Consider the following 57,671-nt stretch of genomic DNA (forward strand, 5'->3'; position numbering starts at 1 on the left):
GCCAGCAGATTCAACGGGCCGGCGCTCAGCAGCGCCCAGCGCTCGGCCCGCTGCATGGCCAGCCGCTTCGGGGCCAACTCGCCGAACACCAGCGTGACGAACGTCAGCAGCACGGTCACCAGCAGCACCGCGGCGGGACGCGCCGCCCCGCCGAGGAAACCCAACGGGCCGACCAGCGGGCTGGCCAACGACACCGCGGCCGCCGCCGAGGCGAGGAACCCGGCCAGGGTGATGCCGAGCTGAATGGTGGCCAGGTAGCGGTTCGGGTCGCGGGACAGCTGCACCAACCGGTCACCGGCGCGGCTGCGCCGGCCCAGCCGCCGCAACTGCCCCTCCCGCAGGGTCACCAGCGCCATCTCACTGCCGGAGAGGGCGGCGTTGACCAGCACCAGCACGGCCACCAACGCCAACTGCCCGAGCTGACCGCCCATCGCGTACCCCCGTCCGCCGCCTGAGGTCACTCAACCGCAGCGGGGCGCGGCGCGGGCGCGGTTTGCGACCGCGCCACCGCTCAGTCGACCTCCAGGTCGTCCAGCGAGATGGCGTGGGTCATCAACCACCGGGCCAGCGCCGACATCCCGAACAGCCACAGCGGCACGGACTCGGTGGGGCCATTTGTGGCGTAGATGGCGAAGCGCAGGTCCGGCGCGCGGTACGCCTCGATGCGCCACCGGTGCTGCCGGTCCCGCCAGACCGCCGAAGGGTCCATGGCGTCACCGTAGGTGACCACCGCCGACCTCGGGGCCGGTTGGCCGGGCAGCACCGACTCAGCCCGGCACCACAGTCGTCCCGAACACGATGCGGGCAACGGCCACCACGAGGCTGACGCCGACTGCGGCGAGGATCAACCAGCCGAACCCCCGCCACCCCGAGCCACGGCCGGGCACCGGCGCTGGCGGTGGCCTCCACAGCTCCCGGTAGGTCCAGGCCAGCACACCCAAGCCGAACGGCAGGAGCCCGACCCAGAACCAGAACCACCGGGTGCCGACCACGGGCGGCGCGCCACCGATCAACCGGCCCAGCCAGAGCACGGTCAGCACACCAGCGAGCAGAGCCACGGCGTTCCCGATCCGGTACGCGGTGCTGCCACCTGCCTGCCTCGCGTCGGCGAGCGCGGCACGCCGCGCCTCCTGCTCGGCCCTCGCGGACGAGTCCGGCTCGGCGGGGTACGACTCGAAGGCGAGCGGCGTGCCGGAGGCGTAACGGTGCTGGCCGTTCGACACGGTCCAGGTCAGCATCCCGCCGTCGGGCGCGTACTGCGCACGCGGCCGGCTCCCCCAGTACGCGCCGTCGTCGGCCCAGCCGGACGACCGCTGGAAGGCCACCACCTGGCCAGTCGCGAGATCCCGGTCGAGCTGCGCCTCGGTGGACTCACGCGGCTCGACCCACCACGCGAGGGACGCCCACAGCACCCACAGCACCGGCAGCGCCCAGCGCAGCACCACCGGGACGACCGCACGCCACCGGCGGCGGGAGGCCCGTGACCGCGTGGGGATCGCCTCGACCATCAGCTCACCGTCGCACCTCGGCGCACTGTTGTCAGCCCCGGATCGGCCGCGACTGACGGCCGTGCGGCGGTCAACGGTCCGGTTGATCCTTGTCCGACGGCACAGTGGCTCCGTCCGACGGCACAGTGGCTCGCCGGACGCAGTCGCGCAGCAGGGCGCGGCGTTGATCATGAACGTCGTCGGGTTCCAGGCTGCTGGCCGCGTAGACGTTGCTGACCGGCGACCAGGCCATGGACATGGCGATGACCAGAGCCATGAGGTCGAACGGGTCGCCCGCGCGCACCCGCCCGGCGGCCTGCGCCTCGGCGATGGCCGTGAGCTTGCGATCGTCGTAGTGCTGGTGGGTCTCGACGAGGTGCCCGACGGGCCGGCGCTCCAGTCGCGTCCAGGTCGCGAGGCGGATGAGGTCGGGGCGGCGCAGGTATTCGTCGTAGAGGCGAACGGCCCAGTCGGCAAGATCGTCAGCGTCGATCGACACCACGTTCGTGATGCGCTCGAGTGAGCTGAGGAAGATCGCGTCGAAGAGCCGTTCCTTGTCGCCGAAGTAGGCGTAGAGCTGCGCCTTGTTGGTGCGCGCCGCCGTCACGATGCGTTCGATGCGCGCTCCGGCGATGCCGTGCTGGGCGAACTCCGCGGTGGCGGCGTCCAGGATGCGCTGGTAGGTCGCGGTGCCGCGCGAGGTCAGGGGCTGCTCCGGCATGCCGCCACTCTAGCAACAGAACAGTTGGTTTGCCTCCCCCCGTGACCGGAGCTATGGTCGGCAGACCGAACAGTCTGTTTAAGGATGTGTGTATGCGAACGACCATCGGATGGCGGGCGAGCGGCCCGACGGCGCTACGGCGTACGTCGCTGGAACGCCGTAACCTGCGCTCAGACGATCTGGCGGTGCGAGTCGACTACAGCGGCGTGTGCCACACCGACCTGCACTCCCTGCGCGACCACGACCAGCGTGCGATAGCGCCTCTGGTGCCCGGTCACGAATGCACAGGTGTGGTGACCGGGACCGGGGCCGAGGTGACCGCCTTCTCGGTCGGCGACCGCGTCGCGGTGGGCAACATCGTCGACTCCTGCGGCACGTGTGCGATGTGCCGAGCAGGACAGGAGAACTTCTGCCGCTCCTTCCCGACTCTCACCTACGGCGGCACCGACCGGCGGGACGGGTCGACCACCTTGGGCGCTTTCTCCCGCGAGTACGTCGTGCGGGACCGCTTCGCCTACCCGCTCCCCTCCGGCCTCGACCCGGCCGCAGCCGCCCCGCTGATGTGCGCCGGCGTCACCGTCTGGGAACCGCTGCGTGCCCTCGGTGTGGGCCCTGGCAGTCGCGTCGCCGTGGCCGGGCTCGGCGGCCTGGGTCACCTCGCGGTCAAGCTGGCCGTCGCACTCGGTGCCACCACGACCGTCATCAGCCGCACCCAGGAGAAGCGCGACGACGCGCTCCGGCTCGGCGCACACGATTTCCTGGACTCCACCGACACCCGCCAGATGGCAGCGACACGCGACACCTTCGACGTCGTCATCGACACCATCTCCGCTCCGCACGACCTCGCCCCGTACCTGAAGGTGGTGGCGATGGACGGCACCCTCAGCCTGCTCGGATACCTGGGCCCGGTCACCGTCGAGGCGATGGACCTGCTTGTCGGCCGCAAGAGGCTCAGCTCCGCCGGCAGCGGAGGCCGCCGCTCGACAGCCGAGATGCTCCAGTTCTGCGCCGACAACGGCATCGCCGCCGACGTCGAGGTGCTCCCGTCGGCGCAGGTGGAGACGGCACTCGACCGCCTCCGGCGAAACGACGTCCGCTACCGCTTCGTGCTCGACATGTCCGACCTGGACTGACAGCGGTTGACCCGGTCGTGGCGCCCGCTCAGGTGACGACGATCCGGGCGTCGTCGGGCAACCGGCGGGTCGCGCCCCGCCGGTCCAGCAGCTCCAGCAGGGGCACCGCCACCCGGCGGGTGGTGTCCAACGCCTGCCGGGCCGCGGAGAGGGTGAACGGCTGCGGCAGCCCGGCCAGCACCCGGACCGCGTCGTCGAGCGCGTCGGGCAGCAGCACCACGTTGTCGGCCAGCCGCAGCAGAGCGCCGGCCCGCACGGCGGCGCCGATCTCCCGGGGGCCCAGACCGAGATCGACGAGACGGTCCGCCTCGGGGGCGCGGAACGGCCGGTCGCCGTACTCGGCGCGGACCCGCTGCACGGCCCGGGCCACCGGCTCGGGCAACGCGTCGGCGCTCGCCGCCCCGACCCGACCGGCGTGGATCCGCAGCGGCGGCCGGACCAGCGCCTCGACCAGCACCCGGTCGGGCAGGGCGAGGCGCTGCCGCAGCGCGTCCACCGGCATCCCGGGCGCCAACGGGTGCTCCCGCGCGTGCCGGGCGACCTCCTCGGTCAACTGCTCGCCGAGCCGCCGCCAGTGTGCGGGGTCGGCCAACCAGTCACCGGCCACCGGCTCGGCGTACGCCGGCCCGTCTCCCATCGGCTCGGCGTGCACCGGCAGGTCTTGCACCGGCACACCCATCCGGATCAACGCGCCGGCCCGGATCAGTCGGCGACGGCGCAGCTCCCCCGCCAGGTCGGGTCGACCGTCCAACTCGGCGAGGACCTGGGCGCGGGCGGCGGCCGCACCCCGTCGGGCCAGCGGTGGGGGCGCCACGTCCAGCACCCGCACCCCACCGCTGACGTGGTGGCGACCCGGGTCCCGTAGCAGCGCCCGATCGCCCACCAGCAACGGCAGTGGGCGGGCCAGCCGCAGCCGGACGGTGTCCGGGCCGAGCGGGCGCAGCCGCACCGGCACCGCCGCCGACCCGACGTGCAGGGTGAGGGTGGCCGGCAGGTCGGCGGCCGGGTCGCCGGCGAGCCGGACGTCGACCAGGTCGGTGTGGTGGAACCGGCCCGGGGTGAGCAACGCGTCGCCCCGGCCCAGCCGGTCGCGGGGCGTACCGCGCAGGTTGACCGCCACCCGGGCGACCGCCGCCGCCTCCGCTCGGGCCTCGCCCAGGGAGTGCAGGCCACGGACCCGGACCGGTTCGTCGGTGCCGGCCAGCTCCAGTTCGTCGCCCACCCGCATCCGGCCGGCGCCGAGGGTGCCGGTGACGACGGTGCCGCTGCCCCGCACGGTGAAGCTGCGGTCCACCCACAGCCGGACCGGGTCGTCGAGCGTCGGCGCGGGCAGTTGGGCGGCGAGCCGGTCCAGGGCGGCCCGCAGCTCCGACAGGCCGGCCCCGGTCAGGCCACTGACCGCCACCGCCGGCACCACGCCGAGGCTGGTCGCGGCGATCTCGGCGCGGGCGCGGGCCGTCGCGGGCCCCGGGTCGGCCAGGTCCGCGCGGGTCACCGCCAGCAGGCCGTACGCGACACCGAGCGCGTCGAGCGCGGCCAGGTGCTCGGCGGACTGCGGCATCCAGCCCTCGTCGGCGGCCACCACGATCAGCGCCGCCGGCACCGGGCCGACCCCGGCGAGCATGTTCGGCACGAACCGCTCGTGCCCGGGTACGTCGACGAAGGCGACGGTCCCGCCGGACGGCAACGTCGTCCAGGCGAAACCCAGGTCGATGGTCATCCCCCGGCGTCGTTCCTCGGCCCACCTGTCGGGTTCCATGCCGGTCAACGCCCGGACCAGCGTCGACTTACCGTGGTCGACGTGCCCGGCGGTCGCGACGACGAACACGCTCAGTCGTCCCCGGGTACGCGCAGCACGGCAGCGCGGACGGCCTCGTCGGCGTCGGCGGGCACACAGCGCAGGTCGAGCAGGAGCCGCCCGCGCACCACCCGACCGAGGACCGGCGGGTCTCCGACGCGCAGCGGCGCCGCGTACCGCTCGGGCAGGCTCAACGCCCAGGAGTCCAACTCCACCCCGGGGGCGCCGCCGCCGCCGACCACCGCGACGGCCGGCACCACCTCCGCCTTGCGGCCGTCCGCGCCGAGCCGGTCCCGCAGCCGCTCCACCCGTTCGCGCAGGGCACCCGGGTCGGCGTGCAGCGCCACCCGGGTCGGGGTCTCCGGTTGATTCACTGTGGCGGTCAGCGCGGCCAGGGTGAGCTTGTCCACCCGCAGCGCCCGGGCCAGCGGGTGGCGACGCAGCCGGTCGATCACCTCGACGTCACCCAGCAGCAGCCCCGCCTGCGGCCCGCCGAGCAGCTTGTCGCCACTGGCGGTGACCAGCGCGGCACCCGCGCGCAGGGTGCTGGCCGCGTCCGGTTCGTCGGGCAGCAGCGGGTCCGCGCCGAGCAGCCCGGAGCCGATGTCCACGACGACCGGCACCCCGAGCGTGGCCAGTTGCCGTACGCCGACGGCGGAGGTGAAGCCGGTGACCCGGAAGTTCGACGGGTGCACCTTGAGCACGAAGCCGGTCTGCGGGCCGAGCGCGGCGGCGTAGTCCGCGAGGGTGGTGCGGTTGGTGGTGCCCACCTCCCGCAGCCGCGCGCCGGTGCTCTCCAACAGGTCGGGCAGGCGGAAACCGTCGCCGATCTCGACCAGCTCGCCTCGGCTGACCACGATCTCCCGACCGGCGGCCAACGCGGTGGCGGCCAGCACCAGCGCGGCGGCGCCGTTGTTGACCACGTGCACGGCGCCCGCGTCGGGCACGGCGGCGGCCAGCGCGTCGAGCGCGCCCCGGCCGCGTCGGGCCCGCCGGCCGGTGGCCAGGTCCAACTCGACGTCGGTGTGCCCGGCGGCGGCCACCACCGCGGCGACCGCGGCGGACGACAACGGCGCCCGACCCAGGTTGGTGTGCAGCACGACACCAGTGGCGTTGAGGACCAACCGGGGGCCGGGGGTGGGTAGCGCGGCGACGGCCGCGTCGCGTACCTCGTCGGGGTTGAGCTCACCGCGGCGGGCGCGGCCCTGCGCGTGGGAGACGATCGCCTTGACCTGCTCCCGGCCGAGGGTCGCGGTGGCGGCGGCCAGCACCGGGTCGGCGAGCAGCGTGTCCGTACGGGGCACCCGACGTCGCGGGTCCACCGGGCCGTCGCCCATCACGTCATCTCCTGCAAGCGATGTGGCGGAGACGGACGGGAATCGAACCCGCCTGGCCCGGGTCCCGGACCACTCCGGTTTTGAAGACCGGGAGGGGCACCAGCCGCCTGAACGCCTCCACCGGACATTCGATCACACCGCGGGCGGGACCGCCCGATCAGATGGAAGATCCATGCCGGTTCGGCGGGCTTCGACCCGTTCGCGCTGCGGCACCACCGTGTAGCGGGGGTCGCGGGCCGAGGCGACGCCGCCGTAGAAGATGCCGAACCGGGTCAGCACCGACGCGGCCAGCAGCGCGGTCCCGGAGAGCGCCCCGACCACCCGGCTGCGCCGGCCCAGCAGCGCACCCGCCACCCCGCCGACGGTCAACAACCGCCCGGCGCGCAGCAACCGACCCGGCCGACCCAACCGGTAGGGCTCGCTGAGCAGGCCGAGGCGGGTCTCCACCCGATGCGCGCCGTACAGCTCCAGGGCCGCGCCGGCCACCGCCATCCGGCGGGCCGGCCCGGCCTGGGCCGGCGGCGCGGCGAGCAGACCCACGCCGGCGCCGCTGGCCAGCGCGCTGCCCGCGAAGATCACCGGCAGCTCCGGGTACGCCTCATGCCACGACGGCACCGCCGTGTCGGCCAACAACACCCCGGTGTACGTGGCCAGGGCCGGCGCGGTGCCGGCGGCGACCAGCCCAGCGGCGTGCCCGATCGACGGCAACGCGCGGCCGGCCAGCCCGAGCAGACCGTGCCGGGGCAGCACACCGGCCGCCTCGGCGATCGCGGCGACGCCCGCCGCCGGCCCGTACACGGTGAGGATCCACGTGCCCACCGACATCGGCGAGGTCAGCTTGGCCACCCGCAGCATGTGGTGGAACCGCGCCGGCCGGCCCAGGTCCCTCACCAGGAAGACGGCGCTGGCGCTGACGGCCGCCAACGCGGTGACCCGACCGGCGCGCCGCAGCGCGGGCCGCCCGGTCAGCTGCCCGCCCGCGGCCAGCAGCGACGAACCGGCCGCCAACCCGCCGGTGAACAGGTACGCGGCGATGTCCCACTTCCAGACCGGCCCCTTCAGAACCGGCCGACCGTAGTACGACGTGAACTCGGCCTCCGGCACCCGCAGTTCCTCACCGCCGCCACGCCGCCTGCCCCGCCGGCCCTGCCGGCCCCCGGCTTCCCTGCTGCCGCTGGCGGTACTGGGGCGGTCGTCGCTCACCGGTGATCGGTCGAGGCTCTCGGCGGCGAGCCGCTCCCGGAAGCGACGGAACCGGTCGCCCACGGGGCCCGGTGGGGTCATGAGGAACCTCCGACGAACGCGGCGACGGTCGCCGCCGCCATGGCGAGCGCGGCGAGGCCGGCACGTTTCCACATCTTCGGCAGGTCCCGGGTCGTCACGACCGGGTCGGGCGGCAGCCCGTACACCTCCGGCTCGTCGAGCAGCAGGAAGAACGCACCGTCACCGCCGACGCCGTCGTTCGGGTCGTGCCCATACAGGCGCGCCTCGGGAACGCCACGGTCGTGCAGCGTCTCCACCCGGGCGGCGGCGCGTTCGCGCAGCTCGTCGAGGGGCCCGTACTGGATCGACTCGGTCGGGCACGCCTGCGCACAGGCCGGGGTCATCCCCGCACCCAACCGGTCGTAGCACAGCGTGCACTTCCACGCCCGACCATCGTCCTTACGCTGATCGATCACCCCGTACGGGCAGGCGGAGATGCAGTACCCACACCCGTTGCAGATGTCCTCCTGCACCACCACCGTGCCGAACTCCGTCCGGAACAACGAACCCGTCGGACACACATCCAGGCACGCCGCGTGGGTGCAGTGCTTACAGACGTCCGACATCATCAACCAGCGGAAATCCGTGCGCTCCTCGACGCCAGTGCCCCGGCCCGGCGGCTGCGCCCCCGGCATCCCGAGGAACTGCGGTCCCGCGCCCGCGTCGGCCGGTCGGGTCGGGCCGGCGTCGGCCGGTCGGGTCGGGCCGGCGTCGGCCGGTCGGGTCGGGCCGGCGTCGGCCGGTCGGGTCGGGCCGAGGACGTCCGTCGGCGAGGCGCCATGCCCGGCCGGGCGCGGCTGCTCGATGAACGCCACATGGCGCCACGAGTTCGCGGTCAACGCGCCTGTGTTGTCGTACGACATCCCGAGCAGGTCCAGCCCGTTCTCCGGGACGCCGTTCCACTCCTTGCAGGCGACCTCGCAGGCCTTGCAGCCGATGCAGACGCTGGTGTCGGTGAAGAACCCCATCCGGGGTGGCGCGTTCTCATAGCCCGCGTCGGGCGCCGGGTCCAGCGGACCGTAGAGGCTGTTCGGGTCAGGAAGCACCGTGTTCCTTCCCCTCGTTGTCGGTGGTCACGGCCGGGGCGTGTTGGCCCGGGGTGATGCCGGCGCGCCGCTGGTAGTCGGCCACCAGGTCGAGCAACGCCGGGCCGGTGGGACGGCGACCCGGCCGCACGTCGCAGGTGCCGACCTTGCTCTCCTGGATCAGCACGTTCGGGTCCAGGCTGATGCCGAACAGATCGTTGGCCGAGTCGCCGGTGACGAGCCCCTCAAAACCGAAGTGGTACGGCAACCACACCTGGTGGATGATCCGACCGTCCACCCGCAGCGGGGTGAGCCGGTCGGTGACCAGCACCTTCGCCTCGATCACCGCGCGGCCGCTGACCAGGTGCGCCCAGCCCAGATGCGTCAGCCCCACCTCGTCGGCAAGGGCCGGGGACACCTCGACGAACATCTCCGGTTGCAGCTCGGCCAACGGTGACACCGTCCGGCTCATCCCGCCGGCGGTGTGGTGCTCGGTGAGCCGGCTGACCGTGAACACGTACGGGAACACCTGACCGTGCTCCTGCGGAGGGCTCGGGTTCACCGAGTTCACCGGATGCGCGTACATCTTGCGGGTCGGGTTGGCCTGCTGACCGTAGAGCGGGTTACGCACCGGCGACTCCACCGGCTCGTAGTGCGTCGGCAACGGCCCGTCCAGGACACCGCTGGGCGCGTACAGCCAACCCTTGCCGTCGCCCTGCATGACGAACGGGTCGTCGCCCGCGATGCCCTCCGTCCCGGACGCGCCGGGCGGCGGCCGGTACGACGGCGGCTTGGTCTTCTCGAAGTCCGGCACGTCGTAACCGGTCCACTCGGCCTTGTCCGCATCCCACCACACGTAACGCTTGCGCTCACTCCACGGGTTGCCGTCCGGGTCGGCGGACGCACGGTTGTAGAGGATGCGCCGGTTCGCCGGCCACGCCCAGCCCCACTCGGCGGCCACCCAGTCCTGCTCGTGCCGGGACCTGCGCCGGGCCGCCTGGTTCACGCCGTCGGCGTACACCCCGCTGTAGATCCAACAACCGATCGCGGTGGAGCCGTCCGCGCGGGCCTCGGCGAAACCGGACAGCGGACGGCCGGTCGTCACGTCGTACCCGTTGATCTCGCGCAGCACCGCCTCGGCGCTCGGCTCCGCGTGCGGGCCGTGCGTGGGGTAGTCCCAGGTGAGGTCGAGCAGCGCCCGGTCGCGCGGCAGCGGCGAGTCGGCCAGCCTCTCCCGCAACTTGCGGCCCAGGTGATAGAAGAACCACAACTCGGAGCGGGCGTCGCCCGGCGGCTCGACGGCCTTCTCCCGCCACTGCAACAACCGCTGCGTCTGGGTGAACGTGCCCTCCTTCTCCACATGCGACGCGGCGGGCAGGAAGAACACCTCAGTGCGGCACTCCTCCGGCACGATCTCCCCGGTGGCGACCTCGGGGCCGTTCTGCCAGAACGTCGCGCTCTCGATCATGAACAGGTCCCGGACCACCAACCAGTCCAGGTTGGCCATCCCGAGCCGCTGCGCCCGACCGTGCGCCGACCCGACCGCCGGGTTCTGCCCCAGCAGGAAGTACCCCTTGATCTTTCCGTCGATCATGTTGAGCACCTGCTGGTATGTGCCATGATCACCGGTCAGCCGGGGCAGGTAGCCGTAGCAGAAGTCGTTCTCCGGCGTCGCCGCGTCACCCCAGTACGCCTTGAGCAGGCTGGCCGCGAACGACCGCGCGTTGCCCCAGAACCCCTTCTGCCCGGGGTGGCGGATGCTGTCCACCCACTCGTCGAAGCTCGGGTGCTCGGCGTGGTGCGGCATTGGCAGATAGCCGGGCAACAGGTTGAACAGCGTCGGGATGTCGGTCGAGCCCTGGATGCTGGCGTGCCCCCGCAGGGCCATGACGCCACCACCAGGACGGCCCATGTTGCCCAGCAACAACTGGATGATCGCGCCGGTACGGATGTACTGCACACCCACACTGTGCTGCGTCCACCCGACGGAGTAGATCAGCATGCCGGTGCGGTCCCGGCCGGAGTTCGCCGTCCACGCCCGCGCCAACTCCAGGAACTGCGCCTGCGAAATACCGCACACCCGCTCCACCATCTCCGGGGTGTAGCGGGCGAAGTGTCGCTTGAGGATCTGGTAGACGCAGCGCGGATGCTGCAACGTCTCGTCACGCCGGGTCTGCCCGCCGACCGGCGCGCCGTGCGACTCGTGCGTCAACCCTGCGGCGCTGTCCCGCTCCTGGGCGGTGTGCCCACTGCCCGACGAACCCTCATGCCCCTCGTACTGCCAGCTGTCCTGCACATACGTGCCGGTCTCCGGGTCGAAGCCGGAGAAGAAGCCGTCGCCGTCCTCGGTGTCGCTGAACTCTGCACTGACGATCGTCGCCGCGTTGGTGTACGAGAGCACGTACTCCCGGAAGTCCAGGTCGTTGTCGAGGATGTAGCGCACCACCCCACCGAGCAACGCGATGTCGGTGCCCGCCCGGATCGGCAGGTACGCATCAGCGACCGCGCTCGTCCGGGTGAACCGCGGGTCGACGTGGAAAACCTTCGCGCCTTTGCGCTTGGCCTCCATCACCCACTGGAAACCCACCGGGTGCGCCTCAGCCATGTTCGAACCCTGGATGACGATCACGTCAGCGTTGGCGATGTCCTGCTGGAAATCCGTCGCACCGCCACGACCGAAGCTGGCCCCCAGACCGGGGACAGTGGCGGAGTGTCAAATACGGGCCTGGTTCTCGATCTGGAGCGCCCCCATCGCGGTGAACAACTTCTTGATGAGGTAGTTCTCCTCGTTGTCCAGCGTCGCCCCACCCAGACTGGAGATACCCAGCGTCCGGTTCAGCGGTCGACCCTGCGTGTCGACGTCCTCCCAGGTCTGCTCGCGGGCGGCGAGGATCCGGTCCGCGATCATGTCGAGCGCGGTGTCGAGCTCCAGATCCTCCCACTGCGTCGAGTACGGCCGGCGGTAGCGGACCGTGGTCTGCCGCAACGGACTCGTGACCAGGCTCTTGCTCGCCGAGCCCTTCGGGCAGAGCCGACCCCGCGAGATCGGACTGTCCGGATCACCCTCGATCTGACTGACCTGCCCATCCTTCACGAACACCCGCTGACCACAACCCACCGCGCAGTACGGGCACACCGAACGGGCCACGCTGTCGGCGTCCTCGGTACGAGCGGTGAGCGCGCGGGACCCGTCGGACTTCGCCGCCGCACCCCGACCCAACGGGTCCGTGCCGGTGAGCTGGCGGTAGACCGGCCAACCCTCGACAAAGGTCCGCAGACCCATCCCCGGCACCCCCTCCCACGCGAGCGACCCCCTGAACATAGGTCAACTGAGACAGGTTCGCGAACCCGGGACGCAGACAGCGCCGCCCCCGGCCTTGTGGGCCGGGGGCGGCGCTGGTGTCGGTGTGCAGGTCGCCTCTCGGCGAGTGGCACGACGCGGCTCCAGCCGAACGGTATTCCGCGAGGGCGATATTAGGTGAGGCCCGGGGACACTGAGTCACACCGACACTGTCCACAACCAGCCCACCGCCGCCGTTGTTCCCGCACCCCACCCCGGCCGCCGCACCCTGGCGGCGGGGATGGGGTGCGGTGGCCCGGTGAGGAGGCGGCCCGGTGGCCCGGCAAGGCCGTGGCCCGGCAAGGCCGGGGGCCGGGGGCCGTGGCCCGGCAAGGCCGGGGGCCGGGGGCCGGGGGCCGGGGGCAACGCGTTGCCGCACCGTCGGATGTTCCGCCGGGTTCCATCGCTGTACCGCGCGGATCGCCCTCATCACCACGACACCCCACCGCCACGCCACGCCGCGCTTCGGCCCTGTTCCGCGAGATCTTGGACAGTTTCCGTTCGCGCCGAACGGAAACTGTCCAAGATCTACGGGCAACGACCAACCGAACCGCGCCACCCGCTCCCACCGGACACCGGACACCGGGCTGCGCGGCACGGGCCGCGCGGCACGGGCCGCGCGGCATCCGCAGCCAGCAGCCTGTGCCTGCCGCAGGAAGCGGAAAGGCCGCTGGCCGGCACCCCGGGTTGCGGAGTGCCGGCCAGCGGTCGGTGTCCTGCTGATGCTGCTGGTTGCGGTGGTGTCGTTGGGTGGTCAGCTGTTCCAGTGCTGGCCGACCAGGTCGGCGGCCTGCTGCTCCCACTGGGCGTACGCGTCCGGGTACGCCGACACCTGCACCGTCTGCGCGGCCTTGGTCAGCGGCATGTCCTGCCAGCCGTCGACCTGCTTGAGGCCCTTCAGGAACGCGGTCGTGGAGTACTCAGGGTCGGTGATCTGCTCCGGGGTGCCCCAACCGCTGGACGGGCGCTGCTGGAACAGGCCCAGCGAGTCGTGGTCGTTCATGTCGCCGAGGTGGCCCAGGTTCTCCAGCTTCGACTCCTGCAGGCTCGTGGCGATGGAGATGACCGCGGCCCGCTCAGGCAGACCGGCCTTCTTCGTCGCGGCGATGATCGCCTTGACGTTCGCGGTCTGCTCGTCATTCAGGGTGATCCGGGACTGGTCGCCCTGCGGCTTCGACGCCTGTACGGCCACGGCGGCGGGCTTGGCGTCGACGGCCGGGTTGGCGTGGGCGGCGATCGGGCCGGCGAAGACACCGCCGGCGAACGCGAGACCCGCAACGGACAGCATGCTCTTACGGAAGATCGTGTTCATGGGGGTAGCTCCTTCGGGGGTAGGACACCCCAACCGCCAGGGGGCGGCGGCAGGGTGTGAGCACCTCGTCCGGCGCTGCATAAAAAGTCTTTGGGGGGTGACGCCCACGGGGCGTCGGGGTCGGCGGCCTACGGGCGGGGGCTCGTGGCGCCGGGTCCATGTGTAACGACCGGGGGCCGGGGGTCATTCCGGGGTCGGCCCATCCGTTGGCACCCGCATCGCGGCGGTGCCGTGGTCGTTCGTGGGGACTGCAACGACCGGGGGCCGGGAGTCATTCCGGGTCGGCCCACCTGCCGGCACCCTCTCGTGAAGGCGGTGCCGTGGTCGTTCGTGGGGACTGTAACGACCGGGTGGAGGCTGGCATTCCCACCTGCGCTACCGGCCCGGGGGGCCGGGCGGTGGGTCGGTGGTGCTGCGATCGTCAGGGTATGTAACGACCCCGGCCTGGCCATGATTCCGGCCCACGGGTGCGACCGGTCACCACCCACAAAAACCCACCACCGGACAAACCACCCACCCACGCCGGACCCACGGCGACGCGAACCGCCCCACACCCACACGATCCACTCGGGTTCACGGAAGTCGCGGTGTCCCGGACGCCCGGACACCGCGACCTCATGAAACCCGAGTCGATCACGATTCGCTGACAGGCACCGGCTCGCATGAAACGGACAAACCTCGCGGGGATCAGGGTCATGCGGGAGTCATGGGGCAGCTCGTTAAGGTCGTCCTGAGCGACACCGGCTTGGGTGGGCGTTACCCTGACACCATGCAGGCCGTCTCCACCACCGCGACCGGCGTGGCTTTCCTGGCCCGCCCGGGTCGCCCGGCTGTGGTGGCGCGGACGCTCGCCGAGTTGGCCGGGCCCACCCGAGGTGTGGTGGAGCTGCCGGTACGGCTGATGTGGAACGCCGAGCGCACCTTCGACCTCGGTGACCCGGACCAGCTGCTCTGGATGTATGAGAACGTGCTCCGCGAAACCACCCGGGCAGAGGATCTGCGCGCTCTGATCAATGGGCGGACGCTGCGTCGGGTGTGGCGACCGCTCAACCTGCCCCGAGGCGTACGCCAGGCGTGGGAGAGCCGGCACCGCGGCCTGCGCGCGGCGTGATCGAGCCTCATCTGCACGACTTCTACCGGGAGGTGGCCCGGGTGGCGCTGGCCGCCGCCGGGCCGTACCGGTTCGTGCTGGGTGGTGGGGTGGCGTGGGCGGCGCACGGGCTGGTTGCCCGACCGACGGAGGACGTCGACCTCTTCGCGGACGTGGAGGGTGCCGCGGCGGCGGCGTCCGCCGGGGTGCGCGTGGCCCTGGAGCGGGCCGGTTTCATCGTCAGCGATGCCGACCCGGACAGTGAGCTGGCGGAGCTGTTCGACGGGTACGAGCAGGACATGAAGGACTTCGTGGTGAGCCGCGACGGACGGCAGATCCGGCTCAGCCTCGCCCGGTTGGACCGTCAGCAGAGCCCGGTGGTGATGGACCTCGGCCCGGTGATGGACGTCCGTGACCTGGTGGCCAACAAGATCGCCGCCCTGGTCAACCGGCGGGAGGTTCGCGACTTCATCGACGTGGCGGCGGCCCTCGACCACTATGACGTGACCGAGCTGCTGGTCCTGGCGCGGCAGGTCGATCCCGCACTGGACCCGGACGACGTGCGCGCCGCCGGCCGTTACCTGGACCGGCTGTCCGATCAGCGCTTCGGGCGGTACGGCCTGGGGGCCGCCGACGTCGCCGAGATCCGGCGACGCTTCGCCGCCTGGCCACGCTGACCGGGTGGGCATCCGCGCGGATGCCCACCCGGCGGCGGATCACTTGGTCGGTCGACCGCCGGTGACCCCCAGGATCTCGCCTGTCACGTAGCTGGACTCCTGCGAGGCGAAGAAGACATACGCGGGCGCCAGCTCGGCCGGCTGCCCGGGGCGTCCCTCCGGGGTGTCGGTGCCGAACTGCTTCACCTTCTCCTCCGGCATGGTGGACGGGATCAGCGGCGTCCACACCGGGCCCGGTGCGACCGCGTTGACCCGGATGCCGTGCTCGGCCAGGTCGGCGGCGAGTGCCTTGGTGAAGTTGGCGATCCCCGCCTTCGTGGTGGCGTAGTCCAGCAGCTGCGGCGACGGGTCGAACGCCTGGATCGACGACGTGTTGATGATCGCCGACCCCTCGGCCAGGTGGGGAATGGCGGCCTTGCAGAGCCAGAACATCGCGTACAGGTTGGTCTTGAACACCCGGTCGAACTGCTCGGTGCTGATCCCGAGGATTCCCTTGTCCTGCGACATCTGGTACGCCGCGTTGTTGACCAGGATGTCGAGGCCGCCCAGGTCCCGCACCGCCCGATCGACCAGTTCCTGGCAGTGCGCCTCGTCGGTGATGTCACCGCGTACCGCGACGCCCCGCCGTCCGGCGGCCTCGACCAGCCGGATGGTCTCCCGGGCGTCGGCGTCCTCCTCCTCGCCGAGGTAGGAGATGAGCACGTCGGCGCCCTCCCGGGCGAAGGCGATCGCGACCGCCCGGCCGATCCCCGAGTCACCGCCGGTGATCAGCGCCCGCTTGCCGTCGAGTTTGCCGCTGCCCCGGTACGACTCCTCGCCGTGGTCCGGCCTCGGGGTCATCTCCCTGGTCGACCCGGGCGCCGACTGTTGCTGTGCGGGTTGACCGGACTGCTGGCCGTACTGGCTGGTCGGGTCCTGCTGGGTGTGCTGGTCCTCGCTCACCGATATCTCCTCGCGCCGCGCGGGAAGCGGGGGCTGTCCCGCGAGTTCTCGTTCCTCATCGGCCTACCCCGCCTCGGCCTGCGGAAACCGCTGCGACGCTTGGGGCTGGCGTGGCGGGAGCGCCGGCTGCTGGTTATGGTGCGCAAGGCGCTCACGAGGCGCGTCCACCCCCATGGAAAGGCACGTCATGACCTCTCCCTCCGGCCCGTCGCGCCGCCAGGTGCTCGTCGCCGCGGCGTCCGCGGCGACCACCCCGCTGATCGCCGCCGCGCCCGCGCAGGCGGCCGGCGCGGCCCGGCCGCGCACCTGGGACCTCACCCTCCTGGGCACGTCGGACACGCACGGCAACGTCTACAACTGGGATTACTACCGCGACGCCGAGTACGACGACAGCAAGCAGAACGACATCGGCGTGGCGAAGCTGGCGACCTTGATCAACCAGATCCGTCGGGAGCGGCGCGGCAAGGCGACGCTGGTGCTCGACGCCGGCGACACGATCCAGGGCACGCCGCTGGCCACGTACTACGCCAAGCAGGAGCCGATCACCGCCACCGGGGAGAAGCACCCGATGGCACGGGCCATGAACGTCATCGACTACGACGCGGTGACCCTGGGCAACCACGAGTTCAACTACGGTCTGCCGTTGCTGGACCTGTGGATCCGTCAGCTCGGCTTCCCGGCGCTCGCCGCGAACGCCGTGAACGCGAGGACCGGCAAGCCGGCCTTCCTCCCGTACGTCATCAAGAAGGTCTCGCTCGGTTTCGCCGCGCCGACCCTGCGGGTCGGCATCCTGGGGTTGACCAACCCCGGTGTGGCCATCTGGGACAAGGGCAACGTCGAGGGCAGGCTGCGCTTCGACGACATGATCGCGACCGCCGCGAAGTGGGTGCCGATCATGCGGGCCCGGGGCGCGGACCTCGTGCTGATCTCCGCGCACGGCGGTGACAGCGGCACCTCCAGCTACGGCCCCGAGTTGCCGAACGAGAACCCGGTGGCGCTGATCGCCCAGCAGGTGCCGGGGATCGACGCGATCCTCTTCGGTCACGCGCACAACGAGGTGGTCGAGCGGTTCGTCACCAACGAGCGCACCGGCACGCAGGTGCTGCTCTCGGAGCCGTCGAAGTGGGGCCAGCGGCTCACCCGGATGGACTTCACCCTCGCCCGTGAGCGTGGCCGGTGGACGATCACCAAGAAGGCCGCCACCATGCTGAACACCAACACGGTGGTCGAGGATCCGAAGGTGCTCGCCGCCGTGCGGGCCCAACACCAAAAGACCGTGGCGTACGTCAACCAGGTCGTCGCGACGTCCACTGTGGAGTTGTCGGCGGCGGAGTCACGGTACAAGGACACGCCGATCCTGGACTTCATCAACCACGTGCAGACCGAGGTGGTGGGCGCGGCACTGGCCGGCACCGCGTACGCGGATCTGCCGGTGCTGTCGATCGCGGCGCCGTTCAGCCGGACCGCAGTCTTCCCCGCCGGTGACGTCAAGATCCGCGATGTGGCCGGCCTGTACGTGTACGACAACACCCTCGAGGCGGTCGTGCTCAGCGGGGCCGAGGTCCGCGCGTACCTGGAGTACTCGGCGAAGTTCTTCCGCACTGTCGCGCCGGGCGCGCCGGTAGACCCGGAGCAGATCAGTGACCCGGCCGTGCCGGACTACAACTACGACGTCTTCTCCGGCGTGGACTACGACATCGACATCTCCAGGCCGGTCGGGCAGCGGATCACCCGCCTGGTGCTGGCCGGCACCGACACTCCGGTGGCCGACAACGCCCAGTTCGTGGTGGCGGTGAACAACTACCGGCGCAGCGGCGGCGGCAACTTCCCCGGCATCGTGAAGACCCAGGTCTACAACGCGCAGCAGGAGATCCGTCAGCTGCTCATCGACTGGGCGCAGGCCAAGGGGACGATCGACCCGGCCGACTTCTTCCAGCCCAACTGGCGTCTCGTCCGCGAGGGCGTGCCGGTCTTCTGACCGCAGCGCAGCACATACGGGCCGTGGGTGGCGTCACCTGCGGCCCGTCGCGCGTTCTCAGCCCTGCACGTTCCAGCGGATCGGGTCCTCGGACTCCTCTGGCCGGTCGCGCCCGGGATCGGTCTCGGTCAGCGCCACCCGCTCGTCGGGACGGACGGCGGGCGGCAACTCCCCGAACCGCGCGTGGCGCAGAAACGCGTACTCGTCGTCGGTGAACGGCTGCTCGTCCATCAGCGCCTCCTCCTGCTCCCCTGCGATTGTCCGGCGACCCGGTCGCTCGGCGCCAGTAGCCGCGCGCACACCCTGTAAGGCATCCTAGGATCCTGGGTGAGCGGTGGTGGGCTGGCGCGATCGGTGCGGTAACCGGTCGAGCACCGCGAGGGCAGCCCGGATGGGACGGCGGCGCAGCATCTCGTCGAAGCTCGCCCGCCCCTGGCAGAACTGAACGAACATCCGCCAGCCCGGCGGGGTAGCCAACAGGGCGTGGAACACATCCGGGCGGCGGGTGAACACGTCGAGCAGCCGGAACCCCGCCCGCATCTCCGGCAGCAGACTCGCGGCCACCGCCCGTTCGTACCCGGCCAGATCACCGCCCGCGACCGCCGCTCCGGCCAGACCGCCGGAACGCAACGCGAAGCTGATGCCCTCCCGACTCCACGGCTCCAACAGCCCCGCCGCATCCCCCACGACCAGCACCCGGCCGTTACGCAACGGTGAATCCTCCGTCCGGCAACGGGTCAGGTGACCGGAGTCGTGCTCCGCCGGCAACCCGGTCAGACCCAACCGGTCGACGAACCGCCGCAGGTACTCACGGGTCCCCTCCCCCGCGCCCCGACCGGCGATCACGCCGACGGTCAGCCGATCACCCTTCGGAAAGACCCAGGCGTACGACCCCGGCATGGCGCCCCAGTCCAGCAGCAGCCGACCCCGCCACCGCTCCTGCTCGACAGGGGCCACCGGAATCTCCAACTCCAGACCCAGATCCACCTGCCGATACCGGACCCCGACGTGCCGGGCGGTCACCCCCGACGAGCCGTCCGCCCCGATCACGGCACGAGCCGCGATCGTCGTACCGTCGGCCAGCCGCAGGCGTACCCCCTCGGGGTCCTGCTCGATCGCGCGAACCGCGACCCGCTCCCGCACCTGCGCGCCGGCGGCGACCGCCGCCGCGCGCAGCCGGTCGTCGAACTCCTCGCGGCGCACCATCGTCACCACCGGACTGTCGTTGCGGCGGGTGAACTCCCGACCGCCGTCACGGGTGAACGTCACCCGGTCCACCCGGTCGTGCGCGGGCACCTCGATCCGACCCTGGACGGCCGCCAGAGACGTGCCGATCAGGCCACCGCCGCAGGTCTTGTACCGCGGGTGCGCGGCGCGCTCGACAACAAGTGTGGAGACGCCCGCACGGGCAGCGGCGTGCGCCGCGGACAGCCCGGCGGGGCCAGCGCCGACGACGACGAGATCCCAAATGATCACGGAAGCAGCCTAGGGCACCGCCGCCGCGCGACCGGCGGACCCGCCCGCCGCCACGACCGCCCGATCGGGTGTGCATCTTCGGGCACCGAGGGGGTAACCGGCGCACGGCAACCGCTACCGCGGTGGCGGACGAGCAGAGGAGGAACCATGCAGCAGGTGCAACTGTCGGAGGCCGAGCAACGGGTGTACCAGGCGGTCACCACCCTTGAGGCACGCGGGCAGGTGCCCTACCCGGACCTGATCGCCGAGGAATCCGGGCTGACCGCTGAGCAGGTGAACAGCCCCCTGCACCTGCTCACCGAGAAGGGCCTGCTGCACCGCGAGGACTCACCGATGGCCGGCCTCGACTTCGGTCCCCGGTTCTGCGCCCGCCAGATGGCGTGACCGACGGAACCAGCCGGCACGGTTCGCCCCCCGAAGACCCGGGTAGCGGTCAACCATGGATGATCGAGGGTCGACGGGGGGCACGATGAGCGCGGCGCAGCCGCCGCAACCGGTCACCGCGGCCGAGAACCGACGACGCTGGCAGGCGGTCGGCGTCGGACTCGTCGCCGCGTTCATGACGCTGCTCGACGTGAGCATCGTCAACGTCGCAGTGCCGTCCATCGACCGGGCGCTGCACGCGTCGCCGAGCGACCTGCAGTGGATCCTCTCCGGGTACGCGCTCACCTTCGGCCTGGCACTGGTGCCCGCCGGCCGCTTCGGCGACGCCCGCGGTCGACGCAACGCGTTCGTCTTCGGCATCGCGCTGTTCACCGTCACCAGCGCGCTCGCCGGCCTCGCCACCACCCCGACGTGGCTGGTCATCACCCGACTGCTGCAGGGCGCCGCCGCCGGCATCGTCAACCCGCAGGTCATCGGGCTGATCCAACAACTGTTCCGCGGGCCCGAACGCGCCCGCCCATTCGGGCTGCTCGGCGCCACCATCGGCATCTCCACAGCCGTCGGGCCGCTGCTCGGCGGGCTGCTCATCGCCATCGGCGGCCAGGAACACGGCTGGCGCTGGGTCTTCTTCGTCAACGTGCCGGTCGGTGTCCTCGCGGTGATCCTCGGCTGGCGGCTGCTGCCCGGCCGCCCCGCCGGTCAACCCGGCTGGCGTCGACTCGACCCCGTCGGCGTCCTGCTCCTCGGCATCGGTGTCGTCCTGGTCCTGCTGCCACTGGTGCAGGAACAGCAGTGGCGGACCCCCTGGAAGTGGGCGCTCATCCCGGCCGGCCTGGCAGTGCTGGTCGCCTTCGGGCTCTGGGAACGACGGTACGCACGCCACCACCAGCCCCTGTTCGACCTTCGCCTGTTCAGCCTCCAGTCGTACACCCTGGGCTCGATCCTGGCGCTCGTCTACTTCGGCGGCTTCACCGCGATCTTCTTCATCTTCACCCTGTTCCTGCAGATGGGTCTCCACTACAGCGCCCTCGTCGCCGGCCTGGCCATCACCCCCTTCGCCCTGGGTTCGGCGGCCGCCGCCGTGCTCGGAGGCCGCATCGTCAACCGCTTCGGCCGCCCACTGGTCGCCATCGGACTGCTCACCGTCGTCGTCGGGCTGGCCGCGACGGTGATCGCGCTGCACCTCGCGCCGGACGCCCCAGCGCCCTGGGTCGCCGCCGGGCCCCTGCTCGTCGCCGGCATCGGCAGCGGACTGGTGATCGCCCCGAACCAGACGATCACCCTCTCCGAGGTGCCGGTGGACCAAGCGGGCAGCGGGGCGGGCATGCTCCAGACCGGTCAGCGGATCGGCGCCGCAGCCGGTATCGCCGCCGTCGGCTCGGTTTTCTTCTCATCCCTGGCCGACAGCCGAGGTGACTGGACCAGCGCCTTCGAACGGTCCCTCATGCTGGCCACCGGCATCATCGCGCTCGCGCTGATCGCCGCGCTGATCGACATCTGGCGCACCCACAATCACAAGAACTGATCGGGGTACGCCGCTGGCCGGCACCCCGGGTTGCGGGTGCCGGCCAGCGGTCGGTGTCCTGCTGATGCTGCTGGTTGCGGTGGTGTCGTTTGGTGGTCAGCTGTTCCAGTGCTGGCCGACCAGGTCGGTGGCCTGCTGCTCCCACTGGGCGTACGCGTCCGGGTACGCGGAAACCTGGACGGTCTGCGCGGCCTCGGTCAGCGGCATGTCCTGCCAACCATCAACCTGCTTCAGACCCTTCAGGAACGCGGTCGTCGAGTAGGCCGGGTCGGTGATCTGCTCCGGCGTACCCCAACCGCTGGACGGGCGCTGCTGGAACAGGCCCAGCGAGTCGTGGTCGTTCATGTCACCGAGGTGGCCCAGGTTCTCCAGCTTCGACTCCTGCAGGCTCGTCGCGATCGAGATGACCGCGGCCCGCTCCGGCAGACCGGCCTTCTTCGTCGCGGCAATGATCGCCTTCACGTTGGTGGTCTGCTCGTCGTTCAGGCTGATGTGGGACTGGTCGCCCTGCGGCTTCGCGCCCTGTACGGCCACGGCGACCGGCTTGGCATCCACGGGGTTGGCGTGGGCGGCGATCGGGCCGGCGAAGACACCGCCGGCGAACGCGAGACCAGCAACGGACAGCATGCTCTTACGGAAGATCGTGTTCATGGGGGTAGCTCCTTCGGGGGTAGGACACCCGCCTCGCACCGATCGGGGGAACGGCGGTGACGGGTGTGAGCACCTCGTCCGGCGCTGCACAAAAGTCTTTGGGGGTGACGCCTACGGGGCGGGCGTCGGGGTCGGCGGCCTACGGGCGGGGGCTCGTGGCGCCGGGTCCATGTGTAACGACCGGGGGCCGGGGGTCATTCCGGGGTCGGCCCATCCACTGGCACCCGCATCGGGGCGGCGCCGGCAGGTGCTGCGATCGTCAGGGTATGTAACGACCCCGGCCCGGCCATGATTCCGGCCCAAGGGTGCGACCGGTCACCACCCAGAACCGCCCACGACCGGACAAACCCCTTACCCAACGCCCGGAACGCGGCGTCAAATCGCCTCACACTCGCATGATCCACTCGGGTTCCCGGAAGTCGGGGTGTCCCGGACTCCCGGACCGCGACTTCATAAAACCTGAGTCGATCACACATGGGCTGGTCGCATCAAAGCTACAAAACGGACACGGCGTCGACGTCGGGTATCGGCGGGCATCGGCCCGTACGGTGGCGGTCGGTCGGAGGCGGCCGTGCTGGAGGGGTCTGCGTCTTTCTGGACGGGCTGGCGCCCGTCGGAGTGTTCCGACGGGCGCCAGCTTGCGTGCGATCCGGGCGCGGCCCGGTGGTGTTGATTAGTGCGCCGCACCACCGAAGCGCTGGCGGCGACGCCAGGCCAGGGTCAGCAGCAGCATGACCGCTCCGGCGCCGACCAGGCCGCCGCCGAGCTTCATGGGTGTGCCGAGGCTGTCACCCGTGACGGGCAGCGGCTGCTTCTTGTGCAGCACCCGCAGCTCGGTGGTGGCGGTCCGGCCGGACTCCCGGCCGGTGGCGGTGAAGGTCAGCAGACCCGTCACCGACGGCTTGTAGCTCTTGGTGAAGCGACCCTGGGCGTTGGTGTACGCCGTGAAGTTCAGGGGCGCGCTCGCCTGGTACGCCACCGGGGTCATGGCCACGGTGCTGCCGTCGCTCCGGCGGGCCGGAGCCTGACCGCCGGCCGGGGCGGCCAGCGGAGTCACCGTCACCGAGATGTCGACGGTCTCGTTCGGGCCGAAGCCGGTGCCGGTCAGCAGTACCGTCTCGCCGAGGAAGATCGTCGGCCGGTTGACGGTCAGTGAAGCGGCTGCCGGCGGGTACGGCGGCGGCTGGGGCGGGTCGGTGGTCGCGCTGGGCGCCGGCTGCGGCTGTGCCGCCCCCGCTGCCGTCGGCACGGCCACCACGGCCAGGCCGACCGTGAGCGCCATGATGATGCGGGATAGCCGCATGATTGGTTCCCTCCTACTGGTCACAGCTTGGTGCGGAATGAACTTGGGTGGTCCAGGGGCTGGCGGTGGGGGTCAGCCACAGCTCGGCCTGTCCGACGCCGGTCTTGGCCGTCAGCACGGTGACCTCCAGCGCCCTCTCGGCGCCGGGGCCGACATCCACGCTGGCCGTCGCCACCTGGCGGCGGCGTTCGGTGCCGCTGCCAAGTGCCGTCTCGACCCCGTCGAGCCGGGCCTCGAGCACCGCTCCACCAGCCGGGCTGAAGATCGACACCAACGTGCGTGCGGTGTACGGATCACCAGCCAGGCCGAGGCCGAGGACCGACTCGCTGAGTCCGGACTTCGGCGCCGTCGAGCGGAGGGTCACCCGCAGCCGGAGCTCGCGGCGGCCGTCGGGCCGGCATTCGCCGACCGTCAGGTTCGCCGTCGGCCGCAGGTAGTAGCCGAGCTTCGCGCCGCTGCCGTCGTTGAGGAACACTCCGACCGTCGGCACGGTGTCCTGTTCCGGAAGCGTCCCGGCCATCCGGCTGTCGCCGAATGTCCGCTGTTCCTCAGGTCGGGCACTCCAGAACAATATCCGCCGTTCGGTGATAGCACGGTCAAATGCGGACAACAACACCTTCGGGTTGACATTCTTCTTGAAGAAGGCGTCGAAGACCGCCGACGCCGACGCCGCGAAGAACTCGTCCTGCTGCTTGATGTCCAGCCGCTGGTAGCTGTCGTTGAGCAGCGTCTGCACGACCTTCTCGCTGGCGAGCGGCACACCACCGGGCACGAGCACCGGGCCGGTCGCCTTGAGCAGGTAGGACAGCACCACCGGGTCGACGGCGAGCACGCCGTCGACAGTGGTGCCGGTCTTGCGCCGGAACATCTCGCGGTAGAGCGCGGCGGCGGTCGGGAAGTGCGGGGACAGATTGACGTCGGCGGGGTAGATGCCGGGCAGGTCGGTCCAGAGGGCACGGGTCTCGGCGGGCAGCTTCAACGCCGGGGTGAACTGACCGAGCGAGGCACTGCTGCCCTGCTTACCCATCTTGACCTTGCCGTTCTCGGCCTCGATCATCGCGTACGCGCCGAACATGCCGCCGGTCGCACGCAGTTCGGCGAGGTTCTGCGAGACGAGCAGGTAGCGGCGTGGGCCGTTCGCGCCGAGCAGCGGCGGTAGCAGGCGGGCTCCCTGGTCGGCGGCCGTGGTGAGGCTGGCCAGCCGGTCGATCTCGTCACGCAGGTCGGTCAGCGCCTGCCGGATCTGGCTGACGAGCCGGTCGGCGGGCACCGCGGCCAGGTCCTGGCGCGTGCGCTGCACCGACTCGTCCACCCGGGTCAGCTCGGCGGAGACGGCGGTGAGTCGGGCCAGGTCCAGCCGGCCGCCGGTCGGCACCAGGCTGGTCAGGTCCGTGCGGAGCAGGGTCGGGAACGCCTGCCGGGCCAGGTCGTCGATGGCGACGGCGATCTGCCGGACGGCGTCGAGGTCGTCGCCGGCGATCGGCGTACGCCGGCCGAGCTGCCAGCTCGGGTCTGTCGTCGCGGTTCGGGCAGCGCCGGCCTGCTCCTGAAGGGCGGCGAGCGTCCGCAGGGCACGGTCGGTGTCCCCACCGACGACCTGGGCGCTCAACTCTCGGGCCAGTCCAGCGGCGTTGATCAGGTGAGCGCGCGCCTGCCAGCCGCGGAAGCCGATCCACCCGCCGGTCGCCAGCAGCAGCGAGCCGACCACCAGGGCGCCTAGGAGGGCCCGTCGCAGTCGGGCACGCCGACGACGCCGGGACCGGCTCCGCCGCCGGATCGGTCGTTCGCTCACCGTCACACCACACTTCCGTTCACGGAACCGGACAGAAGGTCGATTCCCTGACGTTCTTAGCACGGCTCAGGGAATTTCGTACTGTTATTGCGTTTGTCGCCCTTTAAGTAAGTTTTCTTCGTGACTCCGTGCGGGCTGCGCCTCTCGTCCGGCCGCCTCGTGCAACAGCCGTTCGATCTGGTCCACGCCGGCGGGCAACGACATCTCGCGCAGGTACGCGGCCCGCCCCCGGCGACCCATTTCGGCACGGGTCGGCGGCGGAATGGTGGCGGCCAACCAGAACCGGTCGGCCAACGCCGCCCAGTCCTCCGGTGGGCAGGACAGTCCAGCCCGAGCCCGTTCGACCAGCTCGGCCGTGTCCCCGCCGGCCGACGCGATCACCGGTGCGGCACAGGAGAGCGCGGCCTGGAGCTTGCCGGGCACCGTGCCGCGCAGCTCCGGGAGGTCGCGCAACATGACCAGCTGGTAGTCGGCGGCGGCGTACAGCTCGGGCATGTCGACAGGCGACCGCCGCTCCAGGAAGCGGACGTTGTTCGCGCCCAACTCGGCGGCGAGCCCCCGCACCCGCCGCTCCGCCGTGCCCGAACCGACCAGGACCAGATCCATCGTCCGGTCCAGCGCCGCGGCCGCCCGGACCGCGGTCTCCAACCCCTGCCGCGCCCCGATGGTCCCGGCGTGCATCACCACGCACCGACCGTCTCGACGGACCAGCTGACGGGCCGCCGCGTTGGGCGTCGCCGGGTGGAAGATCCGCTCGTCGGTCCAGTTCAGCACCAGCCGGACCCGGGCCGGGTCGGCGCCGGCGGCGACCACCAGGTCCCGCATCGACGGCGCGGCGACCGCGATTCGCGCCGCGGTGCGGTAGATCCGGGTCATCGTGCTGCCCATCCGCGCCGCCCAGCGCCCCTCGCCCCCCTCGTCCGCGCCGTCGCGGGCCCAGACGTCCTGTACGTGCAGCACCGCCGGCACTCGCCCGAGCAACCGGAGCACCCCGGCGGCGGCGAACGTCGTCGCCGGCAGTTGGAACACGTAGAGCACGTCCACGTCGCCGAGGAACCGGCGTGCGACCAGCCCCGCGCTGCCGGCGAAGGAGAGGTAGCTGGCCATCCGGCCGCGGATCGACGCGCCGCCCCCGGGGTACCGGGGCACCCGTCGGACGCTCAACCGCTCACTGTGGGTCTCGTGGTGCCACCGCTGTCGCCAGCCGGGATAGACGTGCCCGCCGGGGTAGTCCGGGAAGCCGGTGAGAACCCGTACCTCGTGCCCGCGCGCGGCCAACTCCTCGGCGAGGCTCCCGGGGATGAACGCCGGCTCGGGTGGAAAGTGGTACGACAGGATGCCGATCTTCACCGGTCCGCCCCCGTCCCGCAGGGATTGGCGCCGGTCGGCGCGGCACCACGGCCGGTGAGCGCGCGGCCCGCGTACGATGCCGACAACCCCTCCCCGCACGGCCACCGGCGTCGACGCACCGCCCTCGCGGTGCGAGCGCCCGTGTCCGTACCGATGAGAGGGGCACCGATGGCTGATCGCGTGCTGTTCGTCTGCCACGCCAATCTGTGCCGGTCGCCGATGGCCGAGTACCTGGCCCGCCGGTTGCTGGCCGACCAACCCGTCGAGGTGGCCAGCGCCGGTACCGACGCGATCGACGGGCTGGTCATGCACCCGTACGCCATGGAGGTCGCGACCGAGAGCGGCGCGGACGCGGCGGCGTTCCGGACCCGGGGTTTGCGCCCCGAGTACCTGGTCGACGCGACGCTCGTGCTGACCGCGACCCGACGCCAACGCTCGGTCTGCACCTCGTTGGCGCCGGGAGCGCTGCACCGGACGTTCACGCTGCGCCAGTTCGGCCGGCTGGCCGCTGCGGCCGAGCCGCCCGCCGACTCGACCGACGACCCGTTGCGGGCGGCGATCGCCGCCGCCGCCCAGGCCCGGGGACGGCTGCAACCCGCCGCCCCGGACGAGGACGATCTTCGGGATCCGATCGGCGGTACCGAGGCCGACTTCCGACGCTGCGCCGAGGAGATCGAACGGTCGCTGCGACCCCTCGCCGCGCTCATCGGGGCAGCCGGGTGAGTTCCTGGGTGTGGTCGGGGACGCCGTTGACCCCGTCGGCGGTCGCGCTGTGCCGGCCGGACGCGGCCCGGTCGGCCGGCACCGATGCCCCGGCCGTCGTGGCGACCACCCGGTAGGCCTCGTACTGGTACGCCTCGGCCTTGGCCACCTTGGCCATGTTCAGCACACAGCCGAGCAGCCGGACCGAGACCGAGTGCAGTGACCGGGCCGCCGCGGCCACCTGGGTCCGCGACGTACGGCCCTGCTGGGTCACCAGCAGCGCGCCGTCGGCCTGCACGGCCACGACCACGCCGTCGGTCACCGCGAGCAGCGGCGCGGTGTCGATGATCACGATGTCCGCCGACTCCCGCAGCGTCAGCAGCAGGTCCGACATGGCCTTGGAGCCGAGCAGTTCGCTCGGGTTCGGCGGGGCCGACCCGCTGGGCAACACCAGCAGCGACTTGTCGCCCCAGCGCTGCACGACGTCGCCCACCTTCACGTCGCCGACCAGCACGTCGGTGAGGCCGACGCCGGCGTCCAGGCCCAGGTAGTCGTCGACCTTCGGGCGGCGCAGATCCGCGTCGACCAGCAGCACCCGCCAGCCCGCCTCGGCCAGCGCGATGGCCAGGTTGCAGGAGAGCGTGGTCTTGCCCTCGCCCTGCAGAGCGCTGGTCACCGCGATGACCCGGGCCGGCTCGTGGACGTCCACGAAGCGCAGGTTGGTCCGCAGCTTGCGGACCGCCTCGGCGCGTGCCGAGGTCGCGGCGTCGCCCACGATCAGCGGGGCGCTGCGGGCGTTGGCCTCGAACGGAATCTCACCGAGCAGCGGGCTGCCGGTGGCGCGTTGCAGGCCGGCGGCGTCGCGCAGCCGGACGTCGGCGACGCCCCGCAGGATCGCCAGGCCGATGCCGAGGATCAGGCCGACCAGGCCACCGAGGGCGAGGTTGCGGACCGGCTGCGGCGAGACGGGGCTGGCGGTGACCCGCGGGCCACTGACCACCTCGATCTTGATGGGCGCCTTGCCCTCCGGCGTCGTCTCGACCTTCTGGACGAGTTCGACGAACTTGTTGGCGAGGCTCTCCGTCACGCGCAACGCGCGAGTCTGGTCGGTGTCGGTGACCGTCGCCCGCAACAGAACGGTGCCTGTCTCGGTGGTGGTGCTCACCCGGCGCTGCACCTCGTCCGCGGTGAGGCCAACCGGAGTTTCGGCCACCACGCTCTGCGCCAGCCGGTCGCTGCTGAGCAGGTCGGCGTACGACTTGACGCGCTGCTGGAGGAAGAGCCCGCCCTGGTAGGCGTCGGTGACGCCGGTGTTGGGGGTGGTGACGAAGAAGGTCACCGAGGCGACGTACCGAGGTTGGGCCCGTACGGTCAGAAACGCCGAGACGCCGAGAGCCACCATGACCGTGACCAGCGCGACCCACCAGTGCCGACGCACGTGGCGCAATTGGCGGAGCAGGTCCATCAGGCGCGCCCCCGTGCCGGTCCGGTTACGGCAAAGAACTTCACGAAAACCCCCAAGGTCGTCTCTAAACTCGTGAAACCATTAAAGCGGCTCATACGGCTTATGTCCGGAGTTATGTATTTTCCGGCGGCGAGATGTGCGCCCGCATGACCAACCCGACAAACGTCCATTCGGCTGCGGCGTGACAACGGGGAAAAAGTCGAAGGCCGATCGGACAGCGTCCGATCGGCCCAGCGGTCCCCGTCGACCGCGCCGCCGGATAGGGTCGACAGCGGTGTGCCGGGAAGTCTGGTCGGCGAGTGGATTCCGGCCGTCCCGACTCTCTTAGGTGAGCCCGCAGATGACCTCCCAGACCCCACCACCGGGGCAGCGCCCGCCGAGGATGCGGCTGTTCTCGCGATCATCCTGGCCGGAGGCCCGGCACCTGGCCGACGTGCTGCGTACCGAGACCGTCGGTGGCGTGCTGCTGCTGTCGGGCGCCGTGATCGCGCTGATCTGGGCAAACTCCCCGTGGTCCGACTCGTACACCCGGCTCGGCGACGTCGTGCCGTGGCCCGGCGCGCCCTGGCACCTCGACCTGGACGTGGCCACCTGGGCGGCGGACGGCCTGCTGGCGATCTTCTTCTTCGTGGTGGGCCTGGAGCTCAAACGGGAGTTCGTCGCCGGTGACCTCCGCGACCCGCGCCGCGCCGCGCTGCCGGTGGCGGCCGCACTCGGCGGGATGCTGCTGCCGGCGCTGATCTACGTGGCGGTGGTGCTCGGCGCGGGCGGGGAGGGCCTGCGGGGTTGGGCCATTCCGACGGCCACCGACATCGCTTTCGCGCTCGCCGTGCTCGCGGTGGTCAGCTCACATCTGCCCCAGGGCCTACGCGCATTCCTGCTCACCCTGGCGGTGGTCGACGATCTGTTCGCGATCACCATCATCGCGATCTTCTACACCGCCGACTTCCATCCCCTACCGTTGCTCGCCGCGTTGGCGCCGATCGGGCTCTTCGCGGTGCTGGTGCAGCGGGGGCGTACCTGGTGGTGGGCTCTCATCCCCCTCGCGGTCACCGCCTGGGCCCTGATGCACGCCTCGGGCGTGCACGCCACGGTGGCCGGTGTCCTGCTCGGCTTCACGGTCCCGGTGCTCGCCCGCCGACCGGCGGGCGGCGACCAGCCGGCCACCGGCGACGCGGCGGCGAGCGCTGCGGGGGCGGGCGAGGGAGGTCTCGCCGCGCGCCTGGAGCACCGCTGGCGGCCGGTGTCGGCCGGCGTCGCAGTGCCGATCTTCGCCCTGTTCGCCGCCGGGGTCACCCTGCGCGGCACCGACCTGGGCGCCCTGCTGAGCGACCCGATGGTGATCGCCATCGCCGCCGCCCTGGTGCTCGGCAAGAGCATCGGCATCTTCGGCTCGACGTACCTGCTGGCCCGGTTCACCCGCGCCGAACTGGACGAGGACATCACCTGGGCCGACCTGCTCGGGATCGCCCTGCTGGCCGGCGTCGGGTTCACCGTCTCGCTGCTCATCGGCGACCTGGCCTTCGGAGCGGACAGCACGGCCGACGACCGGGTCAAGGCGGCCGTGCTGCTCGGCTCGGCGATCTCCGCCGGACTGGCCGCCACCGTGCTCAGCCGCCGCAACGCGGCGTACCGGAGGGTGGCCGAGCGGGAGCGGCTGGACGCCGACGGGGACGGCGTACCCGACGTCTACCAGCACCCCGACGTCCGCTGACCGCGTCGGGGCCGGCCTACGCTCAGTGGCGACGTTCGGCGGGCGGCAGGTCCTCGGTCTCCTCGACCAGCGCCTCGGCCGCCGGCCCGGTGAGGTCGTCACCCGGCACCGCCACCTCCTCGACGCGGTCCTGCTCGTCGGTCTTCCCGCCGGGCGGCGGCTCCGGAGCGGTGCCGTCGCCGGCGAAGCCGTACTCATTCGGTTCGTCGTGCCGGCCCATGTGGTCATCCTCCCGCTTTTCCCGTTTCACCTGTTGAGGCCAACGGTAGGTGGTGATCGTCGTCGGCGCAGGGCGCCGAAGATTGTCGGCCGGACCACGGTGGTGGTTTGCTCAGCGCCGCCCCGAGCAGTTGACGCAGGGCGATGATCGCCACCGCGCCGGCCAGGCCGTTCCAACCCGGCTCGCCGACGAGCCGGAGCAGGCCGGCCGCGGTGAGCAGGTCCAGCAGTACGCGGACGCCGCTCCGTAACGCCCCGGTGCTGAGGGTGGTGACCACCCCGGCGACCAGCGCCAGGGCGGTGACCGCAGTGACCAGGGTGTCCATCACTGACGACGCTGCCCCTCGGCCACCTGATGCTGCTCCTGGCGGATCTCGCGGCCCAGGAAGTAGTTCAACGCCGTTCGGATCGTCGCGATGGCGGCCAGTTGGCCGATCTGCGCGAACGACGGGGACACCGCCGTGCGCAGCACGTCGGCCGCCAGCTGGAATTCCAGGCCGAGGGTCAGAAACCGACCCAGCGAGAGCCGGATCGACGTGAAGCGGGCGGCGGTGCGGTGTCGCAGCCCCTCGACCACGAACCGCGCCGCCGCCCACACCGCGCCAACGAAGATCACCAGCGCGCCGGCCACCTCCACCACGGCAACCAGCACCTGGTCGCCCTGGCGCAACAACTCGGCCGGCTCCACCCAGGGCCGTTACCCGCCCTCCGGGCAGCTAGTCGGTGCTCAGGTCAGCTCGTTCACCGCCTCCAGGATCAGCCAGAGACCGGAGATGGCGAAGAGGATCGCGGCACCGTACTTGATGGTCTTCTCCGGCAGCCGCCGACCGAGCATCCGGCCGACCAGAATGGCCAACGCGTCCGCGGCCACCATGCCGATGGTGGAGCCGAGCCAGGTGCCGAACCAGCCGTACTTGGTGGCGAGCGTGATCGTGGCGAGCATCGTCTTGTCGCCCAACTCGGCCAGGAAGAACGCCACCGAGACCGCCACGATCGCGGTCTTGCTGGTCTTCTCCGCCTTGCGCTTCTCCTCCTCGGTGAGCTTGTCACCGCGCAGCGTCCACGCGCCGAAGCCGAGGAACGCCACACCGGCCACCAGGGAGATCCACTCGGTCGGCAGCACCGCCCCGAGACCCACGCCGATGGCGACCGACGCCAGGTGCACCACAGCGGTGGCGACAGTGATGCCGATCAGCACCGGGATCGGTTTGAACCGCGTGGCGAAGGTCAGCGCCATCAGCTGGGACTTGTCCCCCAGCTCGGCGACGAAGATGACGCCGAAGCTGATCACCAGCGCGGCGAAAAATCCCTCCATGACATCCTTCCCGTTCACGCCGGGAGGAGGTACAGGGGCGCCCTCGACCCGGCTGCAACAGCCTGAGTCGAAGGTCTCGCCCGCCCCGGGAAAGACCGGGGCCGCGTGGCCGGGTGCGGAACGCACCAGTATGTCGACCACGACATTGGGGGCTACTCCCCTTCGCGCGATCAGCCTATCGGATCACCACCCGGCCCGACCGAGGCGGGTGAACAGGCTCACCGCGCCCGTGCCAGCGTGACGCCGAAGAGCGCGTCCGGGTCGGTCCAGAACTCCGCCGTGGCGAAACCGGCAGTGGCCAGCTCGGCGGCGATCCCCTCCGGGTGGAACTTCGCCGAGACCTCGGTACGCAGCTCCTCCCCCGCCGCGAAATCGACTGTCAACCCCAGCACCCGCACGGTCATCGACCGGGTCGCCCGCAACCGCATCTCGATCCACTCGTGATCGGAATCCCACACGGCGACGTGCTCGAAGGCGGCCGGGTCGAAGTCGGCGCCCAACTCGCGATTGATCACGTGCAGCACGTTGCGGTTGAACTCGGCGGTGACCCCGGCGGCGTCGTCGTACGCGGGCACGATCACCGACGGGTCCTTCACCAGGTCCGTGCCGAGCAACAACCAGTCACCGACCTCCAGCGCGGCGCGCATCGCCATGAGGAACTCGGCCCGCTCGGCGGGCAACAGGTTGCCGATGGTCCCACCGAGGAACACCACCAACCGCCGGCCGCCGGTGGGCAGCCGGTCCAGTTGCCGGGTGAAGTCCCCCACGATGCCCCGGACCCGCAGGCGGGGATAGTCGGCGGCGATCTGGGCGGTGGACCCCCGCAACGCGCTGACCGACACGTCCAGGGGAACGAACGTGCCCAGCCCACCCCGGCGGGTGAAGGCGTCCAGCAGCAGCCGGGTCTTCTCCGACGAACCGGAACCCAACTCGATGAGCGTCTTGGCCCCGGTCAGTGCCGCGATGTCGGGAGCGTGCGCGGCCAGCACGGCCCGCTCGGCCCGGGTCGGGTAGTACTCGGGCAGTCGGGTGATCTCCTCGAAAAGCTCGCTGCCCCGGGCGTCGTAGAACCACTTCGGCGGCAGCCACTTCCGCCCGGCGCTCAGCCCCGCCCGGACGTCGTCGCGCAGGCCGCGCTCCAGGTCACCCTCTTCGAGGTAGATCTCCAGTGGTTCCGCGGTCATCGGTTCGCTCCTTTCGTTCGATCAACCGTTGCGTGCCTGGCCGACGTGGCGCACCGGGGCCGGCAGTGGACGTACCCGCACCTCGCCCGCGGTGGCGACGACCAGATGCCCCTCCGGCACCGACCGCCACCCCGGATCGTCGTCGTGTGGCTCGGAGGCGAGCAGCACCGAACCCGGCGTCTCGCGGACCGACAACGCGTGCCCCGCCACGCTGGCCACCACCCGGTGCCCGTCGGTGAGCAGCAGGTTGAGCCGCGACCCGGGTGCGGCGGCGGCGACGGCGGTCACCGTCCGCCCGACCGCCTCGGCCGGGTCGGCGCCAGCTCGGAGCAGATGCCGCACCAACGCCCACAGCAGCGCCGAGTCGGTGGCGGCGTCCAGGGTGAGCAGGTCCCGCACCGGCAGCTCGGCGGCGAGCGGCACCACGGCGTCCGGCCAGCCGCGGATTACCCCGTTGTGGCTGAACAGCCACCGCCCCTCGGCGAAGGGCGCCGCCGCGCCGTCGAGCACCGCCATCCCGACCGTGGCCGAGCGCACCGCCGCCACCACCGCCGCGCTGCGGGTCACCGCCGCGAGCTGGGCGATGGTCGGGTCGCTCCAGATCGGCTGCGCCCGCCGGTACCGCACCGGCTCACCCTCACCCGGGTACCAGCCGACACCGAACCCGTCGGCGTTGATCGTGCCGCCGCCACGCATGTCGCGGGGCGCCCAGGACTGCCGCACCAGCGAGTGCGGAGGGTCGAACAACAGCTCGGCAATGGTGACCGGCGGCCCCAGGTAGGCCAGGTGGCGACACATCAGCGCCCCCGGCCCGCCGCCGGGCCGCCGGTCGTGCGGTGGCTCACCGGTACGACTCGTCCGGTCGCACGTCCCGGGCGCAGCGGAACCCGCTGAAGATCTGCCGGCGGATCGGATAGTCCCAGTTGCGGAAGGTGCCCCGACAGGCAGAGCGGTCGGTGCCGAACGAGCCGCCGCGCAACACCCGGTAGTCGTCGCCGAAGAAGACCTCCGAGTATTCGCGGTAGGGAAACGCGGCGAACCCCGGATGCCCGTCGAACGCCGTCGACGTCCACTCCCAGACGTCGCCGATGAGCTGGTGCACACCCAACGGCGACACGCCGGCCGGGTACGCGCCCACCGGTGCCGGCCGCAGATGGCGCTGGCCGAGGTTGGCGTGCGCCTCGGTCGGGTCGTCGTCCCCCCAGGGGTAACGGCGCGACCGCCCCGTCGTCGGATCCCACCGGGCCGCCTTCTCCCACTCCGCCTCGGTCGGCAGCCGCTTGCCGGCCCACGCCGCGTACGCCTGCGCCTCGTACCAGCACACATGCACCACCGGCTCGTCGGCGCGGACCCGAGCCCACTGACCGAAGCGCCGATACGACCAGTCGTCGCCGTCGGAACGCCAGTGCATCGGCGCGCTGAGCTGCTCCCGAACCCGATGCTCCCAACCGGCCGGGCTCCACCAGCGGCGCTCGGTGTAACCGCCGTCAGCGATGAAGGCCGCGTACTGGCCGTTGGTCACCGGGGCGGCGTCGATGACGTACGCCGGCAGGTCGACCCGGTGCGCCGGACGTTCGTTGTCCAACGCCCACGGATCGGTGTCGGTGCCCATGGTGAACTCGCCCGCCGGCACCAGCACCTCCGCGCCGACCCGGACCGACGGCTCGGGCGGCGCCGGGGCGTGCAGCACCGCCGGACCCGAACGCAACTGGTGGGTGGCGAGCATGGTCTCGTCGTGCTGCTGCTCGTGCTGCACGATCATGCCGAAGGCGAACCCGTCGGCGACCAGCGGCCGTTCGGTGAAGGCCACCGCGTCGAGCAGGTCGTGCACCTTGTCCCGAACGGTGGCCAGGTAGGCGCGCGCCTCCGCGGGCGGCAACAGCGGCAGCGCGGGGCGGTCCCGGCGCGGCTGCTTGAACGCGTCGTACAACTCGTCGATGTCACACCGGACCGGCTCCCGGCCCCCGACGTCACGGACCAACCAGAGCTCCTCCTGATTACCCACGTGAGCGAGGTCCCAGACCAGCGGCGACATCAGCGGTGAGTGTTGGCGCGTCAGGTCGGCGTCGTCGACCACCTCGGTCAACAACGTGGTACGAGCCCGGGCCCGCGCCAACTCCACAGCGATGCAATCGCGCAACCCCGGCTCACTCCTCGCGCTCACTGAACCGCCCTCCGTTCGCGACTGCGAGGCTCGCAACCCCGGCTCACTCCTCGCGCTCACTGAACCGCCCTCCGTTCGCGACTGCGAGGCTCGCAACCCCGGCTCACTCCTCGCGCTCACTGGTCCCTCCTCGCTGTGGCGGCCAGCCGCCGCCGTACACCTCTCTGAATCTCGTCGTGAGTGCTGGCCGGCAGCTCCAGTCGGGGTAGCGCGGTCAGGGCCAGGTCGAGCAGGGCCGCCGCGGCCGCGGCCAGCGTCGGGTCGGCCAGGCCGTGCCGGGCGGCGGCGGACCAGCGCTGCGCCACAGGCGTGGCGATCGTGTACGCCGCACGGACGGTGCGCGGGTCGCCGAACAGGGCGGTCAGCACCGCCAGCGGCAGCCGCCAGTCCCGATCGGGTTGCGCGTCCAGGTAACGCAGCTCCAGGTAGCCGCGTGGTCGCACCGGCGGGAAGAGGGTGCTGACGTGGTAGTCGAGGTCATCGGTGGTGGGCGGTTGTGGCAGCGCGCCGTCGAGCCAGTCGGCGAAGGTCACGCCGGGTGGCGCGGCCCAGTCGGCGTTGTGCCGGCGCAGACAGATCAGCGGCGCGGCGAGCACGTAGCTGGTCCAGGCGTCGATCGGGTCGTCCCCGGCACGGGCGGGCGACCAGACCGGGCGGGTCCGGGCCGGGTCGATGGCCAGCCAGGCGGCCATCCGGGCGGAAGCCCAACCGGTGCGCCGCCCCGCGTGTCGAGCGGCGGAGGCGAACGCCGCGAGCAGTGGGGGCCCGACCGCGTGGGCCGCGGCCCAACGGTCGGCGACCTGGTCCGGTTCACCGGCGTCGAGGCAGATCTGCAGGCCGGCGGTGCTGTACATCATCGTGCGGCCGGCCGGGCCATGGCGGTCGAAGGCCCCGCGCATCGCGCGGTAGCGGGGGGTTTCCACCACCGGGCGAGGCCGTCGGTGGGGGTCGATGCCGCTGCGGCCGAGGACCAGCCCGGCGGCGGCCAGCAGGTCGGTGACCTGGGCGATGTCGGCCTCGATGGCGCGGATCAACACGGCGACCGAGGGGCGGGGCGGGGTGGAGATCTCCAACTGGCCACCCGGCTCCAGGGTGACCACGCCGCCGTGTCGCAGCGGCTCGGCCGGGCTGGTGGCGTCCAGCGTGGCGGGGCTGTGCCGCCCGAGCGCCGTCCGCAGCCGCGTCGCGTCGACGGGTCGGGCGGGATCGGCGGCGTCGTGCACGGTCCATTCCAGTTCGACGCCGGTGTGGGTGGGTGGGCCGGTCTTGAAGCAGATCCGGGCCAGGTGTCGGACTGCGGCTGCGGACTCGCGCAGGATGGCGCTGCGGTCCAGGTCGGATGACGTCACCAAGGGTCGGGCCCCCTCTCCGTGCGCCGGGTCCGGCGCACCGTGCCACCGTAAACTCACCCACCGACACCGTCGGGGGCGTGCACGGTGCCACCAACCTCTGTCTAACAGAGGAATTTCCGATCCAGGGCGGAACCAACGGGCTCCGGCCGGCGACCGTTCAGCCGGCGGCGGGGTGGCCCGGCCGCGGCGGTGACGGCGGGGCCTTCGCCGACGGGGACGGCCCGCCCTTCGCCGACTCGGAGGGCTTGACCTTCGCCGACTCGGTGGGCTTCGCCTCGGGCACCAGCCGCTGGCAGTACGCCTCGACCTCGGCGGGGCCGCCGGCGGCGGTCACCAGCCGCTGGAAGGCCGGCGTGCGCAGTGCCTTCTCCCGCTGGTCGGGCTTCTTGGCCCGCCACGCGCGGCACAGTCCGTGCAGTTGGTCGGCGGGGTCGGGAACGGCGGGCGGTGTGGCGGTGACGGGCGACGGCGCGACTGGCGACGGCACGCCGGGGATCACCGACCGACCGGGCTCGGCCGACCGGGGTACGCCCTGATGCGGTGTGGGCGACGGGCGCGACGGGGCCGGCGCGACCGGGTCTGGCGCCCGGTCGCGGGTGACCGCGGCGAAGGCGGCCCCCGCGGTGGCGGTAGCGGCCACCGCGCCGATCCAGGCCACCGCGCCGGTGGTCACCCGACGACGGCGTGGCCGCTGCGGCACGGCCGGCACCGGGTTGGCCCGGGCGGCCCGGAACGCGGCCAACGCGGCCTCCTCGCCGGCCAACTCGCCGGGGCGGACGGGGCCGGTCGCCGCGGCGAGCAACGCGGCCACCGGCTCGGGCGGGGGGACGTTCGGGACGGCCAGGTGCGCCTCGGGTGATGTCGCGACCGCTTCCGTGGGCGTCGCGGAGTGCCAGTGGTCCGGCGTGTTGTCCATCCGGGCGTGGGCCGAGTCGAGCAGCCGCTCGGTGTCGGCGTGGTCGGCCCGCCGGAACGGGTTCATCGGGAGTCCCCTCACGTCAGCCGTCCGCCGCTTCGGCGTGCGGTGCTCGCAGGGCGGGGCCGCTCCCCGTGCGCGGCGGCGGCACCCCCTCGACCCCGACTGGCGACCCGGCCGGGCTCTGCCGCTCCAACAGGACCGCGAGCCGGCGTAGACCTCGGTGAGCGGCGGTCCGCACGGCCCCGGCCCGACGGCCCAGCACCCGGCCGGCGGATCCCGCGTCCAACCCGATCACCGCCCGCAGCAGGACCGCTTCGGCCTCCCGTGGCGGGAGGGTGGCGATCAGCGCGAGAGCGGTTTCGGTACCGATCGTCTCGCTGGCTCGCTCGGCGGTGTCCGCGTCGCTGGCCAGATCGACGAGCGCCTGCACCGGGACCGGCAGCGAGGGGCGACGGCGCATCCGACGCAGGTGGTCCATCGCGCGGTTACGGGCGATGGTGACCGTCCAGGCGCGGAACTCGCCCCCGGTGAAGCCGGGCAGGTCACGGGAGATCTGAAGCCAGGTCTCGGAGGCGACGTCCTCGGCGTCCGCCCCGACCAGGGCGGTCAGATAGCGCAGCAGCCCGGGCTGGAGGCTGCGGTAGAGGAAACGGAACGCCTCCTCGTCTCCGGCCTGCGCGGCGCTCACCACCTCCGACAGATCGGCGGTCATTGGCGGCCCACGCATGACCCGAGGCGAGCCGGCCCGCCCCGGCGCACGGAGGCGCGCCACGCGGCACGAGTCGTCCGCCCGATCAGCACCCGCACCGCACCGCCCTCCGCCGCTCTGAATTGTCCCCGCGACCACGATTGTCGGGGCGGCGTGTCCGGGGCCAACGCCAGGGTGGTCGATCGGCGCGCTGCCCGCCGAGGTAGCCGGGCGGCCCGAGCCGGGCTAACGCTAAAAGGGGGCTCACGACGCGACAAGTCGGCGTCGCGTCACGGAAGAGTGACAATTATCAACCGTGCGGAACGACGCGTCGTCGTAACGGGATGTGAGCAGGGGACGCCAACCGGGGCTGAAGGCGCTTTCTTGCCGCCATCGAGGACCCGGACGACGGAAATTGTCGCTTTTCGTGACACCGCACATCCGCAGCGTCACCGAGACCGATCGTCCACACAGGTCAAGCCGGATCAGCCGGTCCGAACCACCCGCCCGGCGGCCCTGCCACGGCGCGCCGCCCCGCGCCACTCTAGGTACGGTAATGCGGTGTTGTCATCGGAGGTCGTGCTCAGCGGTCGCTACCGCTTGGACGAACGTGTCGCCACGGGCGGCATGGGCGACGTTTGGCGTGCCTCCGACCTGATCCTCGGCCGGCAGGTCGCGGTCAAGGTTCTGCTGCCGGCGCTGGTGTCCGATCCCGACTTCATCGCCCGGTTCCGCGCCGAGGCCCGGATCATGGCGGCGCTGCGGCACCCCGGCATCGTGCAGGTCTTCGACTGCGGCGAGGACGACCTTCCCGGCGGTGGCCGGGCTGACTACCTCGTCATGGAGTTCGTCGCCGGCGAGCCGTTGTCCAAGCGGATCGAGGCGGCCGGGCGGCTCGACGTGGCCGAGACGATGTCGATCGTGGCCCAGGCGGCCGCGGCGCTCAACGCGGCGCATCGCGGGGGCATCGTGCACCGCGACGTCAAACCCAGCAACCTGCTGGTGCAGGAGGACGGCACTGTCGTCCTGGTGGACTTCGGCGTGGCCCGCTCCACCGACATCACCAGCATCACCAGCACCAACGCGGTTCCGGGCACCGCGCTCTACATGGCTCCCGAGCAGGCCGCCGGCCGGCCGGTCAGCGGTGCCACCGACATCTACGCCCTGGGCGCGGTCACCTACTGCTGCCTCACCGGCAGTCCGCCGTTCACGGGTGACAATCCGCTTCAGGTCGCCGTCCGGCACCTGGACGACGAGCCGCCGGAGCTGCCGCACGACATTCCGGAGGCGGTCCGCGCCCTGGTGTCGCGTGCCCTGGCGAAGGATCCGCTGGAGCGGTTCTCCAGCGGATCGGCGATGTCCGAGGCCGCTCGGACGGCGGTCACCGGCGGCGAGCCACCGACGGCGATGGCCACGCCGGTCGCGCTGCGCGACGCTGGGCCGGGCACCCGCACGGACGTGCCGGCCGGCGCGGCGGTGGCGAACAGGTCGCAGGCCGCGCGACGGCGAGGCCCGCTGGTCGGCGCGGCCGCAGCCATGCTTGTCGCGCTGGTCGGGCTCGGCGCGGCACTGGCCGCGACGCGCGACGCCGGCGGCGAGGACCCGGCGGTCAATCTGCCGACCACGTCGCCGACTGTGGCGCCGAGCGGCCCCGTCGAACTGCCCGCGGCGAACGAGCAGATCACCAGCGTCGAGCCGGGCCGGCCGAACCGGCCGAACGCCCCCGGCAACTCCCCGTCGGCCTCGGTCTCCGTGACGCCGAGCCTGCAGCCGAGCGAGACCGCCACCTCGCCGACGCCGACGGCGGCCGTCACCACGGGGGCGCCGACCGGTGCGCCGACGGCCACTGCGACGGCGAGTGAACCTCCGCCGCCGTCCGACCCGCCCACCACCACTGGCGCGCCGGTCGAGCCGGAGGTGCCGGCCGGCGACTGAGCCGCCCCCCGGTCATCGACCCCGGCAACCCCAACAGCACCGATATCCCCAAAACGGACTTACGTCGCCGAAGGCGCCTCTAGGCTCTCAGCAGGCCATTTACACCATCTGCTGCGGGAGCCTGGGTGAGCGCTGAAAAGCTGGTCGTCATCGGTCAGGGGTATGTCGGACTGCCACTGGCCATGCGGGCCGTCGAGGCGGGGTTCGACGTGATCGGCCTCGACGTCGACGTCGACCGGGTGAAGCGTCTCGCCTCCGGCGAATCGTTCGTCGAGGACATCCCGGCTGATCGGCTGGGCCGGGCGTTGGGCAGCGGCCGCTACCACCCCAGCACGGAGTACACCGACGCCGACGGGTTCGACATCTGCGTCATCACGGTGCCGACCCCGCTGCGCGACGGCACCCCGGACCTGAGCTTCGTCGAACAGGCCGGCATCGGTATCGGCCCGTACGTGCGCTCGGGCTGCACGGTGATCCTGGAATCGACCACGTACCCGGGCACCACCGAGGAACTGCTGCGCCCGCTTTTGGAGTCGGCCAGCGGTCTGACCAGCCCCGGCGACTTCCATCTCGGCTACAGCCCCGAGCGGATCGACCCGGGCAACCCGACCTGGCGACTGGAGAACACCCCGAAGGTGGTCTCCGGTGTGGACCAGGCGTCGCTGGCCCGGGTGGACGAGTTCTACAAGCGCCTCGTGGAACAGACCGTACCTGTGGACTCCACCCGCGTCGCCGAGCTGACCAAGCTGATCGAGAACACCTTCCGCCAGGTCAACATCGCACTGATCAACGAGCTGACCATGCTCTCGCATCACCTCGACATCGACGTCTGGCAGGCGATCGACGCCGCCTCGACCAAACCGTTCGGCTTCCTGCCGTTCCGGCCCGGCCCCGGCGTTGGCGGGCACTGCCTGCCGATCGACCCGTGCTACCTGTCGTGGCAGGTCAAGCGCCGCCTCGGTCGGCAGTTCCGGTTCATCGAGCTGGCCAACGACGTCAACCACGAGATGCCCGAACACGTCGCGCAGCGGATCATGGGAGGGCTGAACCGGGACGGCCGGGCCGTCAGCGGCGCCCGACTGCTGCTGCTCGGTCTGGCGTACAAGAAGAACACCGGCGACATGCGCGACTCCCCCGCCGTCGACGTGGCGCGCCGACTGCAGGCCCTCGGTGCCGAGGTGCACGCCGTCGAGCCCTACGCGGAGGCGCACCAGATCCCCGCCGGGGTCACAGTGGTCGGGCTCACCGAGCGGGAGGTGCGGGCGGCCGACGCGGTGGTGGTGGTCACCGACCATGACACCTTCGACTACGACCTGGTGGTCAAGCACGCCCGCTACGTCTTCGACACCCGCAACCGGTGCGTCGGCCCGATGGTCGAACGCCTGTAGACCCGGCACCGCTGGCCGGTCCCGCCGCCCGGGGAAGATGGCGGGGCCGGCCGGCGGATGTCCGTCCGGTCGCCGGGCTCAGGCCCGGTCACGGTCGCCGACGGCGACCGGATCACTGGTCGGCGAGCGCCTCGACGACCGGGCGGGACAGCGCCCGACGGGCCGGCAGCACCGAGCCGAGCAGGGCGGCCAGCACCGCGACGCCGAGGATCAGCCCGAGCTGACCGAGCGGCAGCACCACGTGGAAGTCGCCGCCGAGGCGGTCCAGCAGGGCCATCGTGGACGCGCTGACTCCGGTGCCGAGCCCGATGCCGAGCACCGCGCCGACCAGCGCCATCAGCACCGCCTCGACGGCGAGCACCGCCCGCATCCGCCCTCGGGTGAGCCCGACCGCCCGCAGCACGGCGTTCTCCCTGGTCCGTTCGACCACCGACAGGCTCAGGGTGTTCGCCACGCCGACCAGGGCGATGACCACGGCCAGGCCGAGGAGCGCGGTGACCAGGGCGAGCAGCATGTCGACGGTGCCGGTGAGCATCTTCTTGTACGCGCCCTGGTCCATGAGGTTCACCGTCGGGTAACGGCCCAGCACGGCGGCGATCGCGTCGCGGGCCCGGTCGGGGCTCACCCCGGCGGCCGGGTCGATCTCGGCCAGGTAGCCCCGCTGGGCGGGGAAGAGCGCGGCGAAGTCCTGGTCGGACAAATCGATGACGTGACCTGCGGTCACCTCGCCGCCAGGGGTGTCGTCGGTGACCACGGCGGCCACCCGGAACGACAGGCCTTTGACGGTCACCGGGGAGCCGACCTGCCAGCCGCGTGCCCGTGCCAACTCGCGGTGTACCAGCACCTCCCCCGGCCCGACCCGGCCGGCGTCGCCGGCCAGCACCCCGCTCAGCGTCCGACCGACCAGCGCCGGGTGGGCCGCGCGGATCTCGACGTCGTCGACGACAGTCCTGCGTTGCTCGTGCACCACACCCAACTCGGGGCGGGAGGCGAGCTCACCGACAAGCGCGGCCGGCAGGTCCTGACCGATTCCGCTGACCACGAAGTCGGTCCCGATCTGGGCGTCCACGCTGCGTTCGATGCCGTCCTTGGTGCTGCGCGCGCCAACCATGAACGCCGAAACCAGTCCGATACCGATTACCAGCGCGGTGGCGGTCGCGGCGACCCGCCGCGGATTGCGCACCGTGTTGGAGACCGCCAGCTCACCGATGGTGCCGAGCGCGCGTCGTAGCGGCCAGCCGAACACCCGGGCCAGCGCCGGGACGAGCACCGGCCCGAACAGCACGATCCCGAAGAAGGTGAGCACCCCGCCGAGCGCCACCAGCAGCAACTGACCGGCGCTGGCGGCGCCGGCCAGCGCGGCGACACCGACGGCGAGCACCACCGCGCCGACGATCAGTCGACCTCGGCCCGCACCCCGGCTCGGCTGCACCGCGGCGTCGGTGAGCGCCGCCACCGGGGCGATCCGTGTGCCCCGCCAGGCCGGCAGCAGGGCGGAGCACACGGTGAGCCCGGTGCCCAGCAGCAGGCCGGTCAGCACTGTCGAACCGGTCACGGCCAGGCCACCGGTGATCGGCACGTCCAGTCGGGACAGCAGCAGCCGCAACCCGCCGGCGAGGGCCACCCCGAGCAGCACCCCGAGCGCGGAGGCGACCAGCCCCAGCACCGCCGACTCCAGCACTGTGGACCGGAAGACCTGTCCCCGGGTGGCGCCGATCAGACGCAGCAGCGCGGTCCGTCGGGTGCGCTGGGCCAGCACGATCGCGAAGGTGTTGGCGATCACGAAGCCGGCCACCACGATCGCGACCCCCACGAAGATCAACAAAAGCATGCGGAACTGGTCCACGTTGCGGACCGCGTCCTCCACTGCCTCGTCGAGGATCTGCTGACGACTCTTCACTGTGGCTTCGGCGCCGGCCACGGCGCGTACCTTCTCGGTCAGCGCCGCGACGTCGGCGCCCGGTCGGGCCGCCACCATGACGCGGCCGTAGCCCCGCTCGCCGGTGAGGGCCAACGCGTCCGGCCCGACCAGGCCGACGAACGGACCGCCGACATCGCGGGAGGTGCCTGCCACGTCCACGGTGCCGACCAGGGTGTACGGACGGGCCGCCCCGCCGGTGGCGCCGACCCGGACCGCCGCGCCGAGCGAAAAGCCCTGCTCGGCCGCCGTCGGCGCGTCGAGCACCACCTCCCCGGCCCGGTCGGGCAACCGGCCGGCCACCACGTCGTACGAGCGCAGCGCGTCCTCGGTGGGGATGGCGACGAGCATGGTGAAGCCGAGCACCGGCCGACCGTCGGCGCCGACGATCCCGGCGGTGTTGGTCAGCTCACCGGCTGCGGCGGCCACCCCGTCGACAGCCCGCACCCGGTCGACCAGGGCCGGGGGCAACACCTCGCGGCCGGCCGAGTAGACACCCAGGTCGGTGTGACGGTCGAAGGTGCCGGCCCGCTCGTACGCCCCGGTCCGCATCCCGTCGACGAAGATCATCGTGCCGGCGACGAACGCGACGCCGAGCACGACGGCGAGCGCCGAGAGCAGCATGCGCACCGCCTCGGCACGCAACGAGCGCAGGGTCAGGCGGATCATGCGGAGCTCCCGGTGCAGGTGGCGGATCAGACCCCTCCGACGCTAGGGCCGGCACCGGTCAGTCGATCTCCACCTGCGCGCTCGACCTGCCTGCGCCCCGGGTCGCGGTGCGCCCGCCGGCGGCTACGACCCAGGTCGTACGCGGTGTCATCCGCCGGGCGTGACCAGCCCGCTCTCGTACGCCAGGACCACCGCCTGGACCCGGTCGCGCAGCTGGAGCTTCGCCAGGATCCGTCCGACGTGGGTCTTCACCGTCGCGTCGGCCACGTGCACCCGGGCGGCGATCTCCGCGTTGGACAGCCCCTGGGCGACAAGCAGCAGCACCTCCCGTTCCCGTTCGGTGAGCTGCGCGAGCCGAGGGTCGGCGCTCGGGGCGGCGCCGAGCTGCCCCGCGAACCGGTCCAGCAGGCGTCGGGTGATCGACGGGGCCACCACCGAGTCGCCCTGGGCCACCACCCGGATCGCGGCCAGCAGCTCCTCCGGCGGGACGTTCTTGAGTAGGAAGCCGCTCGCCCCGGCCTGCAGGGCCGCGAACGCGTCCGCCTCGGTGTCGAAGGTGGTCAGCACCAGCACGCGGGGGCCACCCGCGGGTCGCTCGGCGCACAGTCGCCGGGTCGCCTCCACCCCGTCCATGGTGGGCATCCGGATGTCCATCACGACCACGTCGGCCTCGGTGCGGGCGAGCACCCGCAGGGCGTCCGCGCCGTCGATCGCCTCCCCGACGACCTCCAGGTCGGGCTGGGAGTCCAGCACCATTCGGAACCCGGCGCGGACCAGCGCCTGGTCGTCCACGATCACTACCCGGACCGTCATGCCGCGATCACCTCCGTTGCCGGCTCTGACGGTAGCGGCAGCCGAACCTCGACCTGCCAGCCCCCGGTCAGCCGGGGACCGGCGGCGAGGCTGCCGTCGTACACCGTCACCCGTTCCCGCATGCCGAGCAGGCCGTGACCGCCGGACGGCGCCGGGCTGACCAGCGGGCGGCCGCGACCGTCGTCGACCACCCGGACCACGACGGCCTCGGCGGTGTACGACAGGACGACCTCGACGCGGGCTCCGACGCCGGCGTGCTTGAGCGCGTTGGTCAGCGCCTCCTGCACCACCCGGTAGACGGTCAGCTCCAGGCCCGGCGGCAGGGCCGGTGGCGTATCGGTGACAGTGCTGCGGATGTGCAGGCCGGCGTCGTCGAACCGGGCCAGCAGGTCCGGCAACTCGGCCAGGGCGAGGCGCCGGTGCTCGGGGTCGGCCGCCACCGCCAACCCGTCGGCCCCGTCCGCGCCGGACGGCCCGGCGTCGCGCAGGACGCCGACCAGCCGGCGCATCTCCTCCAGCGCCTGCCGGCCGGTGTCCGCGACCACCTTCACGGCGGTACGGGCCTGGGCGGGGTCGCGGTCGAGCATGAACCGGGCGCCGTCCGCCTGGACGATCATCACGGCCATGCTGTGGGCGACCACGTCGTGCAGCTCACGAGCGATCCGGGTGCGTTCCTCGGCGACCGCCGCCCGGGACTCGGCCTCCCGCTCGCGTTCCAGGGTCGTGGCCCGCTCCTCGAGGCTGAGCACGTAGAGCCGGCGGGTCCGCACGTTCAGCGCGACCAACCACACCGCGCCGGTGACCAGCGCGTACCACAGCGCGGTCACCCACCACTGGATGACGTTGGGGGTCTGCGCGGCGGCCAGCAGCACACCGACGGCCGCGACCGCGCCGGCCAGTACGCCGTCGCGAAGCCGTTCGCCGTACTTCACCACGCTGTAGAGCGCGATCAGGACGGCGACGTCGTAGACGAGCGGGCCCCACTCGGCGATCACCTGGATCAGGGCGAGCGCCGCGACCGCCACCGTCACCACGCTCGGGTGGGTGCGGCGGAACAGCAGCGCCACCGCCATTCCCACACCGACCAGGGTGGCCGCCCAGCCGCCGGGTTGGCTCACCGCCGCGGTCAGGCTGACCAGCGCCACCAGGGCGGCGACGGCCACGTCGAAGGCGACGCCGCGCAGCGGGCGACCGAACAGGGTGCGTCTCACGGTCACCCAGCGTACGTGGCGGGTGGGCGGACGCCTGTCGCGTGACCGGTCAGGGTGGGGTGAGTTCGCGCAGGCGGGCGATCTCGACGGCCTGCTCGGTGGCGAGCGAGGTGGCGAGCTCGTTGAGGGTGGGGTCGAGGCCGACCGAGAGCAGGTCGGTGGCCATGGTCACCGCGCCCTGGTGGTGCTCGCTCATCATGCGCACGAAGAGCCTGTCGAACTCCGTGCCACGGGCGTCGGTCAGCTGGCGCATCGCCTCGGGCGACTGCATGCCGCGCATCCCGCTGTGGTCGTGCCCGGGCGCCGACGGCGGCAGACCGCGGGTGCTGAGCCAGGTGCGCAGGACGGCGATCTCCGGGCCCTGCCCGGCCCTGATCCGGTCGGCGTAGGCCCGGATGCGGGGATCGGACGCCCGCTCGTCGGCCAGCGCGGTCATCTCCAGCGCCTGTTCGTGGTGCGGGATCATCATCTGGACGTAGACGGTGTCCAGGGCGTTGAAGCGGGGCGGGCTGTCGTCGCGGACCTCGTGGGCGGGCCGGGTGACAGCTGCCTCCCCCGGTCGGCCGGGAACGATCACCGGCGGCGGCTCGGGGCCGGTCGGGGTGGGCGACGGGCTGGCCGACGCCGGGCTGGGCGACGTCGTCGCGGCAGCCGATCGGGGCGAGTCGCCGGTGGCCCGGACGGCCACCACCACGAACACCGTAAGGACGACCATCGTTATGACGACGATCAGTAACCGGCCACGTCGGACAGTCATGCCGCACCCCCCTCAGGTCGAGGTCGCAGCGATCTTATCGATTGATGAGTCCACTTTAATGTGACCCAGGTCACATCGATGAAGTCCGACGGTCGGTAAGGTACCGGACATCGCCATCCCCCTTTCGAAGGGCGTCGCCGATGATCAAACTCATCACCCCCCGGCTCCGACAGATCCGGATCGTCAGCCTGGCCGCCGCAGGTCTCCTGCTGACCAGCGTCGCCGTCGCGACACCGAGCAACGCCCAGGAGGCGGCGCCACCGGCAGCGGCTCCGGCCAGCACGATTCCGGGCGTCGACGAGATCCGCAGCAGCCCCAACCTGCGCCAGATCGCCAACGTGCCCAAGCAGGCGCCGTTCGACACCACGGCCGCGCTCAACAGCGACATGGCGTTCCAGGGCAAGTACGCGTTCGCCGGCAACTACAACGGGTTCGTCATCTACGACATCTCCCGGCCCAGCGCACCGAAGATCACCTCGCAGGTCAACTGCCCGGGATCCCAGAACGACATCTCGGTCTACGACAACCTGCTCTTCGTGTCCACCGACGCCTCGCGCAGCGACGACTCGTGCGCCAGCGTCGCACAGCCCGCCTCCGTGAAGGAGTCGTGGGAGGGCATCAAGATCTTCGACATCAGCAACAAGGCCAACCCGCGGTACATCAAGTCCGTGGAGACCGCCTGTGGGTCACACACCCACACGCTGGTGCCGGGCAAGGACCGCAAGAACGTCTACCTGTACGTCTCGTCGTACAGCCCGCGGGCCGAATTCCCGGACTGCCAGCCGCCGCACGACTCCATCTCCATCGTCAAGGTGCCGGTGAAGAAGCCGACCCAGTCGGCGGTCATCGCGACGCCGAACCTCTTCCCGGACGGCGGTTTCCCGGGCAGCGAGACCGGCTCGGCGACCGCCGGTTGCCACGACATCACCGCCTACCCGTCGAAGGACCTGGCTGCCGGCGCCTGCATGGGTGACGGCATCCTGCTCGACATCAAGAACCGGGAGGCGCCCCGGGTCATCACCCAGGTCCGGGACACCGTCAACTTCGCGTTCTGGCACTCCGCCACCTTCAACAACGCCGGCACCAAGGTCGTCTTCACCGACGAGCTGGGCGGCGGCGGGGCGGCCACCTGCAACGAGACCGTCGGACCCAACCGGGGCGCGGACGCCATCTACGACATCGCCGGCCGCGGGAACTCCCGCACCCTGGCCTTCCGCAGCTACTACAAGATCCCTCGTACCAACGCCGACACCGAGAACTGCGTGGCGCACAACGGCTCGCTGATCCCGGTGCTCGGACGCGACATCATGGTGCAGGCGTGGTACCAGGGCGGCATCTCCGTCTGGGACTTCACCGACTCGCGTAACCCCAAGGAGATCGCGTACTGGGAGCGGGGCCCGCTCTCCGCCACCGAGGCCGTGACCGGCGGCTCCTGGTCGTCGTACTACTACAACGGCCACATCTACTCCAACGACATCCAGAAGGGCCTGGACGTCCTGGAGCTGAACGACTGGCGGACCTGGACGGCCAACCTGACCCGGTTCCGTGAGCTGAACGCGCAGACCCAGCCCAGTTACCTGAGCTGGTAGAACCGACGCGCCATCCGGGCCCGGTCCCTCGTCGAGGGGCCGGGCCCGACCGCGTCGGCCGCCGCTCGGCCGCACACCGTCGGTGGGGCCCGTCACCTGGGCGGGGGTTGCGGTCCGGCTGGTCGGAGGCTGTGCCAACGTGAGCAGATGTGAAGACCGCAGCCCCGCCCGAGCCCAGCGTGCGCTGGCGCCCGCACCCGCTCGACCTGGTGGCGGTCGTCCTCGCCGTGGCCGGGGCCGCCTGCGCGCTGAGCGGGCTGCTGCCCCACGCGGAGACCACCGCGACCCTGCACCGGATCCTGCCGCTGCTGCTCTTCCTCGGCACCGTGATCGTGCTCGCCGAGCTGACCGCCGTCGCCGGTGTCTTCGACGTGCTGGCCAGCCGGCTGGCCATCGCCACCCGGGGCAGTTGGGTGGCCCTGTTCCTGCTCTGCGGCGGCCTGGCCACGGTGACCACCCTCGTGCTCAACCTCGACACCACCGCCGTGCTGCTCACCCCGGTGCTGCTCGCGCTGGCCCGTAACCTGCGCGTCCCCGCCGCCCCGCTCGCGGTCACCACCGTCTGGCTGGCGAACACCGCCAGCCTGCTGCTGCCGGTGTCGAACCTGACCAACCTGCTGGCCGCCGACCGGGTCGGACTGTCACCCCTGGCGTACGCCGAGCGGATGGCACTACCGCAGCTCGCCGCGGTGGCGGTCACCATGGCGCTGCTCTGGTACGCCTGGTGGCGGCGCGAGCGGCCGGTCGGAGGACGATTCGTCCCGCCGGCCCGGCACGTGCCGGCCGATCCGGTGCTGCACCGCACCGCCCTCGCCGGCTGCCTGCTCTTCGTCGCCGGCATCCTCGCCGGGGTGGAGATCGAGTTCGCCTCCACCGTCGCGCTCGCGTTGGTGCTGCTCGGCTTCGTGGTCCGGTCCCCCGCCGCGCTGCGCCCCGGGCTGGTGCCCGTACGGCTGCTGCTCTTCGTCACCGGGCTCTTCCTCGTCGTGCAGACCCTCGGCCGGCACGGGCTGGACGACCTGGTGGGCGGCCTGCTCGGCGCCGACGGCGGGGCGCTGGGCGCGCTGCGCGCGGGTAGCACGGGCGCGCTGCTGTCCAACACGGTGAACAACCTCCCCGCCTACCTGGCCGGCGAGTCGGTGCTGCCGTCCGGCGACCACACCCGCCTGCTGGCCCTGCTGATCGGCACCAATGTCGGCCCGCTGGCGGCCCCCTGGGCGTCACTGGCCACCCTGCTGTGGTTCGAGCGGTGCCGGGCGGCCGGGGTGAGCGTGCCGGTGACCCGGTTCGTGCTGACCAGCACCGTGCTCGCGATCACCGGCACGCTCGCCGCGGTCGGCGCGTTGCTGCTGGTGAGCTGAGTACCCACCGGCGACGCAGGCCACTGCGCGGCGGCCGACTCGGCCCGGCTCAGCGGCGAGCGTGGTGTGCGGGGCAGCCGTCAGTGGCGGGCCGGGCGCGGGCCGACCAGCCGGCGGACCATCGGCGCGGCGTTCCACTTGGCCGCGCCGACCAGGTCGCGGGCATGTTCCAGGACTGTGTAGTCGGGTCGGGTCAGCCCGTCGGCGATGGCTCGGTCCAGGTCGTTGCCGCAGCGGCTCAGGACGGTGTCGAAGTCCCGACGGACCGGCTCCTGCAGGTCGTAGCCGAACGCGCGGTGCAGGCGGGCGAAGAGCGGCTTGTACAGCCGGACCCGCTCGTGCAATCCCGACGAGTACGACATCGGGTTCTTCGGGCGACGCAGGATGTAGTCGGGCAGCACGTCGGCGAACGCCCGCCGGACGATCCACTTCTCCTGCCCGTCACGCAGCTTCAGATCAACCGGCAACCGCATCGCCAGCTCCACCACGCTGAGGTCGAGGAACGGCACCCGTGCCTCCACGCCGTGTGCCATGGCGGCCCGGTCGACCCGCTGCAACTCGGTGCGGCACAGGTTGCGGATCCGGTGCAGGAACAGCCGGCGGGCCGCCGCCGGACCGACCTGGTGGTACATCGGGTACCCGCCGAACAGCTCGTCGGAGCCGTCACCGGTCAGCACCACCTTGATGCCCAGGTCGCGAAGCCGCCGGAAGATCGGCACCGAGACGACCGCGTTGATGATGTCGCCGTACTCGGTCAGCTCGGAGATCCGGATGGCCTCGCGGACGTCGGCGAGCCGGATGTCGCGCGGACGCAGCTCGACCACCACGTGCGGCACGTCGAGGTCGGCGGCGAGCCGCCGGGCGTACGCCACGTCGGGGCTGTCCGCCACTCCGACCGTCACCGCGACGCAGTCCGGGTGGATGTCCCGCACCTGGCGCAGGGTCAGCGAACTGTCCAGGCCACCGGAGAGCACCACCCCGACGGTCAGGTCGGTCTCCACGCGCATCCGAATAGCGTCGCTCAGCGCGGCGCGGACCAGCAGCGCGGCCTCGTCCGGGTCGTCGACGACCGGCAGGCCGTCGCCGATGGTGAGCAGGTCGACGTACGGGCTCAGACGCACGTGCCCGTCCGCCTCCGCCCAGCCGTGGTGCCCGGGAGGCACCTCGGCGATCGGGGCGCCGTGCCCGACGAGCGCCTTGACCTCGGAGGCGAGATACAGGCAGCCGGGCCGACGGGACCAGTACAACGGCTTGACGCCGAGCGGGTCCCGGGCCAGGTACGCCCTCCCGGTGGCCCGTTCGACGGCCGCGAAGGCGTACTCACCGCGCAGCCGGGTCACGGCTGCCTCACCCCACTGCTGGAACGCGGCGAGCAGCACCTCGGTGTCGCTCTCGGTGCGGAAGGCCTGCCCCAGGCGGGTCAGCTGCGCCCGTAACTCCCGGTAGTTGAAGATCTCGCCGTTGAAGCAGAGCAGCCAACGCTCGTCGGTCGACGTCCACGGCTGCACCGCCCGGTCCCGGTCCACGACCCGCAGCCGTCGGGTGCCGGCGAGCAGCCCGTTCTCGGACCGGGTCTCGGTGACCTCACCGCGTGGGGCCAGGGCGGCGAGCATCCGCCGGAAGGTCGCCGGGTCGGCCTCGGGACCGATGCTCAACGCGATGCCGCACACCGGCTCAGACCCCCATCTCGGCCTCGTACGCCCGGCGTAGGCGACGCCGTGCGGTGGGCGCGACACACAGGTGCCAGGCCTGCCCCTCGTCGATCACGTTCAGCTCGCCGGCCTCCTGCCGGCTCAGCAGCAGCTCCGCCAGGGCGTCCCGCGCGCCGAAGCGCTCGAACCAGGCCAACTCGACGTCGACGGAGTAGCCGAGGCAGTGCCCACTGGGCAGCATCGCCGCGTAGCCCAGGCGGCGCAGCCGGTACTGGTGCTCCGCGCTGCGGACCAGGCTGGTCACCCACAGCGGCGGGGTGGCCGGCGGCGCGATGGCGGTGAACTCACGTCCGATCTCGTTGAGCAGCGCCACCACCTCACGCCGGGCGCGGCGGAACAGCAGTCCAGCGGTGTGCGGGGTGGCGTCGGGTCGCAGTCGGCGACGCAGCCCGCGTGCGGCCCGGCCCAGTATCGTGGCGGGCTGCTCCTGGTAGCGGAAGCGCAGCAGATCGCGGCGGCGCAACCACTCCAGGTCGACCAGTTCGGCGCTGCCGTTGACCTGATCGTCGGTGACGAAGGTCGGCGCGTCCTGCCACCACAGCACGTCGATGCGGGAGAGCAGGTAGATCCGGACCAGCGCGCCAAGGTCACGCGCCGAGGTGCGGTCGTTCGGCTGGTAGCGGGCCATCTCCAGCAGCAGCGTCTCGCGCGCGCCGATCAGCCCCTGCGGGGTGGCGTCGAGGACCGCCGCGAGCGCCGGCTCCCGCAGCCGCTCGTCGATGAGCACCTGCCGGGCACGGGTGCTCGCCGCGTCGGCCAGGGCGCCGACCTCGACCAGCAGTTCGGCGACGGCCGCCCGGTACGCGGCCAGGTCGGGCGCGGGGGCGGGAGGGCGGCGGTGGGTCGCGCCGGAGGGTCGACGGCGGGCCGGAGCGGTGGGCGACGGAGGCGAACCGGGCTGCTGTCCCGGGCTACGGCTGGGCACTCGCATGACGGGGTCCCTTTCTCCGGTCACGGCACTGGGTGGTTCGCCCTGAAACACACCGTAATCATCGGGACCGGAACGGACCGAACATTCCTCCTATCTCCCCCCTAACGGAGCGTGGGCGTCGCACTCGTCTGGGGGTGTGACCAGTTGGGTGGGGTGCCTTTGGAGCTGATGTCGTCAACGAATCACCGCCGCCGGCTTCGCAAGAGCGGGCCCGTGATGTCACAAACGACTCAGCTCCAAAGGCACCGACCCCAACACAGTCACCCCACCGGCGACCGCCGACCGGGCCGCCCCGCCCGAGCCGCCGAGCGGCGGCCGCGACCGTCAGTCACCGCCCGTCGGCACCAGGGCCTGCACCTCCGCGTACGACGGCAGCCCCGCCGGTGCGGCGGGCCCGCCGAGGCGGACGGCGTCGGCGGCGGCGAGCGCGGCGCCCAGGGCGGCCCGGAACAGCAGCGAGCCGGTGCTGACCCGGGCCACCCCGGCGGCGCCCAACTCAGCCAGCCCTGGGCCGCCCGGCTGGTACAGCGCGTTCACCGGAGCGTCGATCCGCTCGGTGAGGACGCGCAGGGTGGCCAGGTCGACAGTCCCGGGCACGAAGATCCCGTCGGCACCGGCCACCCGGTAGGCACGCGCGCGAGCGAGGGTCTGCGGCAGTGGGTCGTCCACCCCCAGCCACCAGGTGTCGGTGCGGGCGTTGACGAACAGTTCCGGCACCGCCGCCTTCACGGCCGTGACCTTGGCAGCGGTGATCTCGGTGTCGGCGAGGGTGCCATCGGCGCGCCCGTCCTCCAGGTTGATCCCGACCACGCCCAGCCCGGCCAACTCCGCCACGTACTCGGCGACCTCCGCCGGGTCGTCGCTGAACCCGGCCTCGACGTCCACGCTGAGCAGCACCGGCAACCGGGCCAGCCGGCCGGCCAGGGCGAGGGTCTCCCCCGCGGTGGCCGCCGCGCCGTCGGGAAGGCCGGCGGTCGCGGCGACCCCGAGGCTGGTGGTGCCGATGGCCGGATGTCCCCCCGCGGCGAGCGCCGCCGCCGAGGCGTGGTCCCACGCGTTGGGCAACAGCAGCGGGCGGCCGGCGCGGTGCAGGGCGTGGAACGCGGCACGACGGTCGATCATCGGACGCTCACCTCCAGACTCGTCGGCACGCGCAGGGTCGGGTGCGGATCGTGACGCAACGGGTTCCGACCACGCCGGCACCGTTCCCGCAGCACGTCGAGTACCCCGGTGGCCAGCGCCAGGGCGTGCCGGTCGCCGGGGCAACCCCGCTCCCCCGTCCCGAAGGTCACCATCCCGGCACCGGGTCGACCGGGCTGGAACGTCGCGGGCTCGGCGAATGCCTGCGGGTCACGGTTGGCCGCGTCGAAGCGCAGCAGGACGGGGCTGCCCGCCGGCAGATCGCGTCCGCCCAGCCGTACCCCGTCGACGGTGACCCGTCGGGTGGCCCGGACCGGCGGGTCGAGGCGCAGCACCTCGGCCAGCAGGTCGGCGGTCCCCGCCGTGGTCAACGCGCGCGCGGTGGCCGGAGACAGCAGGTGATGGGCGGCGGCGCCGATCAGACCGGCGGTCGCGTCGCACGCCTGGACCAGCAGACCGATCAGGTTCGCCCGTACCACCGGCGGACCCTGCGGCGCGAGCTCCAGCAGCGCCGCCACCGCCCGGTCGGCGCGCGAGGTCACCGCCGGGTCCACCCCCGGGTGGTACGCCGCCGCGACGACAGCGACCGCCGTCCCGGCGGCTGCCGGATCAGCGAAGCCGAGTCGATCGGCCAACGCCCGCAGCGGCACCGGCCGGGCCAGTTCCCGCATCACGTCGACGCGGTCGCCGGAGCGGTCGAGCACGGCCACGGTCAGCCGCGCCGCATCCTGTCGCAGGTCGTCCGGGTTCAGCGGGGTCAGCGCCGCCACCGCGACCGCCCGACGCTCGGCGTGCAATCGCGGTGGACTGAACCGGCTGACCGTGGCGCGCAGCCAGGCGAGGGTGCCGGGCGGACCGGTATCGACGGCCGGCACCTGGAACGCCCTGTCGGTCAGCGCCGCCCGCACGTCAGCGTTGCGTGTCACCGACCAGCCGCGCTCCGGTTCGAACGAGGGCGGCCCACACGCCGGTGTTCCCGGGGCGGGCGCGATGTGCGGCCAGTTGTCAGTCACCGCCCGACCGTAGGGCGCGAACCGTTCGCCCCACACCGAACGATCCCGCCGCGGTCACCCACTGCTCGCCGGTCAGGCGCGGCCGCTTGTCGGCGCCGGGGCCACCGGCGGGTCGAGGGTGTGTTCGGGGATGGACAGTGCCGCGGCCAGGCCGGAACGGCCGGTGGGAGTGAGACGGACGGCGCGGCCGGTGCCCTGGCTGATCCAGCCGAGGTCGGTGAAGCGGCGGCAGAGCGCCGCGCCGAGCGCTCCGGCCAGGTGCGGGCGGCGTTCGGTCCAGTCCAGGCAGTCGCGGACCACCGGGCGGCGGGCGGCACGCAGCACGTCCACGGGTACGCCGAGCCCTGCCACCCAGGCCCACCCGTCCGGCGTCAGCGCCAACCCGCTGGACCGGTCCAGTCGGCGCTCGCTCAGCAGCGCGTCGTACATCAGCACGCCCAGCCGCCCGGCGAGGTGGTCGTAGCAGGTCCTCGCGTACGCCAGGGAGGCGGCGGCGGTGGTCGCGCGCAGCGACCCGGTCGGTGTGGGCGCGAGCGGGGCGTGCCCGGCCAGGTCCTCGATCAGCTGGGCCACCGCCGGACCGGCCAGACGCAGGTAGCGGTGCCGGCCCTGCCGCTCCTCGACGAGCAGCCCACCGCGGACGAGTCGGGTGAGGTGGTCGCTGGCCGTCGACGGGGCGACACCGGCGCGTCGGGCCAGCTCACCTGCGGTCCATGCCCGCCCGTCGAGCAGCGCCAGGCACATCCCGGCGCGGGTGCCGTCGGCCAGCAGGGCCGCCAGCTCGGCCATCCCCCGACCGTCGGCGCCAACGCTCATCGCCCCAGTCTAGGAAGGCAGGCGCCGAGCCGGTGAACAGCGACCCGGGGGCCTCCGTCACGTGGACGAAGACCCCCGGGGTTGGTGGTGCCGAGAATCAGGCCGGCGGCGTCGGGATGAGGTGCGCGGCGAAGCTGACCGCCGACGGGCTCACCTTCGCTGCCGCCATCCCGCCGGGGGCGGCGAACCGCCGGTCCAGCGCGATTGTGGTGTTGTTCCGGTTGCGGTAGACCACCACGAAGCCAACTCCACCGCTGTTCTGGATCTCGGCGATCGTGGGATCGGTGGCGGCGGTGGCGGCGCTCGGGTCGCCCGGGTTCTCGTACAGGCGCAACCACTCACCCCAGGTGCCCGAGCCCTGCTCGGTCTCGTACACCCGGTACATCTCGTTGTCGGGCCCACGGGCGACAACGGCGATCCGGCCCAGCGCCGGGTCGACGATCGCGGCCGGGGACCCGGCAGCGGTGAACGTGCCCACCGTCTGCCAGGTGGTCGGCCACGCCCCACCCAGTTCCTGCTTCTTCATGACCAGCGAACCATCGGCCGCACGAGCCACCACCGCGGTGCGGGGGCCCTGGATGAGGAAGGCAGCCGGTACGCCTGTCACGTTTCCGCCCAGGTCGGTCCAGCCGGTGAGTGCCCCATCGGTCGAGTAGACCGCGGTCTTGATGGTGCCGGTGCTGGTCGTGGCGACCAGCTGAACTCCGGCGTCAAGCCCGAGAGTGGCGAGGCCACCGGCCAGGTCGACGTCACCGAGGCTCTTCCACGACGCACCGGTCCCGGTCTGACGGTAGTGCCAGAGGCGACCGTCGACGTCCACCGCGAAGATCACGCTGCTGCCGTCGGCGAGGGTGACCGCGACCGGCGGGGCTGCCATGGTTCCGCCGAAGTTCCCGGTGGTGCCCCAGGTCGCGGCGTTCGCCGCCGTCTGGGCACCGGCCCAGACGGTGCCCGTGGTGTGCAGGGCGCTGATCTGCATCTGCTTGCTGGCGCCCAACACGTTGAGCGCGGGCTGTCCGGTGAACGCCTCCGCGCCGAACAGAGGGGTGTGCTGGACGCTGGCGAAGTCGTCGGGGTTCTGCTGGTGGACGACCCGCACCTGACCGGTGTTGTCAGTGTGCGCGTAAACGATGGTCCCGAGCGCGCTGCCGTCGCTCGGCTTTCCCTGCCTCGCCGCCGACCGAGAGAAGGATTGCACCGGCAGGAACGGAAGCGGGTCGGCGAACCAGCCCTGCAGGTCGACAACTACGTGCACGGTCCCACTGCTGGCGTTCTTGATCCGTACCTTGCCCTCGGTGCCCAGCTTGGTCACCACGAGGCTGGACCGGGCGACGTGCGCGGCGGGGAAGTTGGTCGTCGACGCGGTGTTCGGGGAGCCGTCCAGCGGTGTGACGGTGAAGAACCCGTCGACCGTCGGTGCGACCGCGTGCACGTTGAGGACGGCGGCGGCGATGCCGCGGGTCGGCAGGCCGTTGGTGCCCGCGACGGCGACGTCGACGGTGCCGTTGGCGGGCACCGGCTGGGCGCCGGCGGGGAAACGGCTGTCGTACAGGGTGGTCGCCGGAACCATGCGCAGGCCGGCGCCGACGGTCGGGCTGCCGGTCCAGTAGCCCTGGACGGTGATGGCGATGTGCACGGCCGGCCCGCGGTTCTCCACCACCACGGTGCCGCCTGCGCTGGGGTTCAGCTTGACGACCATCCCCATCGAGGTGGCGCCCTTGGCGTAGTCGATGCCGGTCTCCGCGACCGCACTCGACCCGACGGTCACCCAGCCGTTGCTGGTCGCACCGATCACCACGACGTCCAGCATGACTGCCGTCGCGGTGCTGGGCACCAGCCCGCCACCGGAGATGTTGGCGTTACGTGTGCCACGGGTTGGCAGGGTGCCGGCGGTGATCCCCTGACCGGTCCGGCTGTCCACCACCCGGGTGTGGTTCAGCGGCATGAAGCCGGAGCCGGTACTGCCGGTGGCGGTGGTGAAGTAGCCCACCACGTCCACTCTGATGTGGACATTGCCGCCCGCGTTGCGCACCGCGAGCTTGCCGTTCGTACCGGGCTTGACCACTGCCGAGTTGGTCATGACCTCACCGATCGAGGCGTTCATGGCCGAAG

50 protein-coding genes and 1 tRNA gene (2 of these 51 cut by a window edge) are annotated in these 57,671 nt (G+C 72.0%); 12 read left to right on the plus strand and 39 right to left on the minus strand.

Features of this window, described 5'->3' with window-relative positions:
- The 4 genes from IW248_RS09930 to IW248_RS09945 form a co-directional block, all read right to left on the minus strand.
- Positions 1-431: the beginning of a hemolysin family protein gene (locus IW248_RS09930; RefSeq protein WP_196926708.1), read on the minus strand. 847 nt of this gene lie to the left of the window's left edge; 431 of the gene's 1,278 nt are visible here — the first part of the coding sequence; its start codon is at positions 429-431; the stop codon falls past the left edge of the window.
- A gap of 80 nt (positions 432-511) precedes the next feature.
- Positions 512-709 (minus strand): hypothetical protein, encoded by a 198-nt coding sequence (locus IW248_RS09935; RefSeq protein ID WP_030327722.1) that lies wholly within the window; start codon positions 707-709, stop codon positions 512-514.
- Positions 710-767: 58 nt separating this feature from the next.
- A complete protein-coding gene (locus IW248_RS09940; RefSeq protein WP_196926709.1) occupies positions 768-1,508 on the minus strand; it encodes a hypothetical protein in 741 nt (246 codons plus the stop codon).
- A 70-nt stretch (positions 1,509-1,578) separates the two neighbouring features.
- Positions 1,579-2,208: a TetR/AcrR family transcriptional regulator gene (locus tag IW248_RS09945; RefSeq protein WP_196926710.1), complete on the minus strand. Its 630-nt coding sequence runs from the start codon at positions 2,206-2,208 to the stop codon at positions 1,579-1,581.
- 92 nt (positions 2,209-2,300) lie between these two features.
- Between IW248_RS09945 and IW248_RS09950 the strand changes: the two genes are divergently transcribed.
- A complete protein-coding gene (locus IW248_RS09950) occupies positions 2,301-3,341 on the plus strand; it encodes an NAD(P)-dependent alcohol dehydrogenase (protein ID WP_196926711.1) in 1,041 nt (346 codons plus the stop codon).
- A 28-nt stretch (positions 3,342-3,369) separates the two neighbouring features.
- Here the strand turns inward: IW248_RS09950 and selB are convergent, their stop codons facing one another.
- The 7 genes from selB to IW248_RS09985 form a co-directional block, all read right to left on the minus strand.
- On the minus strand, positions 3,370-5,169 hold the full coding sequence (gene selB / locus IW248_RS09955) for a selenocysteine-specific translation elongation factor (RefSeq protein WP_196926712.1): 1,800 nt from the start codon (positions 5,167-5,169) through the stop codon (positions 3,370-3,372).
- 2 nt (positions 5,170-5,171) lie between these two features.
- Positions 5,172-6,476 (minus strand): L-seryl-tRNA(Sec) selenium transferase, encoded by a 1,305-nt coding sequence (selA, locus tag IW248_RS09960; RefSeq protein ID WP_196926713.1) that lies wholly within the window; start codon positions 6,474-6,476, stop codon positions 5,172-5,174.
- Positions 6,477-6,499: 23 nt separating this feature from the next.
- Positions 6,500-6,595, minus strand: a tRNA-Sec gene (locus IW248_RS09965).
- 13 nt (positions 6,596-6,608) lie between these two features.
- Positions 6,609-7,760, minus strand: coding sequence for an NrfD/PsrC family molybdoenzyme membrane anchor subunit (gene nrfD / locus IW248_RS09970; protein ID WP_196926714.1), 1,152 nt, complete (start codon positions 7,758-7,760; stop codon positions 6,609-6,611).
- Positions 7,757-8,785: a 4Fe-4S dicluster domain-containing protein gene (locus IW248_RS09975; RefSeq protein WP_196926715.1), complete on the minus strand. Its 1,029-nt coding sequence runs from the start codon at positions 8,783-8,785 to the stop codon at positions 7,757-7,759. The genes nrfD and IW248_RS09975 overlap by 4 nt, the downstream gene beginning before the upstream one ends.
- On the minus strand, positions 8,775-12,047 hold the full coding sequence (gene fdh / locus IW248_RS09980) for a formate dehydrogenase (protein WP_196926716.1): 3,273 nt from the start codon (positions 12,045-12,047) through the stop codon (positions 8,775-8,777). Before fdh ends, IW248_RS09975 begins: the two co-directional genes overlap by 11 nt.
- Positions 12,048-12,858: 811 nt before the next feature.
- The gene (locus IW248_RS09985) at positions 12,859-13,416 is read right to left on the minus strand and encodes a hypothetical protein (RefSeq protein WP_196926717.1); all 558 of its coding nucleotides are present in this window, start codon (positions 13,414-13,416) and stop codon (positions 12,859-12,861) included.
- Positions 13,417-14,185: 769 nt separating this feature from the next.
- Between IW248_RS09985 and IW248_RS09990 the strand changes: the two genes are divergently transcribed.
- Positions 14,186-14,527, plus strand: coding sequence for a hypothetical protein (locus IW248_RS09990; RefSeq protein ID WP_196926718.1), 342 nt, complete (start codon positions 14,186-14,188; stop codon positions 14,525-14,527).
- Positions 14,524-15,183: a nucleotidyl transferase AbiEii/AbiGii toxin family protein gene (locus IW248_RS09995; protein WP_307787893.1), complete on the plus strand. Its 660-nt coding sequence runs from the start codon at positions 14,524-14,526 to the stop codon at positions 15,181-15,183. Before IW248_RS09990 ends, IW248_RS09995 begins: the two co-directional genes overlap by 4 nt.
- A 39-nt stretch (positions 15,184-15,222) precedes the next feature.
- Here the strand turns inward: IW248_RS09995 and IW248_RS10000 are convergent, their stop codons facing one another.
- A complete protein-coding gene (locus IW248_RS10000) occupies positions 15,223-16,125 on the minus strand; it encodes an SDR family oxidoreductase (RefSeq protein WP_196926719.1) in 903 nt (300 codons plus the stop codon).
- Positions 16,126-16,312: 187 nt separating this feature from the next.
- Here IW248_RS10000 and IW248_RS10005 point away from each other — a divergent pair, with 187 nt between their 5' ends.
- Positions 16,313-18,103 (plus strand): bifunctional metallophosphatase/5'-nucleotidase, encoded by a 1,791-nt coding sequence (locus IW248_RS10005; protein WP_196926720.1) that lies wholly within the window; start codon positions 16,313-16,315, stop codon positions 18,101-18,103.
- A 57-nt stretch (positions 18,104-18,160) separates the two neighbouring features.
- On the opposite strand, the gene IW248_RS10010 is transcribed toward IW248_RS10005, so the two are convergent.
- Both IW248_RS10010 and IW248_RS10015 read right to left on the minus strand, forming a co-directional pair.
- Positions 18,161-18,334 (minus strand): hypothetical protein, encoded by a 174-nt coding sequence (locus IW248_RS10010; protein ID WP_196926721.1) that lies wholly within the window; start codon positions 18,332-18,334, stop codon positions 18,161-18,163.
- A gap of 84 nt (positions 18,335-18,418) precedes the next feature.
- On the minus strand, positions 18,419-19,579 hold the full coding sequence (locus IW248_RS10015; RefSeq protein ID WP_196926722.1) for a geranylgeranyl reductase family protein: 1,161 nt from the start codon (positions 19,577-19,579) through the stop codon (positions 18,419-18,421).
- A gap of 147 nt (positions 19,580-19,726) precedes the next feature.
- On the opposite strand from IW248_RS10015, the gene IW248_RS10020 reads away from it, so the two are divergent.
- Entirely contained in the window at positions 19,727-19,963 is a 237-nt protein-coding gene (locus tag IW248_RS10020; protein WP_196926723.1) for a hypothetical protein, read from the plus strand.
- A gap of 85 nt (positions 19,964-20,048) precedes the next feature.
- The gene (locus IW248_RS10025) at positions 20,049-21,488 is read left to right on the plus strand and encodes an MFS transporter (protein ID WP_196926724.1); all 1,440 of its coding nucleotides are present in this window, start codon (positions 20,049-20,051) and stop codon (positions 21,486-21,488) included.
- Between the two features lie 96 nt (positions 21,489-21,584).
- Here IW248_RS10025 and IW248_RS10030 read toward each other — a convergent pair whose 3' ends face one another.
- From IW248_RS10030 to IW248_RS10045, 4 genes are all read right to left on the minus strand, one after another.
- Positions 21,585-22,139 carry a hypothetical protein gene (locus IW248_RS10030; RefSeq protein WP_196926725.1) on the minus strand — a complete coding sequence of 185 codons (555 nt, stop codon included), beginning with the start codon at positions 22,137-22,139 and terminating at the stop codon, positions 21,585-21,587.
- A 673-nt stretch (positions 22,140-22,812) separates the two neighbouring features.
- Entirely contained in the window at positions 22,813-23,442 is a 630-nt protein-coding gene (locus IW248_RS10035; protein WP_196926726.1) for a hypothetical protein, read from the minus strand.
- A 13-nt stretch (positions 23,443-23,455) separates the two neighbouring features.
- Complete coding sequence (locus tag IW248_RS10040) at positions 23,456-25,234, minus strand: DUF4012 domain-containing protein (RefSeq protein WP_307787894.1); 1,779 nt, start codon at positions 25,232-25,234, stop codon at positions 23,456-23,458.
- Positions 25,235-25,318: 84 nt separating this feature from the next.
- A complete protein-coding gene (locus IW248_RS10045) occupies positions 25,319-26,584 on the minus strand; it encodes a glycosyltransferase family 4 protein (protein WP_196926728.1) in 1,266 nt (421 codons plus the stop codon).
- Positions 26,585-26,752: 168 nt separating this feature from the next.
- Between IW248_RS10045 and IW248_RS10050 the strand changes: the two genes are divergently transcribed.
- A complete protein-coding gene (locus tag IW248_RS10050) occupies positions 26,753-27,307 on the plus strand; it encodes an arsenate reductase/protein-tyrosine-phosphatase family protein (RefSeq protein ID WP_196926729.1) in 555 nt (184 codons plus the stop codon).
- Here IW248_RS10050 and IW248_RS10055 read toward each other — a convergent pair.
- Complete coding sequence (locus IW248_RS10055; protein ID WP_196926730.1) at positions 27,288-28,751, minus strand: tyrosine-protein kinase domain-containing protein; 1,464 nt, start codon at positions 28,749-28,751, stop codon at positions 27,288-27,290. The genes IW248_RS10050 and IW248_RS10055 overlap by 20 nt on opposite strands.
- A 340-nt stretch (positions 28,752-29,091) precedes the next feature.
- Between IW248_RS10055 and nhaA the strand changes: the two genes are divergently transcribed.
- Positions 29,092-30,465 (plus strand): Na+/H+ antiporter NhaA, encoded by a 1,374-nt coding sequence (gene nhaA / locus IW248_RS10060; RefSeq protein ID WP_196926731.1) that lies wholly within the window; start codon positions 29,092-29,094, stop codon positions 30,463-30,465.
- A gap of 22 nt (positions 30,466-30,487) precedes the next feature.
- On the opposite strand, the gene IW248_RS10065 is transcribed toward nhaA, so the two are convergent.
- The 10 genes from IW248_RS10065 to IW248_RS10110 form a co-directional block, all read right to left on the minus strand.
- On the minus strand, positions 30,488-30,685 hold the full coding sequence (locus IW248_RS10065; RefSeq protein ID WP_196926732.1) for a hypothetical protein: 198 nt from the start codon (positions 30,683-30,685) through the stop codon (positions 30,488-30,490).
- 4 nt (positions 30,686-30,689) lie between these two features.
- Complete coding sequence (locus IW248_RS10070; protein ID WP_196926733.1) at positions 30,690-31,010, minus strand: hypothetical protein; 321 nt, start codon at positions 31,008-31,010, stop codon at positions 30,690-30,692.
- A complete protein-coding gene (locus IW248_RS10075) occupies positions 31,010-31,372 on the minus strand; it encodes a DUF1622 domain-containing protein (RefSeq protein WP_196926734.1) in 363 nt (120 codons plus the stop codon). Before IW248_RS10075 ends, IW248_RS10070 begins: the two co-directional genes overlap by 1 nt.
- Before the next feature lie 39 nt (positions 31,373-31,411).
- Positions 31,412-31,999: a TMEM165/GDT1 family protein gene (locus IW248_RS10080; RefSeq protein WP_124816196.1), complete on the minus strand. Its 588-nt coding sequence runs from the start codon at positions 31,997-31,999 to the stop codon at positions 31,412-31,414.
- Positions 32,000-32,217: 218 nt separating this feature from the next.
- The gene (gene egtD, locus IW248_RS10085; protein ID WP_196926735.1) at positions 32,218-33,183 is read right to left on the minus strand and encodes an L-histidine N(alpha)-methyltransferase; all 966 of its coding nucleotides are present in this window, start codon (positions 33,181-33,183) and stop codon (positions 32,218-32,220) included.
- A 21-nt stretch (positions 33,184-33,204) separates the two neighbouring features.
- Positions 33,205-33,981, minus strand: a complete 777-nt coding sequence (gene egtC / locus IW248_RS10090) for an ergothioneine biosynthesis protein EgtC (RefSeq protein ID WP_196926736.1) — start codon at positions 33,979-33,981, stop codon at positions 33,205-33,207.
- A 43-nt stretch (positions 33,982-34,024) separates the two neighbouring features.
- On the minus strand, positions 34,025-35,347 hold the full coding sequence (gene egtB / locus IW248_RS10095) for an ergothioneine biosynthesis protein EgtB (RefSeq protein WP_196926737.1): 1,323 nt from the start codon (positions 35,345-35,347) through the stop codon (positions 34,025-34,027).
- 116 nt (positions 35,348-35,463) lie between these two features.
- Complete coding sequence (gene egtA / locus IW248_RS10100) at positions 35,464-36,699, minus strand: ergothioneine biosynthesis glutamate--cysteine ligase EgtA (protein WP_196926738.1); 1,236 nt, start codon at positions 36,697-36,699, stop codon at positions 35,464-35,466.
- A 157-nt stretch (positions 36,700-36,856) separates the two neighbouring features.
- The gene (locus IW248_RS10105; RefSeq protein WP_196926739.1) at positions 36,857-37,681 is read right to left on the minus strand and encodes a hypothetical protein; all 825 of its coding nucleotides are present in this window, start codon (positions 37,679-37,681) and stop codon (positions 36,857-36,859) included.
- 16 nt (positions 37,682-37,697) lie between these two features.
- Entirely contained in the window at positions 37,698-38,330 is a 633-nt protein-coding gene (locus IW248_RS10110) for an RNA polymerase sigma factor (RefSeq protein WP_196930123.1), read from the minus strand.
- A 537-nt stretch (positions 38,331-38,867) separates the two neighbouring features.
- Here IW248_RS10110 and IW248_RS10115 point away from each other — a divergent pair.
- Entirely contained in the window at positions 38,868-40,241 is a 1,374-nt protein-coding gene (locus IW248_RS10115) for a serine/threonine-protein kinase (protein ID WP_196926740.1), read from the plus strand.
- Between the two features lie 125 nt (positions 40,242-40,366).
- Complete coding sequence (locus tag IW248_RS10120) at positions 40,367-41,629, plus strand: nucleotide sugar dehydrogenase (RefSeq protein WP_196926741.1); 1,263 nt, start codon at positions 40,367-40,369, stop codon at positions 41,627-41,629.
- Between the two features lie 112 nt (positions 41,630-41,741).
- Here IW248_RS10120 and IW248_RS10125 read toward each other — a convergent pair whose 3' ends face one another.
- From IW248_RS10125 to IW248_RS10140, 4 genes are all read right to left on the minus strand, one after another.
- Positions 41,742-44,216 carry an ABC transporter permease gene (locus tag IW248_RS10125; RefSeq protein ID WP_196926742.1) on the minus strand — a complete coding sequence of 825 codons (2,475 nt, stop codon included), beginning with the start codon at positions 44,214-44,216 and terminating at the stop codon, positions 41,742-41,744.
- A gap of 147 nt (positions 44,217-44,363) precedes the next feature.
- On the minus strand, positions 44,364-45,029 hold the full coding sequence (locus IW248_RS10130) for a response regulator (protein ID WP_196926743.1): 666 nt from the start codon (positions 45,027-45,029) through the stop codon (positions 44,364-44,366).
- The gene (locus IW248_RS10135; RefSeq protein ID WP_196926744.1) at positions 45,026-46,246 is read right to left on the minus strand and encodes a sensor histidine kinase; all 1,221 of its coding nucleotides are present in this window, start codon (positions 46,244-46,246) and stop codon (positions 45,026-45,028) included. The genes IW248_RS10130 and IW248_RS10135 overlap by 4 nt, the downstream gene beginning before the upstream one ends.
- Positions 46,247-46,289: 43 nt before the next feature.
- The gene (locus tag IW248_RS10140) at positions 46,290-46,997 is read right to left on the minus strand and encodes a DUF305 domain-containing protein (protein WP_196926745.1); all 708 of its coding nucleotides are present in this window, start codon (positions 46,995-46,997) and stop codon (positions 46,290-46,292) included.
- A 140-nt stretch (positions 46,998-47,137) separates the two neighbouring features.
- Between IW248_RS10140 and IW248_RS10145 the strand changes: the two genes are divergently transcribed.
- Together IW248_RS10145 and IW248_RS10150 are read left to right on the plus strand one after the other, a co-directional pair.
- The gene (locus IW248_RS10145) at positions 47,138-48,586 is read left to right on the plus strand and encodes an LVIVD repeat-containing protein (RefSeq protein WP_196926746.1); all 1,449 of its coding nucleotides are present in this window, start codon (positions 47,138-47,140) and stop codon (positions 48,584-48,586) included.
- 149 nt (positions 48,587-48,735) lie between these two features.
- Positions 48,736-49,947, plus strand: coding sequence for an ArsB/NhaD family transporter (locus IW248_RS10150; protein ID WP_196926747.1), 1,212 nt, complete (start codon positions 48,736-48,738; stop codon positions 49,945-49,947).
- A gap of 80 nt (positions 49,948-50,027) precedes the next feature.
- On the opposite strand, the gene IW248_RS10155 is transcribed toward IW248_RS10150, so the two are convergent.
- The 6 genes from IW248_RS10155 to IW248_RS10180 all read right to left on the minus strand — a co-directional run.
- Positions 50,028-51,617, minus strand: coding sequence for an asparagine synthetase B family protein (locus IW248_RS10155; protein ID WP_196926748.1), 1,590 nt, complete (start codon positions 51,615-51,617; stop codon positions 50,028-50,030).
- Positions 51,618-51,621: 4 nt separating this feature from the next.
- Entirely contained in the window at positions 51,622-52,590 is a 969-nt protein-coding gene (locus IW248_RS10160) for a DUF5715 family protein (protein ID WP_196926749.1), read from the minus strand.
- 324 nt (positions 52,591-52,914) lie between these two features.
- Positions 52,915-53,712 carry an isocitrate lyase/PEP mutase family protein gene (locus IW248_RS10165; protein WP_196926750.1) on the minus strand — a complete coding sequence of 266 codons (798 nt, stop codon included), beginning with the start codon at positions 53,710-53,712 and terminating at the stop codon, positions 52,915-52,917.
- Positions 53,709-54,743 (minus strand): cytochrome P450, encoded by a 1,035-nt coding sequence (locus IW248_RS33965; protein WP_307787895.1) that lies wholly within the window; start codon positions 54,741-54,743, stop codon positions 53,709-53,711. Before IW248_RS33965 ends, IW248_RS10165 begins: the two co-directional genes overlap by 4 nt.
- 72 nt (positions 54,744-54,815) lie before the next feature.
- Positions 54,816-55,559, minus strand: coding sequence for an ArsR/SmtB family transcription factor (locus tag IW248_RS10175; protein WP_196926752.1), 744 nt, complete (start codon positions 55,557-55,559; stop codon positions 54,816-54,818).
- A gap of 97 nt (positions 55,560-55,656) precedes the next feature.
- Positions 55,657-57,671, minus strand: partial view of a DUF8189 domain-containing protein gene (locus IW248_RS10180; protein ID WP_196926753.1) — the 3' portion only. Its footprint extends 199 nt past the window's final position; 2,015 of the gene's 2,214 nt are visible here — the last part of the coding sequence; the start codon falls outside the window, past its right edge; the stop codon is at positions 55,657-55,659.

This window comes from Micromonospora ureilytica, assembly GCF_015751765.1.
Taxonomy (GTDB): domain Bacteria; phylum Actinomycetota; class Actinomycetes; order Mycobacteriales; family Micromonosporaceae; genus Micromonospora; species Micromonospora ureilytica.

Coding starts and splice junctions, on each gene's coding strand:
- nhaA (WP_196926731.1), top strand. CDS start 29,092: ATGACCTCCCAGACCCCACCACCGGGGCAGCGCCCGCCGAGGATGCGG.
- selA (WP_196926713.1), bottom strand. CDS start 6,476: ATGGGCGACGGCCCGGTGGACCCGCGACGTCGGGTGCCCCGTACGGAC.
- egtC (WP_196926736.1), bottom strand. CDS start 33,981: ATGTGTCGCCACCTGGCCTACCTGGGGCCGCCGGTCACCATTGCCGAG.
- IW248_RS10125 (WP_196926742.1), bottom strand. CDS start 44,216: ATGATCCGCCTGACCCTGCGCTCGTTGCGTGCCGAGGCGGTGCGCATG.
- IW248_RS10070 (WP_196926733.1), bottom strand. CDS start 31,010: ATGGACACCCTGGTCACTGCGGTCACCGCCCTGGCGCTGGTCGCCGGG.
- egtD (WP_196926735.1), bottom strand. CDS start 33,183: ATGACCGCGGAACCACTGGAGATCTACCTCGAAGAGGGTGACCTGGAG.
- IW248_RS10145 (WP_196926746.1), top strand. CDS start 47,138: ATGATCAAACTCATCACCCCCCGGCTCCGACAGATCCGGATCGTCAGC.
- IW248_RS10160 (WP_196926749.1), bottom strand. CDS start 52,590: ATGCGAGTGCCCAGCCGTAGCCCGGGACAGCAGCCCGGTTCGCCTCCG.
- IW248_RS09950 (WP_196926711.1), top strand. CDS start 2,301: ATGCGAACGACCATCGGATGGCGGGCGAGCGGCCCGACGGCGCTACGG.
- IW248_RS09945 (WP_196926710.1), bottom strand. CDS start 2,208: ATGCCGGAGCAGCCCCTGACCTCGCGCGGCACCGCGACCTACCAGCGC.
- IW248_RS09935 (WP_030327722.1), bottom strand. CDS start 709: ATGGACCCTTCGGCGGTCTGGCGGGACCGGCAGCACCGGTGGCGCATC.
- IW248_RS10005 (WP_196926720.1), top strand. CDS start 16,313: ATGACCTCTCCCTCCGGCCCGTCGCGCCGCCAGGTGCTCGTCGCCGCG.
- nrfD (WP_196926714.1), bottom strand. CDS start 7,760: ATGACCCCACCGGGCCCCGTGGGCGACCGGTTCCGTCGCTTCCGGGAG.
- IW248_RS10175 (WP_196926752.1), bottom strand. CDS start 55,559: ATGAGCGTTGGCGCCGACGGTCGGGGGATGGCCGAGCTGGCGGCCCTG.
- IW248_RS09940 (WP_196926709.1), bottom strand. CDS start 1,508: ATGGTCGAGGCGATCCCCACGCGGTCACGGGCCTCCCGCCGCCGGTGG.
- IW248_RS10110 (WP_196930123.1), bottom strand. CDS start 38,330: ATGACCGCCGATCTGTCGGAGGTGGTGAGCGCCGCGCAGGCCGGAGAC.
- IW248_RS10065 (WP_196926732.1), bottom strand. CDS start 30,685: ATGGGCCGGCACGACGAACCGAATGAGTACGGCTTCGCCGGCGACGGC.
- IW248_RS10020 (WP_196926723.1), top strand. CDS start 19,727: ATGCAGCAGGTGCAACTGTCGGAGGCCGAGCAACGGGTGTACCAGGCG.
- IW248_RS10025 (WP_196926724.1), top strand. CDS start 20,049: ATGAGCGCGGCGCAGCCGCCGCAACCGGTCACCGCGGCCGAGAACCGA.
- IW248_RS10035 (WP_196926726.1), bottom strand. CDS start 23,442: ATGCGGCTATCCCGCATCATCATGGCGCTCACGGTCGGCCTGGCCGTG.
- IW248_RS09985 (WP_196926717.1), bottom strand. CDS start 13,416: ATGAACACGATCTTCCGTAAGAGCATGCTGTCCGTTGCGGGTCTCGCG.
- IW248_RS10055 (WP_196926730.1), bottom strand. CDS start 28,751: ATGGACCTGCTCCGCCAATTGCGCCACGTGCGTCGGCACTGGTGGGTC.
- IW248_RS10080 (WP_124816196.1), bottom strand. CDS start 31,999: ATGGAGGGATTTTTCGCCGCGCTGGTGATCAGCTTCGGCGTCATCTTC.
- IW248_RS09990 (WP_196926718.1), top strand. CDS start 14,186: ATGCAGGCCGTCTCCACCACCGCGACCGGCGTGGCTTTCCTGGCCCGC.
- IW248_RS10165 (WP_196926750.1), bottom strand. CDS start 53,712: ATGATCGACCGTCGTGCCGCGTTCCACGCCCTGCACCGCGCCGGCCGC.
- IW248_RS10030 (WP_196926725.1), bottom strand. CDS start 22,139: ATGAACACGATCTTCCGTAAGAGCATGCTGTCCGTTGCTGGTCTCGCG.
- IW248_RS10050 (WP_196926729.1), top strand. CDS start 26,753: ATGGCTGATCGCGTGCTGTTCGTCTGCCACGCCAATCTGTGCCGGTCG.
- IW248_RS10140 (WP_196926745.1), bottom strand. CDS start 46,997: ATGACTGTCCGACGTGGCCGGTTACTGATCGTCGTCATAACGATGGTC.
- IW248_RS10010 (WP_196926721.1), bottom strand. CDS start 18,334: ATGGACGAGCAGCCGTTCACCGACGACGAGTACGCGTTTCTGCGCCAC.
- IW248_RS10105 (WP_196926739.1), bottom strand. CDS start 37,681: ATGAACCCGTTCCGGCGGGCCGACCACGCCGACACCGAGCGGCTGCTC.
- IW248_RS10130 (WP_196926743.1), bottom strand. CDS start 45,029: ATGACGGTCCGGGTAGTGATCGTGGACGACCAGGCGCTGGTCCGCGCC.